The sequence below is a fragment of the Staphylococcus sp. GW821-FHT11H10 genome, assembly GCF_058807855.1.
The window spans coordinates 1-55,908 of the sequence record NZ_JBXARC010000014.1 but is presented as its reverse complement, the minus strand read 5'-3'; the positions used below and the strand labels follow the sequence as shown (position 1 = coordinate 55,908).

General features: G+C 31.5%; 62 protein-coding genes and 3 pseudogenes. 45 read left to right on the top strand and 20 right to left on the bottom strand.

The window, feature by feature from the left end; translation table 11 throughout:
• Window positions 1-83: 83 nt before the first annotated feature.
• From ilvA to ilvD, 9 genes are all read right to left on the bottom strand, one after another.
• Window positions 84-1,352, bottom strand: a complete 1,269-nt coding sequence (gene ilvA / locus AC1RRU_RS08705; protein ID WP_011275280.1) for a threonine ammonia-lyase IlvA — start codon at window positions 1,350-1,352, stop codon at window positions 84-86.
• A 6-nt stretch (window positions 1,353-1,358) separates the two neighbouring features.
• A complete protein-coding gene (gene leuD, locus AC1RRU_RS08700; RefSeq protein ID WP_011275281.1) occupies window positions 1,359-1,934 on the bottom strand; it encodes a 3-isopropylmalate dehydratase small subunit in 576 nt (191 codons plus the stop codon).
• Between the two features lie 2 nt (window positions 1,935-1,936).
• Window positions 1,937-3,307, bottom strand: a complete 1,371-nt coding sequence (leuC, locus tag AC1RRU_RS08695) for a 3-isopropylmalate dehydratase large subunit (RefSeq protein WP_011275282.1) — start codon at window positions 3,305-3,307, stop codon at window positions 1,937-1,939.
• A gap of 17 nt (window positions 3,308-3,324) precedes the next feature.
• Window positions 3,325-4,365, bottom strand: a complete 1,041-nt coding sequence (gene leuB, locus AC1RRU_RS08690) for a 3-isopropylmalate dehydrogenase (protein WP_493196564.1) — start codon at window positions 4,363-4,365, stop codon at window positions 3,325-3,327.
• Complete coding sequence (locus tag AC1RRU_RS08685) at window positions 4,365-5,897, bottom strand: 2-isopropylmalate synthase (protein WP_011275284.1); 1,533 nt, start codon at window positions 5,895-5,897, stop codon at window positions 4,365-4,367. The genes leuB and AC1RRU_RS08685 overlap by 1 nt, the downstream gene beginning before the upstream one ends.
• Window positions 5,898-5,917: 20 nt before the next feature.
• Window positions 5,918-6,922, bottom strand: a complete 1,005-nt coding sequence (ilvC, locus tag AC1RRU_RS08680; protein WP_037559038.1) for a ketol-acid reductoisomerase — start codon at window positions 6,920-6,922, stop codon at window positions 5,918-5,920.
• 134 nt (window positions 6,923-7,056) lie between these two features.
• Window positions 7,057-7,299 carry an ACT domain-containing protein gene (locus tag AC1RRU_RS08675; RefSeq protein WP_011275286.1) on the bottom strand — a complete coding sequence of 81 codons (243 nt, stop codon included), beginning with the start codon at window positions 7,297-7,299 and terminating at the stop codon, window positions 7,057-7,059.
• Window positions 7,296-9,029, bottom strand: a complete 1,734-nt coding sequence (gene ilvB / locus AC1RRU_RS08670; protein WP_227490081.1) for a biosynthetic-type acetolactate synthase large subunit — start codon at window positions 9,027-9,029, stop codon at window positions 7,296-7,298. The genes AC1RRU_RS08675 and ilvB overlap by 4 nt, the downstream gene beginning before the upstream one ends.
• A gap of 60 nt (window positions 9,030-9,089) precedes the next feature.
• Window positions 9,090-10,778 (bottom strand): dihydroxy-acid dehydratase, encoded by a 1,689-nt coding sequence (gene ilvD, locus AC1RRU_RS08665; protein WP_011275288.1) that lies wholly within the window; start codon window positions 10,776-10,778, stop codon window positions 9,090-9,092.
• Between the two features lie 496 nt (window positions 10,779-11,274).
• Between ilvD and tsaE the strand changes: the two genes are divergently transcribed.
• From tsaE to tsaD, 4 genes are read left to right on the top strand one after another with little or no spacing between them, the layout of a single operon-like run.
• Window positions 11,275-11,736 carry a tRNA (adenosine(37)-N6)-threonylcarbamoyltransferase complex ATPase subunit type 1 TsaE gene (gene tsaE / locus AC1RRU_RS08660; RefSeq protein WP_011275289.1) on the top strand — a complete coding sequence of 154 codons (462 nt, stop codon included), beginning with the start codon at window positions 11,275-11,277 and terminating at the stop codon, window positions 11,734-11,736.
• Window positions 11,717-12,382 (top strand): tRNA (adenosine(37)-N6)-threonylcarbamoyltransferase complex dimerization subunit type 1 TsaB, encoded by a 666-nt coding sequence (tsaB, locus tag AC1RRU_RS08655; protein ID WP_011275290.1) that lies wholly within the window; start codon window positions 11,717-11,719, stop codon window positions 12,380-12,382. Before tsaE ends, tsaB begins: the two co-directional genes overlap by 20 nt.
• Window positions 12,383-12,393: 11 nt before the next feature.
• Window positions 12,394-12,819, top strand: coding sequence for a ribosomal protein S18-alanine N-acetyltransferase (gene rimI / locus AC1RRU_RS08650; RefSeq protein WP_486559387.1), 426 nt, complete (start codon window positions 12,394-12,396; stop codon window positions 12,817-12,819).
• A complete protein-coding gene (tsaD, locus tag AC1RRU_RS08645; RefSeq protein WP_016931066.1) occupies window positions 12,812-13,840 on the top strand; it encodes a tRNA (adenosine(37)-N6)-threonylcarbamoyltransferase complex transferase subunit TsaD in 1,029 nt (342 codons plus the stop codon). Before rimI ends, tsaD begins: the two co-directional genes overlap by 8 nt.
• Window positions 13,841-14,222: 382 nt before the next feature.
• Here the strand turns inward: tsaD and abc-f are convergent, their stop codons facing one another.
• Entirely contained in the window at window positions 14,223-16,166 is a 1,944-nt protein-coding gene (gene abc-f / locus AC1RRU_RS08640) for a ribosomal protection-like ABC-F family protein (RefSeq protein WP_046464911.1), read from the bottom strand.
• Between the two features lie 240 nt (window positions 16,167-16,406).
• On the opposite strand from abc-f, the gene AC1RRU_RS08635 reads away from it, so the two are divergent.
• The 7 genes and pseudogenes from AC1RRU_RS08635 (at window position 16,407) to AC1RRU_RS08605 (ending at window position 23,545) form a co-directional block, all read left to right on the top strand.
• On the top strand, window positions 16,407-17,045 hold the full coding sequence (locus AC1RRU_RS08635; protein ID WP_011275294.1) for a redox-sensing transcriptional repressor Rex: 639 nt from the start codon (window positions 16,407-16,409) through the stop codon (window positions 17,043-17,045).
• 195 nt (window positions 17,046-17,240) lie between these two features.
• Complete coding sequence (locus AC1RRU_RS08630; protein WP_011275295.1) at window positions 17,241-18,338, top strand: YeeE/YedE family protein; 1,098 nt, start codon at window positions 17,241-17,243, stop codon at window positions 18,336-18,338.
• A 19-nt stretch (window positions 18,339-18,357) separates the two neighbouring features.
• Entirely contained in the window at window positions 18,358-18,582 is a 225-nt protein-coding gene (locus AC1RRU_RS08625; RefSeq protein WP_011275296.1) for a sulfurtransferase TusA family protein, read from the top strand.
• A gap of 121 nt (window positions 18,583-18,703) precedes the next feature.
• A pseudogene (locus AC1RRU_RS08620) lies at window positions 18,704-19,948 on the top strand (ammonium transporter).
• A 99-nt stretch (window positions 19,949-20,047) separates the two neighbouring features.
• Entirely contained in the window at window positions 20,048-21,007 is a 960-nt protein-coding gene (locus AC1RRU_RS08615) for a LacI family DNA-binding transcriptional regulator (RefSeq protein ID WP_016931061.1), read from the top strand.
• A gap of 84 nt (window positions 21,008-21,091) precedes the next feature.
• Window positions 21,092-22,576, top strand: coding sequence for a glycoside hydrolase family 32 protein (locus AC1RRU_RS08610; RefSeq protein WP_016931060.1), 1,485 nt, complete (start codon window positions 21,092-21,094; stop codon window positions 22,574-22,576).
• Window positions 22,577-22,579: 3 nt separating this feature from the next.
• Window positions 22,580-23,545, top strand: coding sequence for a carbohydrate kinase family protein (locus tag AC1RRU_RS08605; protein WP_016931059.1), 966 nt, complete (start codon window positions 22,580-22,582; stop codon window positions 23,543-23,545).
• A 116-nt stretch (window positions 23,546-23,661) separates the two neighbouring features.
• Here AC1RRU_RS08605 and agrA read toward each other — a convergent pair whose 3' ends face one another.
• The 6 genes from agrA to AC1RRU_RS08575 all read right to left on the bottom strand — a co-directional run bounded on the left by agrA (window position 23,662) and on the right by AC1RRU_RS08575 (window position 28,748).
• Complete coding sequence (gene agrA, locus AC1RRU_RS08600) at window positions 23,662-24,378, bottom strand: quorum-sensing response regulator AgrA (RefSeq protein ID WP_011275301.1); 717 nt, start codon at window positions 24,376-24,378, stop codon at window positions 23,662-23,664.
• A gap of 18 nt (window positions 24,379-24,396) precedes the next feature.
• Window positions 24,397-25,680: a quorum-sensing sensor histidine kinase AgrC gene (gene agrC / locus AC1RRU_RS08595; RefSeq protein WP_029376653.1), complete on the bottom strand. Its 1,284-nt coding sequence runs from the start codon at window positions 25,678-25,680 to the stop codon at window positions 24,397-24,399.
• Between the two features lie 31 nt (window positions 25,681-25,711).
• Entirely contained in the window at window positions 25,712-25,849 is a 138-nt protein-coding gene (gene agrD, locus AC1RRU_RS08590; RefSeq protein WP_011275303.1) for a cyclic lactone autoinducer peptide AgrD, read from the bottom strand.
• A gap of 2 nt (window positions 25,850-25,851) precedes the next feature.
• A complete protein-coding gene (locus AC1RRU_RS08585; RefSeq protein WP_011275304.1) occupies window positions 25,852-26,418 on the bottom strand; it encodes an accessory gene regulator AgrB in 567 nt (188 codons plus the stop codon).
• 728 nt (window positions 26,419-27,146) lie between these two features.
• Complete coding sequence (locus AC1RRU_RS08580; RefSeq protein ID WP_016931057.1) at window positions 27,147-27,932, bottom strand: carbon-nitrogen family hydrolase; 786 nt, start codon at window positions 27,930-27,932, stop codon at window positions 27,147-27,149.
• A gap of 192 nt (window positions 27,933-28,124) precedes the next feature.
• Entirely contained in the window at window positions 28,125-28,748 is a 624-nt protein-coding gene (locus tag AC1RRU_RS08575) for a nitroreductase family protein (RefSeq protein ID WP_016931056.1), read from the bottom strand.
• A gap of 185 nt (window positions 28,749-28,933) precedes the next feature.
• Between AC1RRU_RS08575 and AC1RRU_RS08570 the strand changes: the two genes are divergently transcribed.
• Window positions 28,934-30,661 carry an SdrH family protein gene (locus AC1RRU_RS08570; RefSeq protein WP_049394747.1) on the top strand — a complete coding sequence of 576 codons (1,728 nt, stop codon included), beginning with the start codon at window positions 28,934-28,936 and terminating at the stop codon, window positions 30,659-30,661.
• 61 nt (window positions 30,662-30,722) lie between these two features.
• Here AC1RRU_RS08570 and mroQ read toward each other — a convergent pair whose 3' ends face one another.
• Complete coding sequence (gene mroQ / locus AC1RRU_RS08565; RefSeq protein ID WP_016931054.1) at window positions 30,723-31,463, bottom strand: intramembrane glutamic endopeptidase MroQ; 741 nt, start codon at window positions 31,461-31,463, stop codon at window positions 30,723-30,725.
• Window positions 31,464-31,639: 176 nt separating this feature from the next.
• Between mroQ and groES the strand changes: the two genes are divergently transcribed.
• Window positions 31,640-31,927, top strand: coding sequence for a co-chaperone GroES (gene groES / locus AC1RRU_RS08560; RefSeq protein WP_016931053.1), 288 nt, complete (start codon window positions 31,640-31,642; stop codon window positions 31,925-31,927).
• Window positions 31,928-31,988: 61 nt separating this feature from the next.
• A complete protein-coding gene (groL, locus tag AC1RRU_RS08555; RefSeq protein WP_011275310.1) occupies window positions 31,989-33,608 on the top strand; it encodes a chaperonin GroEL in 1,620 nt (539 codons plus the stop codon).
• Window positions 33,609-33,676: 68 nt separating this feature from the next.
• Here the strand turns inward: groL and AC1RRU_RS08550 are convergent, their stop codons facing one another.
• Both AC1RRU_RS08550 and AC1RRU_RS08545 read right to left on the bottom strand, forming a co-directional pair.
• Window positions 33,677-34,852, bottom strand: a complete 1,176-nt coding sequence (locus AC1RRU_RS08550; RefSeq protein ID WP_161387272.1) for a tyrosine-type recombinase/integrase — start codon at window positions 34,850-34,852, stop codon at window positions 33,677-33,679.
• A gap of 8 nt (window positions 34,853-34,860) precedes the next feature.
• Window positions 34,861-35,493, bottom strand: a complete 633-nt coding sequence (locus AC1RRU_RS08545) for a helix-turn-helix domain-containing protein (RefSeq protein ID WP_070860620.1) — start codon at window positions 35,491-35,493, stop codon at window positions 34,861-34,863.
• A 172-nt stretch (window positions 35,494-35,665) separates the two neighbouring features.
• Here AC1RRU_RS08545 and AC1RRU_RS08540 point away from each other — a divergent pair, with 172 nt between their 5' ends.
• From AC1RRU_RS08540 to AC1RRU_RS08425, 24 genes and pseudogenes are all read left to right on the top strand, one after another.
• Entirely contained in the window at window positions 35,666-35,896 is a 231-nt protein-coding gene (locus tag AC1RRU_RS08540) for a helix-turn-helix domain-containing protein (protein WP_053035647.1), read from the top strand.
• A complete protein-coding gene (locus AC1RRU_RS08535; protein ID WP_053035646.1) occupies window positions 35,883-36,197 on the top strand; it encodes a helix-turn-helix domain-containing protein in 315 nt (104 codons plus the stop codon). The genes AC1RRU_RS08540 and AC1RRU_RS08535 overlap by 14 nt, the downstream gene beginning before the upstream one ends.
• 12 nt (window positions 36,198-36,209) lie before the next feature.
• Window positions 36,210-36,419, top strand: a complete 210-nt coding sequence (locus tag AC1RRU_RS08530) for a pathogenicity island protein (protein ID WP_070687806.1) — start codon at window positions 36,210-36,212, stop codon at window positions 36,417-36,419.
• Window positions 36,420-36,422: 3 nt separating this feature from the next.
• Window positions 36,423-36,626 (top strand): type II toxin-antitoxin system antitoxin TscA, encoded by a 204-nt coding sequence (tscA, locus tag AC1RRU_RS08525; protein ID WP_053035644.1) that lies wholly within the window; start codon window positions 36,423-36,425, stop codon window positions 36,624-36,626.
• 1 nt (window position 36,627) lies between these two features.
• Window positions 36,628-37,032, top strand: a complete 405-nt coding sequence (locus AC1RRU_RS08520) for a hypothetical protein (protein WP_070860618.1) — start codon at window positions 36,628-36,630, stop codon at window positions 37,030-37,032.
• A 10-nt stretch (window positions 37,033-37,042) separates the two neighbouring features.
• On the top strand, window positions 37,043-37,246 hold the full coding sequence (locus AC1RRU_RS08515; RefSeq protein ID WP_070860617.1) for a hypothetical protein: 204 nt from the start codon (window positions 37,043-37,045) through the stop codon (window positions 37,244-37,246).
• A gap of 14 nt (window positions 37,247-37,260) precedes the next feature.
• On the top strand, window positions 37,261-37,563 hold the full coding sequence (gene tscT / locus AC1RRU_RS08510; RefSeq protein ID WP_161387270.1) for a type II toxin-antitoxin system toxin TscT: 303 nt from the start codon (window positions 37,261-37,263) through the stop codon (window positions 37,561-37,563).
• A 31-nt stretch (window positions 37,564-37,594) separates the two neighbouring features.
• Complete coding sequence (locus tag AC1RRU_RS08505) at window positions 37,595-38,497, top strand: primase alpha helix C-terminal domain-containing protein (protein WP_180552245.1); 903 nt, start codon at window positions 37,595-37,597, stop codon at window positions 38,495-38,497.
• Window positions 38,498-38,533: 36 nt separating this feature from the next.
• A complete protein-coding gene (locus AC1RRU_RS08500) occupies window positions 38,534-40,222 on the top strand; it encodes a DUF927 domain-containing protein (protein WP_237620189.1) in 1,689 nt (562 codons plus the stop codon).
• A 310-nt stretch (window positions 40,223-40,532) separates the two neighbouring features.
• Window positions 40,533-41,054, top strand: coding sequence for a GNAT family N-acetyltransferase (locus AC1RRU_RS08495; RefSeq protein ID WP_049402099.1), 522 nt, complete (start codon window positions 40,533-40,535; stop codon window positions 41,052-41,054).
• 60 nt (window positions 41,055-41,114) lie between these two features.
• Window positions 41,115-41,699 (top strand): hypothetical protein, encoded by a 585-nt coding sequence (locus tag AC1RRU_RS08490; protein WP_161387239.1) that lies wholly within the window; start codon window positions 41,115-41,117, stop codon window positions 41,697-41,699.
• A 367-nt stretch (window positions 41,700-42,066) separates the two neighbouring features.
• Complete coding sequence (locus tag AC1RRU_RS08485) at window positions 42,067-42,399, top strand: pathogenicity island protein (protein ID WP_493196562.1); 333 nt, start codon at window positions 42,067-42,069, stop codon at window positions 42,397-42,399.
• Window positions 42,400-42,477: 78 nt separating this feature from the next.
• Window positions 42,478-43,065 carry a BAR domain-containing protein gene (locus AC1RRU_RS08480; protein ID WP_016931039.1) on the top strand — a complete coding sequence of 196 codons (588 nt, stop codon included), beginning with the start codon at window positions 42,478-42,480 and terminating at the stop codon, window positions 43,063-43,065.
• Window positions 43,065-43,274, top strand: a complete 210-nt coding sequence (locus AC1RRU_RS08475) for a hypothetical protein (protein ID WP_016931038.1) — start codon at window positions 43,065-43,067, stop codon at window positions 43,272-43,274. Before AC1RRU_RS08480 ends, AC1RRU_RS08475 begins: the two co-directional genes overlap by 1 nt.
• A gap of 54 nt (window positions 43,275-43,328) precedes the next feature.
• Complete coding sequence (locus tag AC1RRU_RS08470; RefSeq protein WP_016931037.1) at window positions 43,329-43,766, top strand: pathogenicity island protein; 438 nt, start codon at window positions 43,329-43,331, stop codon at window positions 43,764-43,766.
• Window positions 43,763-44,101, top strand: a complete 339-nt coding sequence (locus tag AC1RRU_RS08465) for a sigma-70 family RNA polymerase sigma factor (protein ID WP_016931036.1) — start codon at window positions 43,763-43,765, stop codon at window positions 44,099-44,101. Before AC1RRU_RS08470 ends, AC1RRU_RS08465 begins: the two co-directional genes overlap by 4 nt.
• A 1-nt stretch (window position 44,102) precedes the next feature.
• Window positions 44,103-44,675 (top strand): terminase small subunit, encoded by a 573-nt coding sequence (locus tag AC1RRU_RS08460; RefSeq protein WP_016931035.1) that lies wholly within the window; start codon window positions 44,103-44,105, stop codon window positions 44,673-44,675.
• A gap of 279 nt (window positions 44,676-44,954) precedes the next feature.
• Window positions 44,955-45,464 carry a Panacea domain-containing protein gene (locus AC1RRU_RS08455; RefSeq protein ID WP_002492698.1) on the top strand — a complete coding sequence of 170 codons (510 nt, stop codon included), beginning with the start codon at window positions 44,955-44,957 and terminating at the stop codon, window positions 45,462-45,464.
• Complete coding sequence (locus AC1RRU_RS08450) at window positions 45,457-46,065, top strand: hypothetical protein (protein ID WP_002445379.1); 609 nt, start codon at window positions 45,457-45,459, stop codon at window positions 46,063-46,065. Before AC1RRU_RS08455 ends, AC1RRU_RS08450 begins: the two co-directional genes overlap by 8 nt.
• 204 nt (window positions 46,066-46,269) lie before the next feature.
• Window positions 46,270-46,497: a hypothetical protein gene (locus AC1RRU_RS08445; RefSeq protein ID WP_002445380.1), complete on the top strand. Its 228-nt coding sequence runs from the start codon at window positions 46,270-46,272 to the stop codon at window positions 46,495-46,497.
• A gap of 77 nt (window positions 46,498-46,574) precedes the next feature.
• Window positions 46,575-46,685: pseudogene (locus tag AC1RRU_RS08440) on the top strand (hypothetical protein); the annotation flags it as partial.
• 254 nt (window positions 46,686-46,939) lie between these two features.
• A complete protein-coding gene (locus AC1RRU_RS08435) occupies window positions 46,940-47,854 on the top strand; it encodes an iron-hydroxamate ABC transporter substrate-binding protein (RefSeq protein ID WP_002445383.1) in 915 nt (304 codons plus the stop codon).
• Between the two features lie 57 nt (window positions 47,855-47,911).
• Window positions 47,912-48,742, top strand: coding sequence for a class I SAM-dependent methyltransferase (locus AC1RRU_RS08430; RefSeq protein ID WP_002445384.1), 831 nt, complete (start codon window positions 47,912-47,914; stop codon window positions 48,740-48,742).
• A gap of 436 nt (window positions 48,743-49,178) precedes the next feature.
• Window positions 49,179-49,709, top strand: a pseudogene (locus AC1RRU_RS08425) (ClbS/DfsB family four-helix bundle protein).
• A gap of 398 nt (window positions 49,710-50,107) precedes the next feature.
• Here AC1RRU_RS08425 and AC1RRU_RS08420 read toward each other — a convergent pair.
• Entirely contained in the window at window positions 50,108-51,394 is a 1,287-nt protein-coding gene (locus AC1RRU_RS08420) for an aminotransferase class I/II-fold pyridoxal phosphate-dependent enzyme (protein ID WP_070663348.1), read from the bottom strand.
• Between the two features lie 193 nt (window positions 51,395-51,587).
• On the opposite strand from AC1RRU_RS08420, the gene AC1RRU_RS08415 reads away from it, so the two are divergent.
• The 7 genes from AC1RRU_RS08415 (at window position 51,588) to pmtD (ending at window position 55,778) form a co-directional block, all read left to right on the top strand.
• Entirely contained in the window at window positions 51,588-51,683 is a 96-nt protein-coding gene (locus tag AC1RRU_RS08415; protein ID WP_011275325.1) for a Trp-rich small protein, read from the top strand.
• 175 nt (window positions 51,684-51,858) lie between these two features.
• Window positions 51,859-52,035, top strand: a complete 177-nt coding sequence (locus AC1RRU_RS08410) for an SE1626 family protein (RefSeq protein WP_029376652.1) — start codon at window positions 51,859-51,861, stop codon at window positions 52,033-52,035.
• Between the two features lie 188 nt (window positions 52,036-52,223).
• Window positions 52,224-52,604, top strand: coding sequence for a PSM export ABC transporter transcriptional regulator PmtR (pmtR, locus tag AC1RRU_RS08405; RefSeq protein ID WP_011275327.1), 381 nt, complete (start codon window positions 52,224-52,226; stop codon window positions 52,602-52,604).
• On the top strand, window positions 52,601-53,500 hold the full coding sequence (gene pmtA, locus AC1RRU_RS08400; RefSeq protein ID WP_011275328.1) for a phenol-soluble modulin export ABC transporter ATP-binding protein PmtA: 900 nt from the start codon (window positions 52,601-52,603) through the stop codon (window positions 53,498-53,500). The genes pmtR and pmtA overlap by 4 nt, the downstream gene beginning before the upstream one ends.
• Window positions 53,497-54,180: a phenol-soluble modulin export ABC transporter permease subunit PmtB gene (gene pmtB / locus AC1RRU_RS08395; protein WP_011275329.1), complete on the top strand. Its 684-nt coding sequence runs from the start codon at window positions 53,497-53,499 to the stop codon at window positions 54,178-54,180. Before pmtA ends, pmtB begins: the two co-directional genes overlap by 4 nt.
• On the top strand, window positions 54,177-55,049 hold the full coding sequence (pmtC, locus tag AC1RRU_RS08390) for a phenol-soluble modulin export ABC transporter ATP-binding protein PmtC (RefSeq protein ID WP_011275330.1): 873 nt from the start codon (window positions 54,177-54,179) through the stop codon (window positions 55,047-55,049). Before pmtB ends, pmtC begins: the two co-directional genes overlap by 4 nt.
• Window positions 55,050-55,778, top strand: coding sequence for a phenol-soluble modulin export ABC transporter permease subunit PmtD (gene pmtD, locus AC1RRU_RS08385; RefSeq protein ID WP_011275331.1), 729 nt, complete (start codon window positions 55,050-55,052; stop codon window positions 55,776-55,778).
• The last annotated feature ends 130 nt before the right edge of the window (window positions 55,779-55,908 follow it).

Sequence of the window (55,908 nt, the reverse complement as noted above, 5' to 3'; positions counted from 1 at the left end):
AAAAGACAATTTCTATATTATTTCAATAGAAATTGTCTTTTTTTCACTTATCCAAGAACTTTATGTCCCGGACTCTTTAATATTCAAATTAAAAGTGAGTATAACATTTTATTCTCATTAATATAAATATTTGATGGATCAAAATCATGAACATTAATTTTTAGTTGGTTAAGATCATCATGATTCTTAAGTTGAATACCGATAATGACAGTACCAGTGTTTTGAGAAGTTTTCTTTAAATATTCAAACTTAGTTATATCATCCTGAGGTCCTAATACATCGTTAACAAATTCCTTTAATGCACCAGGACGTTGAGGAAAGTTAAGAATAAAGTAATGTTTCATCTCCTCGTAAAGTAATGAACGTTCTTCAATTTCTTTCATTCGATTAATATCGTTATTACCACCACTAACTACACATACTACTGTCTTACCTTTAATTTTTTCTTTATATTGCTCTAATGCTGAAACACTTAATGCACCTGCTGGTTCAGCAACAATGGCTTGTTTAGAGTACATATCTAAAATAGTTGAACAAACAGCACCTTCATCTACTTGAATATAATCGTCTACAAATTTCTTAGCTATATCATAAGTGATATCACCAACTCGTGCCACAGAAGCACCATCTACAAATTTGTCAATATGATCAAGTGTCACTATTTTGTTTTGGACAACAACTGATTCGTACATGCTACTAGCGCCAGAGGGTTCGACACCAATAATTTTAGTTTGTGGACTATATTGATTCATATAAGTGCTAATTCCTGAAATCAAACCTCCACCACCAATAGCAGCAAATAGATAATCGAACGTAATTGAATCATTACTTGATTGATTCAAAATTTCTTTTGCTAATGTTCCTTGTCCAGCTATTGTATCTACATTATTAAAAGGGTCGATAAAAGTCATGTGATTTTGTTCAGTATAAATTAAAGCTTCTTTTAAGCAATCATCAAAAGTATCTCCAGTTAATATGATTTTAACGTTTTTAGAACCAAAAAATTTAACTTGATTAACCTTTTGAAGAGGTGTGGTAACAGGCATGAAAATCACAGCTTTTAAATTTAATGCTTTAGCAGTATAAGCAACACCTTGAGCATGATTTCCAGCACTTGCGCATGTAATACCTTTTTCTTTAGCTTCACTTGTTAGAACAGAAATTGCATTATATGCACCTCTAAGTTTGAAAGAGCGAACCCATTGTAAGTCTTCTCTTTTTAAATACACATTACAGTCATATTTTTGAGAAAGATAGAGATCGAATTGTAAAGGTGTCTCTTTAACAACATCTTTTATTCTTAAGTATGCATTATCTACATCTTTAGCATTTAAAGTTGTCTTCACAGTCATTTTATCTCAACCTTTATTCTTATTTTCATATTGTTCAATTAAATCTTCATATTCTAATGTTATGGCTATATCATCTAAACCATTAACTAATTTATGTTTCCATGTTTCATCAATTTGAAAGTTAAATGATTTATCATTAGCTGAAACAGTTTGATTTGGTAAATCAATGGTAATTTCTTTTTGAGAAGCTAAATATTTTCTTTCGTTTTCACCTAAAGTAATAGGTAACATGCCATTTTTTGTACAATTCATAAAGAATATGTCACTAAAGCTACCAGCTATAATAATATTGAATCCATAATCTTTTAAAGCCCACGCAGCATGTTCACGACTTGAACCACAACCAAAATTGTCACCAGTAATCAAAATAGTAGCACCAGAGAATTCAGGTTTATTAGGATTAAAATCTGGATTATTTGTACCATCAGGAAGGTATCTCCATTCGTCAAATGCAAATGGACCGAAACCACTTTTAGTTATTCGTTTAAGATGTACTTTGGGAATAATTTGGTCAGTATCAATATTGTCATTAAACAATGGTACAACTTTTCCTGTATAGGTTGTAATAGGTTGGATATCCATTACTAAACAACCACCTTTCTAACATCTACGAATCTTCCTTCAATAGCCGCTGCAGCAGCCATAGCAGGGGACACTAGATGCGTTCTAGCGCCTTTACCTTGTCTTCCTTCAAAGTTACGATTGCTCGTAGAGGCACAGTGTATGCCTTCGGGTACTTGATCAGGATTCATACCTAAACACATTGAACAACCTGGTTCTCTCCATTGAAATCCTGCATCTTTAAATATTTTGTCCAAACCCAATGCTTCAGCTTCTTTTTTAACTGAGCGAGAGCCAGGTACAACGATTGCAGTGATTTTTGGATGGACTTGTTTACCCTTAACGATTCGACTAGCTTCTACTAAGTCTGATAATCTTGCATTGGTACAAGAACCTAAGAACACATAACCTAAATCGATATCTTCAGCTTTTTGGCCTGGTTTTAAGCCCATATATTGATAAGCGCGTTCATCATTAATATTTTTAATTTTTGGAAAAGGTGTATTAAAACTAACACCCATTTCAGGATTTGTTCCCCATGTAACTTGAGGTTCTAAATTTGTAACATCAAGTTTGATAACTTTATCAAATTTAGCATCGGCATCAGTATATAATTGACGCCAATCATTGATAGAACGGTCAAAATTTCGAGCATATTTTCTGTCTTTGACATAAGCAAATGTCATTTCATCTGGTTGCATCAATCCATATTTAGCACCAGCTTCAATGGCCATGTTGCAGATAGTCATTCTAGCTTCCATAGACAGAGATCTAATCGTTTCACCTGTAAATTCAATAGCGTAACCAGTACCAAAATCAACACCATATTGACTAATAAGATACAAGATAATATCTTTCGCATAGACGCCTTTTGGTAACTGACCTGTAACGTCTATCTTTAAATTTTTAGGTTTAGTTTGCCAAAGTGTTTGAGTAGCAAATACATGTTCAACTTCACTTGTCCCTATACCAAATGCGATTGCACCAAAGGCCCCATGCGTGGCAGTATGTGAATCACCACAAACGATTGTTTTTCCAGGTTGAGTGAGACCTGTTTCTGGACCTACCATGTGAACAATACCTTGTTCAACAGAACCCATATCAAATAATTGAACACCAAATTCCTTTGCATTCTTTTGAAGTGTAGTAATTTGTTTGTTCGCAATTTCATCTTTAATATTAAAAATATCTATTGTAGGAACATTATGATCTAAAGTTGCAAATGTTAAATCAGGGCGTCTCAATTTACGATTTTGAAGTCTTAAACCTTCGAAAGCTTGTGGAGAAGTCACTTCATGAATTAAGTGTAAATCAATATATAATAATTGAGGTTCACCTTCATTCCCGGTTAAAACATGTTTATTCCAAACTTTATCGAATAACGTTTGTCCCATAAAAGCATTCCCCCTTATTAATAATTCTTTTTTAATTCATTGAATATATCTGATGTAGTATAGTGCCCATTTAAATCTTTAGTTGTTTTACCATCTTTAATAAGTTGATATACAGCCTGTTCTAGTTCAGACGCCGCATCTTCAAAGTTAAAACTTTCACGTAAGCACATGGCGAACGAGAGTATCATACCAAATGGGTTAGCTAGATTTTGATTTGCAATGTCGGGTGCTGAACCATGAATAGGTTCATAAAGTCTTGGTCCTTCTAAACTAAAACTTGCAGAAGGTGATAAACCTAATGAACCTGGAATGGTAGAAGCTTCATCACTTAATATATCTCCAAATAGATTTTCAGTAACAATGACATCAAAATTAGTAGGTTGGGAAATTAACTGCATGCTACAAGCATCAACTAATAAATGATTCACTTTAACATCAGGAAACTCATGACTAATCTCATTAATAGTTTTACGCCAAAGTTTACTTGTAGCTAACACATTTTCTTTATCAACTGACGTTAATTTTTTCTTTCTTTGAGATGCTAATTCAAAAGCTACCATTGCAATACGTTCAATTTCCTTTTTAGTATAAGTTAGTGAGTCTAGTGCACTTTGATTATCAATATGCCGTGGTTCACCAAAATATAAGCCACTAGTTAATTCTCTCACTATGATAAAATCCGTTCCTTTGACACGTGATTCTTTAATTGGAGAAAAATGACTTGTACCCTCAGTAACTTTAGTAGGTCGTATATTGGCGAACAAACCTAGAGATTTACGTAATGCTAATAATCCTTGCTCAGGTCTATTATTAGGATCAGTCCATTGAGGACCACCTACAGCACCCAACAAAATTGCGTCAGCATTTTTACAAGCATTTAAAGTATCATCAGGAAGGGGAACACCATGCGAATCTATGGCTGCACCTCCAAAATCATAAGACGTTAATTGATAATCAAATTTATATTTTTTACTGATTAGTTCTAATAATTCTAACGTACCACTTAAGATTTCTGGTCCTATTCCATCACCAGGCAAAGCTACAATATTATAAGTCATTAGTGATTACCTTCCTTTTTGTTAATTTCACTAGCGTATTTAGCATGTGCTTCTACATATGCTTTGCAAGAGGCATATAACACATCATGATCAATACCAATACCATTAACAGGTTGACCTTCAATAGTTAATGAAACATGTACTTCTGCTTGAGCGTCGGTACCTTCAGTGACAGAATCAATACGGTAATCAATGAGTTCACTTTTATGTTTAAAAATGCGATCAACTGCATTATATATAGCCACAATTGACCCAGTTCCTATACTTGAATCTTGATAAATATTACCATTTTTATCTTTTATAACGACAACAGCACTTTGTAAACCATTGGAAACAAACTGCAATTGAAGTGTATCAACTTGATAAATTGCATTTTGCTCATGTTCAGTACCTTGGATAATCGCATGTATATCTCGATCAGTTACACTTTTCTTTTTATCAGCAATGGCTTTGAATTGTTTAAATAATTCAGCTTGATTTTGTGGTTCAATATCGTATCCTAAAGATTTTAATTTTTCAGCAAAAGCGTGTTTACCTGATAGTTTACCAAGAGGTAAATCATTTTTACTAATACCAACAAGTTGTGGCGTCATGATTTCATAAGTTTCTGGATTTTTTAAAACACCATCTTGGTGAATGCCAGACTCATGACTAAAAGCATTTTGACCAACAATGGCTTTATTTCTAGGAACGCGTATACCAGCATAGCGAGATATAATATCAGAAGTATTTTTTGTTTCTGATAGTTTCAATCGTGTTTCATTACCATAGTGATCTTTACGGACATATAGTGCTAAAGCTAATTCTTCTATGGCAGTATTGCCCGCTCGTTCACCGATGCCATTTACTGTTCCTTCGATTCGTTTGGCACCATTTTCAATAGCAGCCAGACTATTAGCAACTGCCATTCCTAAATCATCATGACAATGTGCACTATAAGTAATGTCTTGTTTAGAGTTAATGTTCTCAATCAAGGTTTTAAAAATTCGACCATATTCATTTGGATAACTATAACCGACTGTATCTGGGATGTTAATGATTGTAGCACCACAGTCTACTGCCATCTGTACACATTTTATTAAGAAATCTGTATCAGTTCTTGTGGCATCCTCAGGTGAAAATTGAACGACATCAAAGTATTGTTTGGCATAACTGACGTGCTCTTTAATTGATTCCAAGACCTGTTGTTGAGTCATTTTGAGTTTATGAGTTAAGTGAATTGGTGAAGTTGCTATAAAAACGTGAATAACTGGTTTTACAGCATCTTTTGTAGCTTCATAAACAGCATCGATATCTGATTTTTTACAGCGTGCTAACCCACATACAGCTGTTTTAGTTAAAGTATTTGATATAGCTTGAACAGACTTAAAGCTACCTGCACTTGAAGCGGGAAAACCTGCTTCAAGTATATCTACACCCCATGTTTCTAACTGTTTGGCAATCTTTAATCGCTCGTCAAAAGAAAAGTTAACTCCAGGTGTTTGTTCACCGTCTCTTAATGTTGTATCAAAAATTTGAATATGGCTTTCCATCTTTAACAACCCCTTAGCATTTATTTTTGAATACTTTTAGATTTAATGAATGGCATCATTTTTCTTAATTCGCGACCAACTGCTTCGATTTCATGACCGTGTTGTTGTTCACGTAATTTATAGAATTCTTTAAAGCCATTTTCATTGTCTTTAACAAAGCTATTTGCAAAATTACCATTTTGAATATCTTTTAATACTGATTTCATATTGTCTTTAACATCAGGAGTGATGACTCTAGGTCCTGAAACATAGTCACCATACTCTGCAGTGTTAGAAATTGAGTAACGAACGTTCTCCATACCGCCTTCATACATTAAATCAACAATTAACTTCATTTCATGTAATACTTCGAAGTATGCTAATTCTTTTTGATAGCCTGCTTCAACTAAAGTTTCAAAGCCACTTTGGATTAATTTATGAATACCACCACAAAGTACTGCTTGCTCACCGAATAAATCTGTTTCAGTTTCTTCTTTAAATGTTGTTTCAATTACACCTGCACGCGTAGCTCCGATACCTTTCGCATAACTTAATGAAATATCGCGTGCTTGACCAGTAGCATCTTGTTGTACACCAAATAGTGCTGGTACGGCAGTTCCTTCAACAAAGGTACGTCTTACTAAATGACCAGGTCCTTTAGGAGCTACTAAGAAGACATCCACATCTTTAGGTGGTTTGATAACTTCAAAGTGGATATTAAAACCATGCGCAAATGCTAGGGCATTTCCAGCTTCTAAGTTAGGTTCAATTTCATTTTTATAGACATTTCCTTGGATTTCATCTGGCAATAACACCATGATGATATCTGCTTGTTTAACAGCTTCTGCAACTGGATAAACATCGAAGCCATCTTCTTTAGCTTTATCAAAAGAATGACCAGGGCGAATACCAACAATAACGTCATAACCGTTGTCTTTAAGGTTTTGTGCATGCGCGTGTCCTTGTGAACCGTAACCGATAATTGCAATTTTTTTACCTTGTAATGCATCTTTCTCAACTGATTGATCGTAATAAACTTTAGTCATAATACATTCCTCCAAAAATTTAAATAACTTAATATTTAGAATATTCTTAAAATTTAGATAAAGAAATTATCTAAATTATGTGATGTTAGTGGTTATTTATTTAATTATACTAGCGCATCAATATACAGCTTATCTCAGTTCTGACTAATATCTTGAACTTCGAGTACACTGACTTGTTTTTTTAACTTCGCAATTAAAATTTTAAATATAGCTTCATCTTCAATATCTGCAGTAATTTGCATATCAGAGATACCTTTTTCTTGAGATGGTTTAACTGTTAATTCATTAATATTATATTGTAGTCTAACGAATGCACTTGTAATTCTGTTTAATGTGCTCACTTGATCGGTTACTTTTAAATGTAAAATTCGTTTCATTCTAACCCCTCCATTTCATGGTTCGCTTTGCCACTTGGGATCATAGGATTAACTGGTTCAGTAGGTGAGATTCTAACTTCGATTAGCGCAGGTCCACTATAATTAAATGCTGAATCAAGTGTTTTAGTTAGTTTATTTGGATGATCAATTAAGAAACCTTTAACACCATATGCTTCTGCCATCTTCATGAAGTCAGGTTGATCATTAAATACTGAATGAGAGAATCGGTGGTTAAAGAATTTGTCTTGCCACTGTTTAACCATACCTAATGTGCCATTATTGATTAGAACGATTTTTACGTTGAGTCCGTATTCAGGCAGTAACGCTATTTCCTGATTTGTCATTTGAAAACCACCATCACCAACAAAGCAAATAACTGTTTTATCAGGTTCAGCTAATTGAGCACCGATAGCTGATGGAATACCAAATCCCATAGTACCTAAACCACCGCTAGTAACCCATTGACCATGATGTTTGAATGGATAAAATTGAGCTGCCCACATTTGATGTTGACCAACATCAGTAGTAACTATAGCTTCACCGTTTGTAATTTTTCCGATATATTCAATAGCTTCTTGAGGTTTGCAAAATGTGTCATCAGTTTTTTTATATTTAAAAGGATGTTTGTGCTTATTTTCAATACAATGGTTAACCCAGTGTTCATGGGAAGTTTTATTTGTAAATCTTTGAGATAAAGCTTCGAGTACTTTTTTACAGTCAGCAACTATCCCTAAGTCAGTCGAAATCACCTTGTTAATTTCTGATTCATCAATATCCACATGAACTACGGTTGCATGAGGAGCAAATTCATTAGGATTACTTGCTAATCTATCATCAAACCGACTACCTAAATTAATTAATAAATCACATTCGGTTAAAGCCATATTACTTGCATAGGAGCCATGCATACCTCCCATACCTAGAAATAGTGGATTGTCATAAGGAATAGCTCCCAGACCTAAAAGTGTAGTAGCTACTGGAATTTGATGTTTAGTTACAAATTGAGTTAATAATTCATTAGATTGTGAATGATTAATGCCAGCGCCTGCTAAGATAAGTGGTTGCTTTGCATTATCTAAATATTGAATTAATTGACTAATATCTTTATCTTTAGGATTTACAGTGACATCATATGCCGGTAAGTCCACTTCATTTACAAGTGGTGCAGATGTTTTAAGTACACCCATATCTTTAGGAAAATCTATAACTACAGGGCCTTTGCGTCCAGAATTTGCTAAGTAAAATGCTTCATGAACGATTCTTGGAATATCATTTACATTTTTAACTTGGAAATTAGCTTTTGTAATTGGTGTAGTCATAGAAAGTAAATCTGCTTCTTGAAAAGTGTCTTTACCAATTCCTGGTGTTGCTACTTGTCCAGTGAATACTACTAAGGGGAGGGAATCACAGTACGCATCTGTTATACCGGTAATCGCATTTGTAGCGCCAGGACCACTTGTTACAACCACTACACCAGTTTTGCCAGATACTCTTGCATAACCTTCTGCAGCGTGAGTAGCACCTTGTTCATGTCTTGCTAAGATGTGTTTAATTTTACCATCATAGAAAGTGTCATATAATGGTAAAACTGCGCCACCAGGATAACCGAATATGAAATCAACATCTTCATGTAATAATGCCTCTACTAAAAGTTCTGAACCGGATCTGAAATTATTATTTGCGTCTAAATCACTATCTTCTTTTAGACTAGTCTGTTTTGAATAGTCCATAGCATCAGGACTTACTACGCTACTTTCCTTTTTACTTGTCATGTTGAACAACTCCTCTAGTTATATTAGATTTTCGGGAACTTGCATAATACCACCAGTATTCGCACTAGTGACCAAAGCAGTATATCTTGCCAGATAACCTGATTTCACTTTTGCCTTAAAAGGTTGTAATGCTTCTTTACGATGATTAAGTTCTTCTTTAGTTTGATTAACATTTAAAGTTCGATTGATTAAATCAATAGTAACTTCATCGCCGTCTTTAATGAGTCCAATAGGTCCACCTGAAGCTGCTTCTGGTGAAATGTGGCCGACAGCGATACCTCTCGTTGCACCAGAGAATCTACCATCAGTTATTAATGCGACATCTTTACCTAAACCTCTACCTACAATTGAAGAAGTAGGGGCTAACATTTCAGGCATTCCTGGTCCACCTTTAGGACCTTCATATCGAATAACAACGACATGACCTTCGCGTACGATTTTATTATCAATTGCTTCAACAGCTTCATCGTGTGAATTGAAACAAATTGCTTTACCAGTAAATATCTTAATAGAAGGATCAACGCCACCAACTTTAATAACAGCCCCTTTAGGCGCTATATTTCCAAATAATATTGAGAGACCACCTTGCTTATCATAAGGATCATCTAGTGAATGAATGACATCAAAATTCTTAATTTCTTTACCTTCATTATTTTCACGAAGTGTTTTTCCAGTAACTGTGAGTCTATCTGGATGTAATGTTCCTTCTTTTTTCATCAATTCATTGATGATAGCTGGACAACCACCTGCTTCGTGGACATCATGCATAGAATATGAAGAACTTGGCGCAATCTTAGATAAATAAGGCGTCTTTTTAGCGATTTCATTGATGCGTTCCAAATCGTAATCAATTCCAGCTTCGTTTGCAATGGCTAGCGTATGTAATACTGTGTTAGTTGAACCACCCATCGCCATATCAAGTGCAAATGCATCATCGATAGCTTCTCGAGTTACGATATCAAGTGGTTTGATATCTTTTTTGATATTATCTACTAATTTAAATGCAGCTTCACGAATCATTTCTCTTCTTTGTTCGCTTACTGCTAAAGCTGTACCGTTATATGGTAGTGCTAAGCCTAAGACTTCCATTAAACAATTCATTGAGTTTGCTGTAAACATTCCCGCGCAAGAACCACAAGTAGGGCAGGCGTTTTGTTCCATATCTAAAAATGCTTCTTTGGAGAGTTTACCTTCTTTAAATGCGCCAACCGCTTCAAACATTGATGATAATGTCAAAGCTTTACCTTGCGCTGATAAACCAGCTTTCATAGGCCCACCAGAACAGAATATAGCTGGTACATTGGTTCTAACGGCAGCTAATAACATACCGGGTGTTATTTTGTCGCAATTAGGAATGTAAAATACGCCATCGAACCAGTGCGCATTAATGACGGTCTCTGCAGCATCAGCAATGATTTCTCGAGAGGGTAGTGAGTAACGCATTCCAATGTGTCCCATAGCTATACCATCATCAACGCCAATAGTATTAAACTCGAAAGGTATAGCGCCTGCCTCACGAATAGCTTCTTTAGCAATGTCAGCCAATTCTCTTAAATGCACATGTCCAGGTACAATATCGATATAAGAGTTACAAATTGCTACAAAAGGTTTGTTCATATCTGTAGGATTTTTAAGTGCGCCCGTGGCGTGTAAAAGACTTCGAGCAGGTGCTTGATGATCACCTTTTTTTATCATGTCACTTCTCATAAATAATTCCCCCATAAAACACAATAAGTTTAAAACATAAAAAGACGCCCCAATTTATGATTGGGACGTCTATAAGTCCCATTCAATGAGAAATAGGACTTAAACATTTAGTAACAGATAATTACTAAAGTTCCAGCCCTTGCGAGTATAATAAAATAATTAAATTGTCAGTTGGGTTATATGTTTGATTTGTCATTTTAATATACTCCTTCCTTGAATGGTTATATTAGAATAGTTAGAATTGTTTAAAAATTCGATAAACTTAATTTACTATATCATTTTTATTAAGTCAATAGCCTTTTTAAGAATTTTCTAACAACTTCATCTCATCATTCTTTTGTTGAGTATAGGGAAATTGTTTAAGGAATTTGTTATAATTAGTAAGTTAAAATTTTTATGACTTAATTTAGTTTGAGAGAATAAAATAAGTTACCATAAGTTCTGAAATGGTCATGAATAATCATTTGATTTAAAAAAATTTGAAAGAGTGGGACTAATGATAAGTATTAATAATTTGGATGAATTAAATCATTTTGCAAACGTGTTAGTTCGACACTTAGAGCCTAGTGATTTAATCCTTTTAAATGGCGACCTAGGGGCAGGTAAAACTACACTAACACAATTTATAGGTAAACATTTAGGAGTTAAGCGTAATATTAATTCTCCTACCTTTAATATTATAAAATCATATAAAGGGAGTAATTTAAAATTACATCATATGGACTGTTATCGTTTGGAAGATTCAGATGAAGATCTAGGATTTGATGAATATTTTCAAGATGAGGGCATTACCATTATTGAATGGAGTCAATTTATTCAAGATTTATTACCTAAGGAACATTTAATAATCAATATAGAAACTTTAAGTGAAACAAAAAGAACTATAAAATTAGAAGCCCAAGGAACCCATTATTTAAAAGTAAAGGAGGAAGTTGAAAGTGAATTTATTAATGATTGATACATCTAATCAACCGATGTCAATCGCAATCATGCAAGATGATACCGTCTTGGCAGAAACTACGTCGGAAGATAAAAGAGATCATTCGAGTCAACTTATGCCTGGTATTCAGCACTTATTTGAAGAAGCAAAAATTGAAAAAAATGATATTGATGGGATTGTAGTTGCTAAGGGTCCAGGTTCCTATACTGGAGTTAGAATTGGCGTAACCACCGCTAAAACGTTGGCCTATGCATTAAATACTAAATTATATGGTGTATCATCTTTAGCAGCATTAGCTGCAACAGTGAAGAATGATAAACAAAAATTATTAGTTCCAATCATTGATGCGCGTCGTGAAGCGGTATACACTGGTGTTTATCAAAACGTTGATGGAAATATAACAACTATTATAAAAGATCAATATTTACCTATTGAAGAATTAAAAAAGCAATTAACTGAAATGAACCAACCATTTCTTTATGTTGGTAGAGATGCTGATAAGTTATCCGAACACCTAGGTGGAGAAATAAAAAATAATTTACCTCATGCTCCAACTATGAAACAACTCATAACTAAAAGTGAACCGATTCATACATTTGTTCCTAATTATATTAAACTATCAGAGGCTGAAAGAAATTGGCTAAACCAACAGAAGCAGAATTAACAATTAGAGCAATGCAAGTAGATGATGTCCCCAGTGTATTCGATATAGAACGAGATAGTTTCAATGATAGTTCGTGGACAATTGATGCATTTTATCATGAATTGAATGAAAATAACTTTGCTAAATATTTTGTAATTGTTTTTGAAAATGAAATTATCGGATATCTAGGACTATGGATGGTTATTGATCAAGCTCAAATTACAACGATAGCAATTCGTAAAGACTCTAGAGGTTATGGACTGGGACAATTATTATTAAAGTATGTAATGGATTATGCAAGCCATTCATGTGAAGTGATGAGTTTGGAAGTTAGGATAGATAATGTAATTGCGCAACATGTTTATACTAATTTGGGTTTTCAATTTGGAGGTAAACGTAAAAATTATTATGGAGAAGGCGAGGATGCAATGGTAATGTGGGTGAACTTAAATGAATAAAGAAACATTAATATTAGCAATAGAAACGAGTTGTGATGAAACAAGTGTAAGTGTCATTAAAAATGGAAATTCAATTTTATCTAATATTGTATTAAGTCAAATTGAGAGTCATAAGCGTTTCGGTGGTGTTGTACCTGAAGTTGCAAGTCGACATCACGTTGAAGGGATTACGACAACGATTGAAGAAGCATTAACAACTGCAAATATATCAATGAATGATATTGATGCAATAGCAGTGACTCAAGGACCAGGATTAATTGGCGCATTACTTATCGGTATTAATGCAGCGAAAGCACTAGCTTTTGCTTATGACAAACCACTTATTCCTGTGCACCATATTGTAGGTCACATTTATGCCAATCATTTAGAAGAACCATTAACATTTCCATTAATTACGCTAATTGTGTCAGGGGGGCATACTGAATTAGTATATATGAAATCTCATATGCATTTCGAAGTTATTGGTGAGACAAGAGATGATGCAGTGGGAGAGGCGTATGATAAAGTCGCTCGAACAATTGATTTACCATACCCAGGAGGGCCACAAATTGATAAATTAGCTCAATATGGTAAAGATACTTATGATTTTCCAAGAGTGTGGTTAGAAAAGGAAAGTTATGATTTTAGTTTTAGTGGATTGAAAAGTTCTGTTATAAATAAACTGCATAATTTGCGACAAAAGAATGAAGAAGTTGTAAAAGAAGATGTAGCAACTAGTTTTCAAAATAGTGTTGTAGACGTGTTAAGTACTAAAGCGATTAATGCATGTAAAGCCTATAAAGTTAACAGACTTATTGTTGCTGGAGGTGTTGCAAGTAATAAAGGATTGCGATACCGATTACAACAATTATGTGAAGATAATAATATTCATTTATCCATTCCAAGTCCTAAATTATGTACTGATAATGCAGCAATGATTGGTGCTGCAGCATATTACTATTATCAGTCAGGAATTACAGCTAAGTTAGATTTGAATGGTGAAAATAATATGGATATAGAAGAAGCTACTATAGAAGTTTAAATTTATATTATTTATTTAATCGAATTAATTATTTCAATAATCAAAAGGAACCTCTTTTAACGTAAGGATTAAGATCCACTGTTAACAAGAGGTTTTTTATTGAGATTAAAATAATTCAAAAGGTCAATAGAGAACGTTTGTACTTATCAACATTAAGTGTATAAGTTGTGGATAAACCGTTCTTAACAATGTGGATATGAATTTAATTTTGTGTAAAAATCTTGTAAATGAATTTAAAATAAGTTGTGGATAAGTGGGATAACTATGTGGATAGTTGATAATATCGTATTTTAGCTGTTTATAACTTTTGTTGAAATTTGTATAAAAAAATTAGCTAGAAAGTTAATTAATACTTTCTAGCTAATGGTAAAATAATGAGTCTTTAGATATTTTCTTGTAAATTTTCCCATTCCGACATAACCTGTTCTAACATTTGTTCGGTTTCAAGTTTCTGAGTCGCTAATGATGAGGCTTTTTCAGGATTATTGAATACGTCAGGCTGAGTGAGTTGTTCATCAATGCGTGCTATTTCATTCTCAAATGCTTCAATTTTGGCTTCACAGTTCTCAATGAGACGTTCTAATTTTCTTTGCTCACGACGTTGTTGCTTTTGAGAATCATAGGTATTTACATTTTCATTAGCTTCATTTTGATTTGAAGTATCCTCTTTACTAAAATCATTGCGCTCATTTTTAAAAGCTTCAAGTGCCGCTGCTTCTTCTGTTTTCTCGATGTAATATTGATAATCTCCCAAATACATTTGGCCACCGTCATAATTTAAGTCGAATACTTTATTTGCCAATTGATTAATAAAGTAACGATCGTGTGATACAAAAAGAATGGTTCCTTCAAAATCTTTTAGCGCTTGTTCTAACATCTCTTTAGAATCTATATCAAGATGGTTTGTTGGTTCATCAAGAATTAATACATTATCTCTTTGAAGCATAAGTAGCGCTAATTGCAAACGAGCTTTTTCTCCACCGGATAAATCATTGATTACTTTCTTTACATCATCTTGCACGAATAAGAAACGTCCGAGTATAGCGCGAATATCTTTTTCATTCATTGTTGGATATTGATCCCAAACATAGTCGATAATTGTTTTATTAGATTTAAATTCAGCTTGCTTTTGATCGTAATAACCAATTTGAAGATTTGCACCAAAGGTAATTTCACCTTCTAATTGATTTTGACGTTGAGCGATGGTCTTGATTAGAGTAGTTTTACCTACGCCATTTGGGCCAATAATGGCAATATGATCCCCCTTACTTACTTCAATATTAATAGGAGATGTTATAGGCGAGTCATAACCAATTTTCAGATTACGTATATGCATAACGTCATTACCTGTATTACGATTAAAGCCAAATTGAATGTTAGCACTTCTTGCGTCCAACATAGGTTTGTCAATACGTTCCATTTTTTCTAGTGTTTTTCGACGACTTTTTGCCATTCCACTAGTTGAAGCACGTGTTATATTTTTCTCTACAAATGTTTCTAATCGTTTAATTTCATCTTGCTGACGTTCATATTCTTGCATTCTGCTTTCGTAATATTTATCACGTTGCTCAATAAATTGTTCATAATTTCCGACGTAACGTTTAACATCGCCAAGTGCAACATCATATATTTGAGTGACTATTTTATCTAGGAAATATCTATCGTGACTGATAATAACAATGGCACCTTTGAAATATTTTAAATAATCTTCTAACCACTTCGTCGTTTCTAAATCTAAATGGTTTGTAGGTTCGTCTAGTAGTAATAAATCTGGCTCATTCAATAGCATTTGGGCTAAGGATAATCGCGTTTTTTGACCACCACTGAAATCATTGATAGGTTTATCGAAATCATCTTCATTGAAATTTAAACCATGTAGAACAGTTTTGATTTTACTTTCATACTGATAACCATCAAGTTGTTCGAATTGATTAGTTAAAGATTCATAGCGTTCCATATGTTGTTGATATTCTTCGGAATAGTAGTTAGATGCATGATCAGCTAGCCAATTCGTTTCTTCTCTAATTAGAAGTTCCATTTTTTTTAAATGTTCAAACGGTTTTGACATTTCTTCGAAGACTGAAGCGGATGAATTAAGTGTCATTTGCTGTGTTAAATAACCCATACGTAAATTTTTGATTTTTGATATATGACCGCTATCATAGTCTTCAACACCGGCAATGATTTTCATTAAAGTCGATTTACCAGCACCGTTTCTGCCTACGACACCAATTCGTTCGCCTGTTTTTACTTCGAAATTCACACGCGTGAAAATATCTTCGCCATCAAATGATTTCGAAATATCGTTTAATTGCAAGAGTATCATTCAGGTTTCACCTTTCTATTTATAAGTTTATTACTCGAAATTAGATTGTATATTACTCTATATTTTACCGTATTACTTAGTTTCTTGAAACTAAGTTATTTATTTTTAAAATATGTTAGGGTATAATATTCCAGTATTCATAATAGGACATAACGACATTTTTAAATTTAAAACGTATAGCACTCAAAATAGTTTGGATACATAGATTATAAAATTCAAACATAAAGGGGGGCATTTTAAATGGCTCATAATAAATCTAAAATTCCACGGGCAACTTTGAAGCGATTACCTTTATATTACAGATTCGTTAACACACTCAAGTCAAAAGGCATTGATAGGGTTAATTCTAAGGCTATTAGTGAGGCACTCAATATTGAATCAGCAACCATCCGAAGAGATTTCTCTTATTTTGGAGAATTAGGCAAAAAAGGCTACGGTTACAATATAGATAGTCTATTAGAATTCTTTAAAACAGCATTAAGTGATAGTGATAATATACACATAGCTTTAGTAGGTGTTGGTAATTTAGGTCGAGCACTTTTGACATATAACTTTTCAATTCATGATGAAATGACAATAACTGAGGCTTTTGATATAGATGAACAGATTGTCGGAACAGAGATTGGTGATGTATCTGTGCATCATATGAACGATTTGAAGAAAGTACTCAATGCTCAAAATATCAATGTTGTAATATTAACTACACCAGAGGAAGCAGCACAACGCGTTGCAAATCAGTTGGTTGAAGCTGATATTCAGGGTATACTAAATTTCACACCAGCTAGAATAGAAGTACCTAATACCGTACAAGTGCATCATATTGACTTGGGCATAGAATTGCAATCATTGCTATTCTTTATGAAAAACTATTCTAATTAATTTTTATATTTATATTCTTGCATCCTTCTTTATAAGAGGGGTGTTTTTAATTTGCGTTTAACATTCATTAATTTCATTTAGTTTTTAAAACATCATATTATTAAAATCAAAAGCGTTTAATTTTAAGATGTTGCAAAATTTAGTACAATTGATTATAACACCTTAGTAAAACAATCGGGAAAGGATGAATTGATAGTGATATGGATGATCATTAGTGGTCTTATAGTAGGTATATTATTAGGGTTTGTGATGCAACGTACACGCTTCTGTTTAGCTGGTGGCTTCAGAGATATGTACGTTCAAAAAAATAATAAAATGTTTTATGCCTTATTAGTTGCTATTACTGTCCAAAGTATTGGACTACTTATTTTAACTGGATTAAATGTTATATCTATCCCAGATAGTACATTTCCAATTATAGGTACAATTATTGGTGCTTTTATATTTGGAATCGGTATTGTATTAGCAGGAGGATGTGCTACAGGTACATGGTATCGAGCTGGTGAAGGTTTGATTGGCAGTTGGGTAGCGCTCGTACTATATGCTGTAACTGCTGCTATTACTAAAACTGGTATATTACTTCCAGTAATGTCATGGATTAATAAACCTACAAACATTAATGCAAATATGTCTCAGACTACCGGTATTCCTATGTGGGTGTTTACGTTAGTATTAACAATTATAACTATCATTTTTGTAACTAAAACATTACGTAAACCAAAACCCAAATTTGCAGTTCCAAAGCTTAAACAAAAATATAGTGGCTTGAGACACTATTTATTTGAAAAACGATACCATCCATTTGTAGCTGGTATTGCAGTAGGATTAATTGCTTTGATAGCTTGGCCAATGAGTATTTCTACTGGAAGAGATTATGGCTTAGGCATTACCACACCTTCAGCAAATTTAATTACTTTTTTAATAACAGGTGATACTAAGCTAATTGATTGGGGAGTTTTATTAATTTTAGGTATATTCTTAGGTTCTTATATTGCTGCTAAAGGATCACGTGAATTTAAATGGCGATTACCTGATAAAAAGACCATTCGCAATAGTGCTATTGGTGGTATTTGTATGGGATTTGGTGCTTCAGTAGCTGGAGGATGTTCAATTGGAAATGGTTTAGTAGAAACTGCTATCATGTCTTGGAAAGGATGGATAGCACTTGGTTCTATGATTTTAGGTGTATGGTTTATGAGTTACTTTATATTTATAAGACCAATGAAAAAATTAGAAAAACAAACATCTAAGTCTCAAGCAACAACAGCGACAAAACAAGTACAAACAACTTAATTAATTTGGAGGTAATACAATGTTATATGAATTAGGTACTGTAGGTATGGTTTGTCCATTCCCATTGATAGAAGCGCAAAAGAAAATGCAAACACTAGATAATGGTGATGAACTTAAAATTGATTTTGATTGCACACAAGCAACAGAAGCTATTCCTAATTGGGCAGCTGAGCAAGGTTATCCAGTTACGAATTATGAACAATTAGACGATGCTTCATGGACAATTACAATTCAGAAAGCTTAAAACAAAATAGGCATGCAAAATGTCTTTGTTATATTATGTAACATATTGTGTCATTTTATCTTACGCATTTTTGCTATTTCAATTTAGTATCATTATGATATTTTTAAAGGAAGTGGTAATTATGAAGATGGATGACACAATTTTTTTATTTCTTTGCACTTTACTTGTATGGATTATGACACCAGGTCTTAGCTTGTTTTACGGTGGTCTAGTTCAATCAAAGAATGTTTTGAATACAGTAATGCAAAGTATGGCAGCAATGGTTATCGTGACTTTCACATGGGTTGCATTAGGATTTTCATTAAGTTTTGGAACGGGAAATGCTTTGATAGGAAATTTCGATTTAATTGGACTACAACATGTCGGATTTGCAGTTAATGACCAATTAAGTCCACATATTCCATTTGCATTATTTATGCTATTCCAAATGATGTTTTGTACAATTGCAGTTTCAATACTTTCAGGTTCAATCGCTGAACGTATGAAATTCTTTCCATTTATTATCTTTATCTTTTTATGGGTGATTTTAATATATAGTCCAGTTGCACATTGGGTGTGGGGCGGAGGTTGGATTCAACAACTTGGTGCCCTTGATTATGCAGGTGGTACAGTTGTACATATCACATCTGGACTCTCAGGACTTATTTTAGCTATCATGATAGGTAATGGTAAAAAAATTGAAAAAATACAGCCACATAATCTTTTAATCACTTTAATTGGCGGTATTTTAGTATGGATAGGTTGGTATGGCTTTAACACAGGTAGTGCTTATACTTTAAATGATGTCGCATTAACATGATTTGTAAATACGATTATTGCTGCAAGTGGTGGCGCTTTTAGCTGGTTAGTAGTTGAGTACTGTATTACTAAGAAATTAAGTTTACTTGGGTTGTTATCAGGCGTGTTAGCAGGGTTAGTCGATATTACACCGGCAGCAGGCTACGTTAGTTATTTCAGTGCTTTTATTATTTCATTTGCAGGTGGAATCGTTTGTTATCTTGTTATTAATGTAATCAAAGTGAAGTATAAATATAACGATACACTTGATGCATTTGGTATCCATGGCGCTGGAGGCATTGTTGGTGCTATTCTTACCGGTGTTTTTCAATCACAACATGTTAATAATGATGTATCAAATGGTTTAATTTATACAGGAGATGTACACTCTGTCTTAATTCAAATACTAGCTGTTATCGTGGTATTGTGTTATACCATTGTTTTAACATGGATTATAGGAAAAATTTTACAGAAAATAATGCCTATCGCTACTACGGAAGAAGAAGATAAAGCAGGTTTAGATCAACTTGTTCATGGTGAGAAAGCCTATTTTTATGGAGAACTAAACAAATTAAATAAGAGATATTGATAATATTATTAGTCTAATACATATTAAAAAGTTACTTTGAGAGATTATTTCTGTGATAAAATAATTCTTAAATGAAAACTAATTTAGGTGATTAATCTAATGAAAAATATATCAGATATCGCAAATTTAGCGGGAGTATCTAAAAGCACGGTCTCCCGCTTTTTAAATGGTGGCTCAGTAAGCCCCCAAACTAAAGAAAAATTAAGTCGAATTATTGAAGAACATGATTATCAGCCAAATCAGTTTGCTCAAAGTTTAAGAGCTAAGCATACGAATCTAATTGGTGCTATCATTCCAAGGATGAATTCACATGCGGTTGATGAAACTGTGAAAGGAATTGTATCTGTATGCCATCAACATCAATATCAATTATTACTTAACTATACTGGTTTAGATATACGTGCTGAAATAGAGGCCTTGGAGACATTTTCAAGAAGTAAAGTGGATGGCATCATATTAATGGCTACTACTTTGACTGATGAACACTTGGAAGTAATTGAAAAATTAAATGTACCGGTAATTCTAGTTGGACAATCCTATCCCAATTTACATAGTATAATTCATGATGATTATCAAGCAGGTTTTATAGTAGGGGAACAGATAGGGAGTAAAAAGCATAAAAACGTTGTATTCTTTGGTGTAAGTGAGGAGGACGTTGCTGTAGGCGTCAAACGTAAACAAGGTATTATTGATGGTTTAAAAAAATACGATGTTTATCCTGAAATTTATTTAACTTCTTTTAAATATGAAGAGGCAAAAAATGATGTTTCTGAGAAGTTAAAAAATGCTAGTGGTATCGATGCGTTAATTGGAGCAACAGATCCTATTGCATTAGCAATTCATAAATTTTATTCTCAACAAAACAATGCTACTGGAAATTATCAAATTTTTGGATTTGGGGGAGACCCAATGACACAACTTGTTACACCCGCTATTACGACAGTTAAATTCAATTATTTTAAAGCTGGCACGTATGCTATGAACCAATTGAATGAATTAATTTTTTCTAAAAATGCAGTATCTAAAACTGTCATTCCTGTTGAAATAGAGAATTTTTAAAAATATTTAAAACTATGGAACCGATACCATAATCAATGATAAAATTATATTAAATTTAGATTTAAATTATTTTGGAGGAATAATATGGCTGAATGGTCAAGAGAAGAACGTTATCGTCGTATTGAAGACGTTGATAAAAAGTACTTAGAAAATCTCAAGCAACAAGTTAAAGCGTCAAGATTTCGTCAAACATTTCATATTCAACCTGAAACTGGTTTGCTAAATGATCCTAATGGATTAATTTATCATAACGGCAAATATTATATTTCACATCAATGGTTCCCATTAGGAGCAGTGCATGGATTGAAATATTGGTTTAATTATACTAGTGATGATTTAGTGACGTTTGAACCACAAGATACCTTAATTAAACCCGATACATATTATGATAGCCATGGTGTTTACAGTGGTAGTGCTTTTGAGCATAATGGAGATTTATATTACATGTATACAGGCAATCATCGTGATGAACAATGGAATCGATATGCTAGTCAGATGATCGCTAAAGTTCAAAATAACGGAGCGATTACTAAATTTGATGCACCCGTAATTCCTTCACAACCTGAAGGGTACACAAGTCATTTTAGAGATCCTAAAGTATTTGAGTTAAATAATGAATATTATGCGATTATAGGTGCTCAAACAAACGAGGAACTTGGTTGCTGCCTAATTTATAAAACAAATGATAAGCAACTAAATCAATGGTCATATTGTGGAGAAATTGATACTAAATTAAAAAACTTTGGTTATATGTGGGAATGTCCCGATTATTTTAAATTAGATTCTAAGGATATCTTACTTTTCAGCCCTCAAGGAATAAAACCACAAGGGGATCAGTTTAGAAATATATATCAATCAGGCTATTTAATTGGGGATTTAAATTTTGATTCATTATCCTTTGATCATAGTGAATTTGTAGAACTGGATAATGGTTTTGATTTTTACGCACCCCAAACTTTTTTAGATGAAAATGGCAATCGAGTTTTAATAGGTTGGATGGGCTTACCAGAAATAAATTATCCTACTGATGAAGAAGGATGGGCACATTGTTTAACGATACCTAGAGTACTATCAATAGAGAATGATCAATTACGACAACGCCCGTTTAAAGGTCTTGAACGATTACGTAAAAATAAAGAAACGGCATTAGGTTATGCAAATAAATTTAACCGAAAATTACATCCATATGAAGGCAAACAATATGAACTAATTATTGACGTTATTGAAAATGATGCTTCAAAAATTTATTTTGAATTACGTACCTCAAAGCAAAATAACACCAAAATTATATATAATACAGGGGATCAAAAAATTACATTAGATCGCTCAGAAAGTGGATTATTGCCTGAAAATGTTCAAGATTTAACGAGAAGTACCGTATTGGATTCTCCTCTTACACGTTTGCAAATATTTGTTGATACATCTAGTATTGAAATATTCTGTAATGATGGGGAACGTGTTTTAACATCAAGAATATTTCCAAATGAAAATGCTACAGGTATAGAAACTTCAACAGAGACTGGACAAGTATATTTAAAATTCACTAAATATGAACTTAAGGATGAGTAAAAAATGAGAAAGTTATATGGGATAGGTGAAGCATTAATAGATTTTATTCCAAATGTTAAGAACTCTGAACTTAAAGATGTTGAACAGTTTAGTAGGCAGGTTGGAGGTGCACCAGCTAATGTTGTGAGTGTAGCTCGTAAAATGGGTGCCTCCACTGAAATGGTCACTCAATTAGGTAATGATGCATTTGGAGACATTATCGTAGAAACTTTAAAAAATATTGGTGTAGGTACTCAATTTATAAAGCGAACAGATGAAGCTAATACTGCACTAGCATTTGTGAGTTTAAAAGAAGATGGGCAAAGAGATTTTTCATTTTATCGTAAACCCTCAGCTGATATGCTTTATAAAGCTGAATATCTAAATGAAATTACAATCAATCCAAACGATGTATTACATTTCTGTTCTGTTGATTTAGTTGAAAGTAATATGAAAGAAGCTCACAAAGCTATGGTAAATAAATTTAAGTCAGCAAATGCAACCATTGTTTTTGATCCTAATGTTCGTTTACCTCTTTGGCAAAATGCTGAAGCATGTAAAGAAGCAATACATGAATTTTTACCGAAAGCTAATGTGATTAAAATTTCAGATGAAGAGCTAGAATTTATAACTGGTGAAGCGGATGAAGATAAAGCTATTCAATCATTATTTGAGGGTTCTGTAGAAGCAGTTATATATACTCAAGGTGCTGCAGGTGCAAGTATCGTTTTAAAAGATGGGACTAAGATACATCATAAAGGATTTAAAGTAAAAGCAATTGATACAACTGGCGCAGGGGATGCCTTTATAGGAGCTGCAATAAGTAGAATGCTATTGAGTGACGAATTAAATATTACTAAGTTGCTTAAAGAAGAAGGACAGGACATTCTCAGATTTAGCAACATGGTTGCCGCACAGGTTACAACTAAATATGGTGCAATAGAGAGTATTCCTACAATTGAAGATGTTACAACTGAATTAAATAAATGATAAAAATTGCCAGCAAATGATTTTAGTAATTCATTTACTGGCTTTTTTATGCCTGATATTCTCAATTATTTTTGCTTCTCTGATGAAGTTATAATTAAATAGTTTGATAGACATAACTATATTTTTTTTACATTACGAACGGAAGCAAAACAGTGCTCACCGTTTTTAAAATTGACAATACGTTCTTTTGAATCTATGGATTCAATATTATGTCTATTAACAACGAAGCTGTTGTGACATCTAAAGAACCGCTCATCAAGTTGTGCAAGTTCTTTTAAATTGCCATAGAACTCAATTTGACGATTATCTAAATGTGCGATTAACCGATGTGATTTTGTAGATGATTCGAAAAACATTACGTCATCATATTGAACATAAATTGAATTACTTCCTCGTTTCAATTCAATCGTCTCAACAGTACTTTCTTTAGATAATAATTTTAAGCGGGTATGTGCAGTTTCTAAGCAATCAATAATTCTGGACTGTAATTGGCTTGGATCATCTTTAAAGATAAAATCCATCGCTGACACTTTGTAAACAAAGGTTAGGTACGTTAACTCACTATGACTTGTAACGAATATGATATTCCCAATTGGGTCATACTTACGAATTTCACTACCTAATTTAATACCGTTGATATCAGCCTCTAATTGAATATCTAGAAAGTAACATCCGACATCATTCATCTCTTTAGATTTTTCAATGACTTCATAAGGATCGTCTGTTGCAAGCGCAATCTCCATAGGTTTTTCTTCAATCATAATGTAATTATTAATAATTGAAACCATATTTTCGCGTTGTTTTACATCATCTTCACAAATGAATATTTTCATGATTACACATCCTTATGACTATTTGTTAATGATTTCTACTTTTTGTATAAAGTAGCCATTTTCTATTGTAGTATCTAGTAATACATTTTCGGTAGAATCAGTAATCTCCTTTAAAGTACTTAATCCTAAACCTCTATTTTCACCTTTAGTTGAAAAGCGCTCTTGAAATAACTCATGAATACGTGGCATATCTTCTTTACATTTATTCATAACAATAAACATGACGGACGAGTCTGTATTAATAAAAGCGATACGTATTAACGCATCTTCAAGTGCTTCAGATGCTTCAATTGCATTATCAGTGATAATTCCAATAATACGACTAAGGTCAATCGTGTTCATTTCAATATGTTCTACTAACTCAGGAACTTCTATACTAATCGGAATATTTTTCTCTTGAGCTTGTAAAATTTTAGTGGTAACCAAGCCTTTAATCGCACGTACTTTTAAATTCTCAGTTCCATTAATTTTAATAGACTTCATTTGAAGGTTATCTTTCATAGGTACGATATTTTCATTAAAATATTGTCTTAATCCTGGCATATCATCTTCTCGAATATATTCAGACATTGTCGTTAAGATGTTCACATAATCATGTCTAAACTTACGCATTTCATTGTTAATTGATTCAATTTGTAACGTATATTCATAGTACGTTTCAATCTCTTCCATATTGCGTTTATAACGAAGTTCTTTAATCATGTAGTTAGATATGAAAATAATTAGAACAGTAAAGAAAAGAATAATTCCAATAAAAATTAAACCGTACATTTTTAAAGACGAAGTATCTAGCTTCGGTGTTTGAGAGTAAACGTATAATATTATAAAAGATAAAATCAAGACAAGCGAAATAATTGTAAGATACGTTTTGTTGATAGATAAATATGATTGTTTTAATTTATTTAATAAAAAGCGGAAAAAAACACCAAACAGAATTGAAAAGCTGCTAAATATTGTTATGTATACAATAAATATTAAAAATTTAGTGTTTAAGTAATTTTCAAAAAGCACAAATGTAATAACTGTTACAAAATTACTAAAAAACATTATGATAGCACAACTTAGTACAGTCAAAATAGAATAAAATTGAACTTTTGAATATAAAAAAATGGCACATCCTACTAATAAAATAATCAATGCAAAGCTATCAAAAAAATAATATAGAATAGAAGAAGGGATTATTATTCCTGCAATTAGTAAATAATCCCTTAATGAGTATTTTAAATTTAAAATTATATTTGAAACTATAAATAGTAGTATTCCTTGGAAAACTGCTAATGGCACATTTGATAAAAAATCCATACTTATACACACTTTCTACACTTTTTTATCATTATTTAGCGTTTGTTAGCTCCTCAGGTACTTCTGGTTCATCAAAATAAGTAGTACAAGGAGTGAATGAAGCTATTGTACCAATTGATTGTAAAAGAAATGTAAATAATTTAATGATTAAATCTACTAATACTGTCATAATTAATTATCCTCCCTAGGAAAAAAGATTGGTAATAATGTAATGCTCTCAAGTGTAATTCCTAATAAAATTAATTGCTTAAACGGTTCTGGTGCTAAAAATGAAATTATTAATAAAACCATTGTTATGATGATTGATAATAACTTCTTTTTCATTTTTAAGTGACTAGGAATTGGTTGTTTCTTAGTTGCTGAAGGAGCATAGTAAATAATTAAAACCGTCCCAATTGCAACTACAGAATACATAATACCCAGATTCACTTGAAAATATACTAGCAACCAGGGTAACGCTACAAATAAAGCTAAATTTTGAACATGACATAGCAATGATGATTTTGCATGTGCACCGTGTGCATAACGTCTAACTAAAAAATAACTAACATGTGTAAATAAAGTGTATAGAAATGTATGGAAGATAAGTGCAACACCATATGTCACAATTGTTTTTGCTAGATTGCTTACAACAACTTGTAATCCCAATCTTACTTTCAAAAATTGAATATGATCAAGATTATTTTTGCGTTGTAAATATAATGCGAATTGCTCAATCTTATTATCAATTGCTTTCAATGGTGTGCCACTCTCCTTATATCAATTATACAATTTAGTGCAATTGGTCTGGGTACTTATGCTTAACTGTTCAAAATAAATACTTAACTGTTATATTGAAATTACAAGTAATATTTTAACATATAAAATATTACAGTTATGTATAAAAAAATGCGATTTAAGAAATAATTAATTATTTATTAATAGGTTGTGTTTAAATAGACTCATATCACTTACAAGTGATAAAAACTTAATAATCTTAGTCTTTAAATTTAATAGTTATTGTTTGGTAATTGAGTTAAATAATTTTGTTTGTAGTTGCGAAATTATTGACACCTTTACCATATGTTGTAAGTGTTATTAATGGTTATGAAACCATTGCAATAGTAGTAATGTCCCATTGGTTATTATTACTAAAGTGACTTCTTGTTTATATGAAGTTTCTTACTTTGTTTTCTTCGTGTAGTTAAACGAGTTAATTAATAAGCCATCCCAACTTATTAATTAACAAAGTAAAGTTACTGAAGTTTAAACTCAGTGGAAAGTGTTTAACTTAGCTATTGTAAGATATAGAAGTTAAATATTTTCAGGATGTAAGCTATCGTAAAATTTTCATAATTAATAACATCCCCAAAAGATTGAAATAACTGTAAAAACATTCCCTTAATATGAAAGTCGCGAGTTCCTCCCAAGCTCGTGACTTTTTTTGTAAAAAAACTGTATCCATAAAATTGGATACAGATTAGTAACTATTTATATAGATTTGGTTTTAAATTTTTGAATACAGGAATATTTTCACGTTGAACATCAACTTCATTTAAATCAATATTTAATGCGATTGTGTCCTCATCCTGGCCTAATTCAGCTAATATATCACCATTTGGATTGATAATCATTGAATGACCAGCGTAATCAGTATTACCGTCATTTCCAGTACCGTTACAAGCAATAACAAACATGTCATTTTCAATTGCACGTGCTTGAAGTAAGACTCTCCAGTGATTCAATCTAGGTGTTGGCCATTGAGCTACAAAAAAAGCTATCTGCGCACCATTACGCGCGGGATATCTTAATAACTCTGGAAATCTTAAATCATAACAAATAATTTGTGTAGCTTGAGTACCTGAAGATAGAGGAAATGGTTCTGGTACCGCTTTGCCATCTTCTAAATATGTCGGCTCATCTAGCATAGGGACTAAGTGAACTTTATCGTACTTATTTATTCTATGTCCGTTTTTAGAAACGGTAAATGCAGTATTATAAACTTTGCTATTTCTAATATTTGATACAGATCCAGCTACAATATCGACGTTATATTGTTTAGCTAAGGATTGAATAAAGGGAAAGCTTCTACTAAGTTCTCTATCTGCTTTCTCATTTAATTCATCTAATGCATATCCGTTATTCCACATTTCAGGAAGAACAACAACCTCTGTATCTTCCTCCAACTTATTTTCGAACCAATTTTTTATTTTATTTTCATTTTTTTCTACATTGCCGTATGATACATAAAATTGAAATAATTGTATTTTCATTTAAAAATCTCCTCATCCCATGATTATCTCTAATTTACTAAAATAGAATAAGAAAATCAAAATTTGAAAGTCATGATTAAAATGCTTTATTTTTGAAAATAAATATAAAAAGGACCCAATTTCAACATAGAAATGAATCCTATAGAAACTGAGTCTTGAATTGTTGATCTAATCGATATCAATTAATGTAGATTATTTTTTAACTATTAATCTATTGTTAGTTGGTTGTATTTCTTTTTCACCAGCTTTTTCACGGATGTCACCAAATGGCATTTGAGCAACAAGTTTCCATGAAGCAGGGATGTCAAATTCTTGTGTAGTGATTTGATCTACTAAAGGATTGTAATGTTGTAATGAAGCGCCAATTCCTTTTGAACTTAATGCAGTCCAAATTGCAAATTGATGCATTGCGTTTGTTTGAACTGACCAATTAGCAAAGTTATCAGCATAATTTGGCATTTGTTCTTGTAAACCTTTAATAACATCTTCGTCTTCGAAATAAAGAATTGTGCCATATGCATGTTTAAATCCGTCGATACGTTGTTCAGTTGGAGTGAAATCACGGTCAGGTACCATAACATCTTTTAATACTGTTTTAGTATTGTCCCAGAATTTGTGATGTTGGTCATTTAATAACAATACGATTCTAGTAGATTGAGAATTAAAAGCTGAAGGTGTGTATTTAATAATATGTTCTATCATATCTTCTAGTTCTTTATCACTAATTGAAATTGTTGTTTCAGTGCTATAGATAGTACGTCTATCTTCGATTTCTTGTAAAAATGGTTTTGTTTTTGATTTGCTAAATAAGCCCATATTAAATCTCCTTTGTTTATATAAGTTATATCTCTAGTATAAATATTATACTTAAATATGTAAAATGTTTTTTAACAAAAAATGTCAAATATATTAATATTTTTTATCATTAACCTTATTTCAATGCATTATATGTAAATATTCTTTATACTGTAAGTGTTATAAAACAAGGAGGTGGAAGATTGATGAAAAAGAAAATAGCTCATACAGGTCTCATTTTAGCTATAGGCACATCTATGCTAGGGCATGAGAGCATCGTAAAAGCTGCAGAAAGTAATCAACAAGCTACGAATGAAGTCGATAGTAGTAATGTTAGTTCTGATACGGATACCCAAGAACGTCAAAATAGTAGTAATAACATCAATGAAAATCATCAATCTGATACCCAAGATTCAACTGAATTAGGAAAAAATAATAATAATCAAAATAGCGGTGAAAGCAATTCATCATCAAATAATGAGAATGATGCTAATGAAAATAGTGATAATACTGTGGATCAAAGTGACTCATCTGATAATAGTAACTCAGGCAGTAATACTGATTTAAATAATGGTGATGACACAAATAATTCTGGAGACAACGATACAAGCAATCCGGATAACGGAGAACAACCAGGAGATAATGATTCATCAAGTAATCCTGATGATGGAGAACAACCAGGAGACAATGATTCAGGCAACCCAGATGATGGAGAACAGCCAGGAGATAATGATTCATCAAGCAATCCAGATGACGGAGAGCAACCAGGAGATAATGATTCAGGAAAACCGGATGACGGAGAACAACCAGGAGACAATGATTCATCAAGCAATCCAGATGGCGGAGAACAACCTGGAGATAATGATTCAGGCAAACCCGACAATGGAAACAATCCAGGGAATAATGACTCAGGCGAGCAAGATGATGGAGGAAATAAACTAGGAGACAGTGGTAATCATCAACAACCACCTAAACATGATGGGAATTTTCGTTCGAATCAAGGTGATCATCATTCAAATTCTGGATCAAATGGATCAAATAATGGTTCGCAAAATAATTCCAATAGCAATTCAAATAATAATAGTAATTATCCTGGCAATCATTCAGGACACTCAAGTACCAATGATACAGTAAAACCTAATAAACCCGTTTTTAATAATAATAATGGTTCAACAAACGGAAACCATTCAACTGGTTCTAATCACCACAACAACAGTGTATCTGATTCTATAATTCATCAAATTTACCCACATAAAAATAATGGCAACTCGACATCTCATTCTAACAGAAATCAAAATCAATCAATTATGAGTGGGTCTAATACTAATCAATGGCACTATGGCGATAACTTACAACAAAATCATCGACAAAATCATATTGAAACTTATTCAAATAATGACAATATGCAAAGTGAAGTTCCGTTTTATAGCAAGTCAATGCTATTAAATAGACTAAATAGTTTAGCAACTGGTTCATATAAATACAATCCATATATTATAAATCAGGTAAACCGGTTGGGAAATAATAATGAGTATATCTCGAATCAAGATTTTTACAGGCTTTTCCGAAAACAATCATTTAATAATGAATACTTAGATTATTTACAAAAAGGCTCTAACTATTTCAGATTTGAATATTTTAACCCTTTAAATTCGAAAAAGTATTATAAAAATTTAGATGAGCAAGTATTGGCACTTATAACTGGAGAAATCGGATCTATGCCTGAATTGAAAAAGCCAAGTGATAGAGAAAAAAAAGAGGATGCAGATTTTCAGAGCCATGATGATGATAAAATTATAGATACCAATGAAAAAAGTAAAGAAGCGGAAAATAAAGCCAAATATAAAAACATAAATATTGCTTTAATTACATCTATAATTATGATTTTCGTAGGTGTTACAGGTAGGTTTATTTATAGGAAAATTAAAAACTAAAATAGAAAACGCATCTATTATTGTCATTTGAAATGATGAGATTAATAGATGCGTTCATTTATTAAAATAGAAAATGAATTATAAAATTACTTTGTTCTTGTAAATGTTTAACTGTGTCACCAAAGAAAAATTGGACTGCCACTACAAAACCATTTTGTAACATATGAATGATAATTGGAACCGCAATACGTCTAGTTAAAACATAGGCAAGAGAGAATAACATACCCATACCAAAATATATGAAGAAAAATTTAATATCGTTATGTGCTATCGCAAATAAAATTGAACTTACTATTGAAGCGATTAAGAACGCAACAATTCGATTTCCTTTAATTTTATTATAGATTTCACCAAATATAACTTTTCTAAATATGTATTCCTCTAGAATTGGGCCAACTATTGAGATTAATAATATGAAAACTGGAAGCTGTTTTGCAATTGCCATAATTCTTTCAGTATTTGGACTTTGTTGTGGTTGTCCAACTAACCACATAGTGATTAGACTAGCTACCATTTGATAAATCATCACGACAACAAATCCTAATAAAGCCCAAGGTAAAATGTAGCGTTTAGGTTCTTTATAACCTCGCTCCAGTGCTGTTGGATTTTTTATAATACTATTTAACCAAATTATTAATAATGCTGCTATTACAAATAAAATAACCTGAGTGTATACGCCAGCTTTTGCAAGTTCCATCCCTTTTAAATCTTTAAAGAAAGGTAATTGCTGTGCAAGTAAGGGTAAGAACTGTGCTAATGCATAAATAACAATGGTAAGAAATGCTACCCAAATTCTCTTCATTCTATTCCTCCAAAAATAATAATCAACATTAGTTAGTTTATCGTAAATTTGTATGTTATACAAAATATAGATAACCTTTTCGCTTGAAAAATTGACCAAATTTGATTAATATAAAATATAGATTAGCACTCATTATATTTAAGTGCTAAAAAGGAACCTGTTAAGGAGGAACGATCATGCTTAAACCATTAGGAAATCGTGTGATTATTGAACGCAAAGAACAAGAACAAACAACTAAAAGTGGTATTGTACTTACTGACAGTGCAAAAGAAAAGTCTAACGAAGGTATAGTAGTAGCTGTTGGAACTGGACGAGTTTTAGACAATGGTGAAAAGGTTGCTCCAGAGGTTAAAGAAGGAGATCGAGTTGTATTCCAGGAATACGCTGGCTCAGAAGTTAAACGTGGAGATGAAACATACTTAATTTTAAATGTTGAAGATTTACTTGCTATAATTGAAGACTAAAATTTATAAATAATAATTAATAAGTAATAATAAACTATTTTAAACAATGGAGGTATAATCAATGGCTAAAGACCTTAAGTTTTCTGAAGATGCAAGACAAGCTATGTTACGTGGTGTCGATAAATTAGCTAACGCCGTTAAAGTTACAATCGGACCTAAAGGACGTAACGTTGTATTAGATAAAGAATATGTAGCACCATTAATTACAAATGATGGTGTCACAATTGCTAAAGAGATTGAATTAGAAGATCCCTATGAAAATATGGGAGCTAAATTAGTTCAAGAAGTTGCTAATAAAACAAACGAAATTGCTGGTGATGGTACAACAACTGCAACTGTATTAGCACAAGCAATGATTCAAGAAGGATTGAAGAACGTAACAAGTGGTGCTAACCCAGTAGGATTACGTGAGGGTATTGATAAAGCAGTAAGAGTAGCTGTACAAGCTCTACACGATATTTCTCAAAAAGTTGAAAATAAAAATGAAATCGCACAAGTAGGTGCAATTTCTGCAGCAGATGAAGAAATTGGTAAATACATTTCTGAAGCAATGGATAAAGTTGGTAATGATGGTGTTATTACCATTGAAGAATCAAATGGACTAGATACAGAATTAGAAGTTGTTGAAGGTATGCAATTTGATAGAGGGTATCAATCACCATACATGGTTACAGATTCAGATAAAATGATTGCTGAGTTAGAAAGACCATATATTTTAGTAACAGATAAAAAAATCTCTTCATTCCAAGATATCTTACCTTTATTAGAACAAGTTGTTCAATCTAGTCGTCCAATCTTAATTGTAGCAGACGAAGTTGAAGGAGACGCTTTAACAAATATCGTATTAAACCGTATGCGTGGAACATTTACTGCAGTTGCAGTAAAAGCACCTGGATTCGGTGATAGACGTAAAGCAATGTTAGAAGACTTAGCTATTTTAACTGGAGCTACAGTTATTACAGATGATTTAGGTTTAGAATTAAAAGATGCTTCAATTGATATGTTAGGTAGTGCTAATAAAGTTGAAGTAACAAAAGATAATACTACAGTTGTCGATGGTGATGGAGATGACAATAGTATTGATGCACGTGTGAGTCAAATTAAAGCTCAAATTGAAGAAACTGATTCTGATTTTGACAGAGAGAAATTACAAGAACGTTTAGCTAAATTAGCTGGTGGCGTTGCAGTCATTAAAGTAGGTGCTGCATCTGAAACTGAATTGAAAGAACGTAAATTACGTATTGAAGATGCCTTAAACTCTACACGTGCTGCAGTTGAAGAAGGTATAGTTGCTGGCGGTGGTACTGCATTAGTAAATATTTATAATAAAGTAGATGAAATCGAAGCTGAAGGTGACGTTGCAACAGGTGTTAACATCGTACTAAAAGCTTTATCTGCTCCTGTACGTCAAATCGCTGAAAATGCTGGGCTAGAAGGTTCAGTTATTGTTGAAAGATTAAAACATGCAGATGCAGGTGTTGGATTTAACGCTGCGACAAATGAATGGGTAAACATGCTTGAAGAAGGTATTGTAGACCCAACTAAAGTTACACGTTCAGCTTTACAACATGCGGCAAGTGTTGCTGCGATGTTCTTAACTACAGAAGCAGTAGTTGCAACTATCCCTGAACCAGATAATAATGATAATCCAGGTATGGGTGGCATGCCAGGTATGATGTAAAAACGCCAATAAACGTTGGTTTAAAGGCGTTTGGTCATTCGATATGACATAATAATGACATAAAAATCTTAAAATAATTCTTTGCTGACGTTTTCCATGAGTTGACTAAACTTGTGGGAAGCGTCTTTTTTGTATGAGTTGGTAATTTTTGCGTAGATGTTCATTGTGGTATTTATATCTTTGTGGCGTAGTCTTTCTTGTATTTCCTTAATATGTACGCCAGCCTCTATAAGTAGGGCGCAATGTGTGTGACGGAATGAGTGCGTGCTTATTTGCTTGTTAGTTATGTCAGTCTTTTTAAGTATAGCTTTTATCCATAATTGCAGCTTTTTAATCACAAGTGGATAACCATTCACATCAGTAAACACAAAATTATTATCTACATAAAGCTCATTTTTCCATGTGTCCTGGACGTTTACCTTATAATCTTTGAGTAATTGAATCACGTGGGGATCGACTGAGATTTTACCGATTGAGCTTTCAGTTTTCGGTGTAAGTATCTGATAATGCTTTTTATTATTATTCGGATTGTAATAAGTCTTAGTAATGCTAATCGTGTTGTTCTCAAAGTCTATATCAGACCATTTTAACGCTAACAACTCGCCTGCACGCATGCCAGTATAAGCCAATGTGGTAAACACTTCAAAGCTATTTTGTGGTGAATGGTGATACTTAGCAACCTCCAGGAATTGAAATAATTCATCTTTTTCAAGAAACTTTTTGTGTATCTCAATATCTTCTAATTCTTCCACGCTTACCTTCTTTTTAGGTCGTTTAATACCCGCACTAGGCAATGCTTTTATTAATCGCATTTCATACGCATATTTAAAAATCATATTAGTAGAAGCCACAATACTATCAACATAATTCTTGCTATACTGTGCGCTCATATCGTCTACAAAGCGCTGATAATCATGTTTCTTGATACTTTGTATTGGTTTAGTATTAAAGCGCTCTATGGCGTGGTGTATGGCTTTCTCACGTGCTCTGACACTACTTACTTTTACATCATTAGCATACTGTTTAAGCCAATCATCAGCTACTTGTTTGAAGGTGCTAGAAGAAGGGGCAATATAATCACCATTTCTTAATTGACGTTCAATCATTTCAGCTTGATGTTTAGCGTCTGATTTACGTTTGAAACCAGTCTTAGATATGTATTCGTATTTGCCAGTTTCTGTATTTTTACCAAGTGAAATACGATAACGCCAGTTATTTTTAGCGATTTGGTCATAGCTTGCCATAGAGACACCTACTTAATACGGAATTTTTTTAAGGTTTCAAATTCACTATCTGGAAATAATTTCAAAGCGATATAATCATTTAATCGAAATTGAATATTCGTGTAACCACTTATAAGTTCGGAAGATTGTTTATTTGTAACCAAGTCTTTTAATTGTGATTTAACTTTTGTGATTAGTTTGTTGATGAATTCTGTTCGGAAAGAAATGCTCATATTGGAAAGAAACGTATAAAATTCATTTTCAGTGTAATGATCTGATTCTTGTAATACTAGAGCGATGTAATAAGCGAACTCTCCTTTTTTTAAAGGTATATCATACGAATCTCCACTATAAACAAACATGTCTATGTTGAAATATTTTTCGTAATGTTGTTTTTTTATTTTGATTTCAAATCCATCTATGTGACCTTCGCTAAAATTACTTTTTTTGGTTTCAACTATATATGGAGAATAATCGAAAAATTCGCACGGAGTGACGCCTAAAAAATTACACAATTTATCAACAGTATCAAACTGAACTCCTTTACCAGTATTTTCAGCTATTGCCATTAAAGTAGTTTTTGATATTCCGGTTTCTTCATATAAATCAGAAATTTTCAGACCTCGTTCAGCCATCAATACAGACAATCTACTTTGTATCATATTTTTTACCTCCTTTATTTTCACAATAATGTTACTATAAGTCGCTAAAAAAATACAGAGTTCACTAATATATTTTTGAGTATTGACATTTGTTTTTATCGAGTATACAATGTAATTAATAACAGACTACAAAAAAATATTACAAATATCTGTTATAAAGGAGTGAGATGATATGGAAAATAAATTCAGAGTGATACTTGCTATAAAAAAACTTTCAATAGCTGATGTATTTGAAGGTACTGGAATAGCAAAAACAACATTATACGGTTTGTATCATGAAAAGACTAAGAACCCTGATACTTCCACGATTTTGAAAGTTTGTAATTTTCTTAAAATTACACCTAATGAATTTTTTGGGATTGATAATAATGAAAAAGGAGACATAAACCATGTTCAACATTAATATTGATGAAGATGAAGCACGTGCTTTATTAGAGCAAGCTATTAATGAACGTGTAGATGAACTGGCAAGAGAAAAATTCTTTATGACATACAAAGAATTAGCTGAATACCTAAATTTAAGTAAACCAACAATCGAGGAACTACTTATTAATAACGGGCTCAAGTATTACATGGTAGGCAGCACATATCGATTTAAGAAATCTGATGTAGATGAATTCATGGAGAAAATTACATCTCACATGGATATACACAACAATGATTTAAAACAGATTAATGTTAAGAAATTATTTAGCACAATTTAGGAGGATAAAGACATGAAACAACAAGTAGTGATTACAAAAAGCGTGATCGGTTGGTTTAATGTGAGAGATGTTGAAGGGAATTTACTTTTAAATATTGCACCTGACGTATTTAAGAAACATTTTCCTGAGGTTAGTCCTAACATAGCTATTGCGTGTATGGAACTAGATATTAATCGAATTGTCGAACTTAAAGAAAAGAAAAAGAAGAAAGCGAGCGTGTAGAAGATGGAACAAAAACAAAAAGAAATTATACAAGATATTTATACAACGTTAGGAACAACTGTTGGGGATAAAGCAACAGAATATGAACATCGTTTTGAAGAAGGACACAATGAATGGGTTGAGACAGTAAATCGTGAGGAACACTTGCAAGCAATCATTGAGTGGGCTATGCAACAAATTGAAAATAATTTTGATGGAGTGAAATAAGATGAAAATTAAAGAATTTAAAAAGAAACATGGTAGAAATGTAGCATTAATGTTAATCAGTGACCGTATTAAAAATAGAAATTTAAGTAAAGATGATAGAGGAATACAAGAATTTGAATTGATTCAATCATATATGATTCAACATAGCGTTAATGATACGTACATCGGAGAAATGGACATTTTAGATATGATACAAGATTTTGAAATGATGCTTCAAATGGCGGTATATTCGACAAACATTTTAAAGAAAATGAAAGTAGACGAAAATTACAATATGCCTGAAGAGATCAGTTATTTCTCACGTGAGGACGACTTGAATAATTTGTATCTTGCTAAATTAGAGATTGAAAAATTAATTAAAGCGATTGAGAAAAATCGACCTGAATATATCAATTTCTACAAATAGGAGTGAAACAATGACTGCTAAATTAGATGTGAATAAACAAAATATCATGAACGCTATCAACTGGATTATTAAAAATGAAGAAGAAATTATATTTGAAAGTCAAAGTCAGTTAAGTTTCTTCAGTCGTGAAGATTTGGAGAAAATAGAATACTGTAAGCGTACTTTAGAAAGTTTAATTGAAGCTAAAGAAATTTATAATAAAAAAATTAGTTAAGGAGTTAAGCAATAATGGAGTGGGAATTAAGAAATTTATTTGATGATTTAGAAGTAGTACAAGAGAAAATTAATGATGTTGTAACATCTTTTGTATGGTTTGATGATGAGTATTTCACACATGAACCTAATCATATGTTAACTAAAAAAGAAATATATACGCATGGCTGGAAATATCACGAGCATCGTATCAAAAACACACAAGTCATTGATTTAATGCTTATGTATATGAGAGATTTTGACGACATTATGAAAAAAATCCGTGACATAGAAAAAGCGTCATCAGCGAAGTTTGGCGACAGAACTGATAACGCATAGGTATTAAAAATTACAGAAAGGAATTTGTTTAATGTTCAACTTAAAATATAACGATGAACTTCATATATTAGTATATCAAAATATTTACGCAAAAGGAACTGAAAAAGTAAAAAATATAATGTGGTCTGACTGGTGCGAGTGGTTAACTCGCCCAGCCATTAGCCATAATAAATATACCAATGGTTTAGCGATTTATGGTGATGTGTCTGACGGTGTAGATGATGAAACGGGCGAAATTCTTCAACATCATAGAAAAGATGAAAATGTAATGTATAGACAAGTGTTTTCATTGGATTATGACGATATAGACGATATGAATCGTTTTATTGAAAATATTCAAAGTAAAATGCAACATTTTGCTTATTTCATGTATAGCACTTTTAGACATAGAGATGTGCAAGACGAAGAAAATGAAAAATTACGTCCGAGATTTAGGCTACTAATTCCAATTGATGACATTGTAAAACCAGATGAATATACCAAATATACTAAAGCAATATCAAAATATATTGGTGAAACAATAGATGAATCATGTTTTAAGTCTATTCAATTGTCAGCATTACCAACTATCAAAGATAACAATAAACCTTATCACTGGTATATCAATGATGCACCATTTATTACACGTGACCAATTAGAGAAGTGTGTTGAGAAGTATCTAAACGAAGATGAGCAGATAACTGTCGATTATTCAAATCATTTTCATAAACGCGATAGTTCATATTGGCGTGAAATTGCTTTTGGAGTTGGTGAAGGTGAACGCAATCAAACATTAGCATCTTTGACAGGTTACCTATTACGTCGGTATGTCGATGCTAACCTGGTTTATGGATTAGTAAGTGCTTGGGCAATGACTTGCACGCCCCCTATTGATCAAAAGGAAGTTAATAGAACATTTAAAAGTATTTATAAAAAAGATAGTAAGAACAAGTAAGGAGGTTTTTATTTGGAAGATGTAACTAACGAAGATGTGTTTGAACTTATTGAGAAAACTAGTGTGAATAAACCATTTAGACAAGAAGTTATCCCTAAAGGTTATGAAATTGAACAACATCAAAATGGTGTGGCGCTTTATCAAATTATTCCTAGTAAAAAAGATGGCGAACTAGATAAGAAAATATTTATCACTAATACAATTCCCCAAATTACTGAACGATTCGAAGATATTGAAAGCAATGAAGTGAGTTTTAATATGCTTTTTTATGATAATCATTTACCAGTGAATTTAGGTGTTAGTGCTGAAGAAATATCTGATAGTCGTCAATTACTGAAATTAGTTAATCGAAAATTAGATGTAACTTCAACCACTTCAACTAGGTTGATTGACTATATTAATAAGTCAAAACGATATAATCCACCAGTAAATGTTAATGTGGCCACTCGTTTGGGGCATGTGAAAGGATATTTTATTTATCCCTATCAAGAAGAAATGAAGAATAGCAACATAAAGTTATTTAATAATGATAAGGGATTTCAGAAATTGATAGATTCGTTTCAAAGTAAAGGCACACTTAATAGTTATTCAGAAAATGTATTCAATAAAATTAAAGACTTTCCTATGGTTATGGCCATGTTATATGCGTCACTTGGTTCAGTATTGTTACGTGAATTTGGACTACAGCCTTTCATTGTAGAAATATCGGGCAGTACCTCAACTGGTAAGACATTTACATTGAATTTAGTATCTAGTGTATGGGGGACAAGTGATCTTATTAGTACATGGGGTTCTACGAAGAACAGTATTGAAGCAATGGCATCATTCTTAAATTCATTTCCAATGTTTAAAGATGATACACGTAATACACATCCCAAATTCGTAGCTAATGCAACTTACAATTTCTCGAGTGGTGAAAGTAAATCAAGAAGTAATATCAATTTAACACTTAATGCCAAAAAAGAATGGCGAAATATAATGCTTTCTACAGGCGAGGCATCTATTTCTAATATGGCAGATGAAAAAGCTGGTGTTTCTGCCCGTGTCGTAACGTTACAGGATCAACCATACCCAGATAACTTTGATTTTACCACTTTAGATAAGGCATTTCGAGAAAACTACGGAACATTAGGCGTAGCATTCATCAAGCAATATAAATCAAAAAAAGAGGCATACAAGAGTGCATTTGAAAGTTATCAACGGTACTTTAATCAAAAAGGTAGTAATGAAATCATGCAACGTTTAGGACGTGCATTTGCATTACTACAGGTTACTGGCGAAATACTAAATGATATTGAGGGATTTGAACATGATCATTTTAAAATTATTGAACAAGCCTATGACAGTATGGTTAGAAACAATAAAACGATAGATAAACCTAAGCAGTTGTTAGAAGAATTATTACAGTATTTAGATGCGAATAGAAATAATATTTCTGGTGATGGTTATAATTCAGTCAAAAATGGTGATATCAAAGCAATATATAAACGTGATTATTTATGTATATTAGGTCAAACTGTACACGATAAATTAGGTCATGAAATGCATACTATTACAGGCCAATGGGGCAAAAAGGGATATTTAATTAAAGGTGAAAAAGATCGCTTGCAAAAAAGGGTGAGTCACAAAAACGTTAAGTATAGAGGATTTGCTATAAGACAAGAAGTACTAGAAGAATTAGGATTTGATTTCTCGAATTCTCATAATCCTTATTCAGATTATTAAATAGTTCCCAAAGTTCCCGATAAGTTCCCGTTAAAAATATACAAACGGGAACCCTAAAACTACTTTAACCACAAGTAATTAAGGTTAATAGTTCCCGAAGTTCCCGATAGATAATAATATTATTTATTATTTGAAAATGAACAATGTTATAAGTTTTTAACATATATGAAAGAAAAATTTTAATGGGTACAGCGGGAACTAAGTTTATTCAATGCCTATATATCAATGGTTTGACTAGTTCCCGATAAGTATTTTGGACCGGGAACTCAACGGGGAATAGTTCCCGATTATAAAAACATGGAGGTAAAAAATGACAACAATTACAGAACAAGGGTATCAACAGTTTAAAATGTTAAGCAATAATATGATGTTTAGAAAACATGTTGAAGATAGTCAAAATGAAATTATTAAAATTTTAATGAGTTTATTAATGTATGCACCTACAAAAATGCATAAAACTATATTGAGTAGAGTGCTCCTACTTCGAGACAAATATTATTTATATATTAGCGGTGGATCTCTACATTTATTTACTAGAGATTTTAAAAGTGCTATTTCATTTAATATTAAACAACCTAATCCAAAACATATCGACTACTTTACTGATGATTGGATAGTTGAAATTGACAATTTAAATTCACTTAAAAAAGGATATGGCAATAAGTTAATGAATGAAGTTCTGGAAATAACTTCCGTTATGAAAGTTGATGTTTGTTTATGGACTGAAACGATTTCTAATACTAAATATTTTGAAAAATATGGTTTTGAAAGCATCGGTAAAGTTGGAAAAGACAATGAAAATCTAATGATTAGAAGAAAGGAACGCGTATAGTATGAACGTTGAAATTGTAGCAAATGAATTGAAACACTCTTATTACAATGGAGTGAGCCAATGACAATAATTGATAAAGATATTAAAGACTTAAATATAACTGATGATGTGTTGATAGAATTTCTAAAATTTAGAGAGGAAGATTATACACTATATAGTAATGAGCATGTACTTATAGATCGTGATGATAATGTAGTAGGAAATTTATATCCTTTAGTGATTGCATTAGATTTAAATAAGCCTTATGTTACTTGTGAAGTAGTAGAGGAAACTACAATTACTTATTATGATAAAAATATTATTCCAACTATTCCTTACAAGTGGAATAATAGTAAAGCTAAGTATATTAATATTTGCTTAGAATTAGAACAAGTAGAAAAACATTTTGAGTTTGCAGCATGGAAATTATATTGTGTATTGAATGGTATCAATAAAAATAATTATGATAAGTATAAGTGGGTGCTAGAGAGAATTAAGAGAACTCCAAATGATATGCCTAATGTGGATATGCCGATAGGTCGAGCATATGAGATTGCTCAATTACCTAAAAATCTGATTGAACGTAATTACAATGTAAACGGTAAATCTAAACCAATTTATAAAATGAATATCAAACAAATTAAAAATCTTAAAGAATATGTATAAATTGATAGGTCATGCACTTTAATAGGTGCATGGCTTTTTTTATGTAAATCGTAATTGTTAAGATTTGTTAATGATTTTAGGTTTATCTCAGGTTAAAAAACGAACATTAGTTCTGTAACGGAAAGTGTGTGAAATTGTATGAAAAGTAGTATAAACGCTTTATTTATAGTGTTAAATGGAATGTTAAGAAGTTATATAAACGTTACTAAAATAAGAACATTTGTTTGTTATTTAGGTGTAAATTTAGTATAATAGTGTTATAGAAGTAATAAGCAACCTCCGTCTTAATTACTTCTAAAGTTATCTTTCATCCTCCTCATAACAACCCTCACATTTAGTTAAATAAAAACATGCGAGGTAAATAGTTATGACAATTATAACCGAAAATAAATTAACTAACGATCATATTAGAGTATTAAACGTATTACGTAACACTAAGTACGAGATTATTACTAAGCAAAATATATTTAATCAATTGAATATGGAATTTAACCGAAACAACGACAGATGGTTAAGAAATACAATTAATAGTTTAGTAGTTGATTATGGTTATCCAATCGGATACAGCTATAAAAAAGATGCAAGAGGTTATTTCATGGTTAAATCTGAGGAACAGAAAGAATTAGCCTTAAGAAGTATCAAGCGTCATATCGAAGGTAGTTTAAAGCGATATGAGGCGTTAAAGAAAACTGAGATTTAAGGTTATCTAGTACGTGGTGCTGCTGAGATTGCACAAGAGTAATAATTTTAAAAAATATAACTGAAACGAGGTATATCATTGAAAACAGCTAAATACTTTGATGAATACAACGAATATGTCACAGGTCAAAGAGAGAATATCAATAAAATTGAAAATGAGCGTCAAGAGTTATCGCAACGAATTAAAGAAGATAAAGCAAAGTATAAAGAATTAATTGCTAACTCACAAGATGACGAGGCTGACGCACTCTATACTACATTTGATAGTAATGAGAAGAAATTGAAAGCCTTAGAGAAACGCTTATCGACTAAAAAAGAAGTGTTTGATGAGGCTAGACGTAAAAAGGCGATTGAACTTATTAAACATCAAGCAGATTTACCTCATTTGTACAAAAAGGACAAAGAACGTATATTAGCAAAATTTGAGCCAATCGTTGAGGAATATAACAAAGTGGTAGATGAAATCGCAGCATTAAATGACGAATACGAATATGAGTTTTACAGATTCGTCGGGCCTTATGACAAAGAAAACTTTGAGAAAGATAAAGAAGTAAGAGCAGAAATCAAAAATCATTTCAGCCCTAATAAATATTCCAATTATGTGAGTGGAGACGAACTACCATTCATTGATATAAGAAAGAAAATGCAAATAAGAGGTGCTAAATAATGGCTAGAAAATATAATTTAGATAAAGTTAGTAATTATCTTTTAACGGAAACAAAATTATCTGCTGACGAATGTCACAAAGTATTAGATGTAGTAGAAGAACAATTTTCTCAAAACATTCAACAGCAACGAAAAGATGAACTAACTCAACAGTCACAAAGAGAGAGAAAACTTATGAAAATGTTTGAAGAAAATCGCATAGTTAAATAATAAATATCTTGCCTATCCTTAGTGGTAGGCTCATTTTATTTGTGAGGTGCATACATGAACCTTAAAAGAGTGAAATATCCACTAATCTATCATGAAAATAAAATATCTGAGTACACATTGCTAACGGAATATAACCCTAAGTTTATCAATACTAAAATTAAGGCTATCACTATGCAAATAGAGATGATGTATCACCTAAACATCTCCCACATGACTACAAGTGAAGTTCACGGCGTTATAACTATCTCATATCCCTTAGAGAAGTTAGCAATTACTATTATAGAAGAAAAGGAAAAATTAAAGTATTTCAAAATGAAATCTAATAGCAATATGCAGCAATTAAAACAAGTTATTAAGCGATATACACCAGGTGAACAAAAGAAAATCATGTATTATATGCAGTCCAATGGTTCGACGATTGATTATGACCTCATAGAACGCCTACAACGTGATTTATACAAGCTGAGACAGAAAGTAAGTGTAAGGGCATGAGTTACGATAGAGAGGCTATCAAGCAGTTTATAAGTGACTACTCAAAAGAGAACCATGACACCACGTATAATGATGAAAATACCAATATAGATGATTTCTTTTCACTGAGTAATGAAGTCGAACCCTTTGCACTAAACGAGAATACTAGTAATCAAGTGTTCTTCAATGAACTAGATCAGCTTATTTATACAGTAGGGACTAGAAGGGAATACTACATATTTTTCTTGCTATGTGAAGGGAAATCTATGAATGAAATCGCAAAAATATTTGAATTAAGTAGAGAAAGAATACGTCAGCTATGGAATGATTTATTAGACAAATTAGAGGAGGGATAACTTGAGTACATTAAATCCTAGACAAGAGAAATTTGTTGCTGAATACCTTAAAACGTTAAATGTAACACAAAGTGCAATTAAGGCTGGTTATAGTCCTCATACTGCAAGCGAACAGGGGAGCAGATTACTAAAAAATAAGAAGGTAGCAAAATATATTGATGAGCAACGTAAGAGGGTAATTGATGAGGGTGTACTATCTGCTAACGAATTACTTCATATCTTAAGTAATGCAGCAGTAGGTGATGAGAGTGAAGTGAGAGAGGTTGTCGTTAAACGTGGTGAGTTTCAACGCAATCCCGATACTGACAGAATGAACCTAGTTTATAACGAACATGTAGAAATGGTAGAAGTACCTATTAAGCCTAGTGACCGTTTACGTGCTAGAGATATGTTAGGTAAGTATCATAAGCTATTTATTGATAAGAAAGAGTTATCTACGGACACACCGATATTTATTAATATAGGTGAGTGGCCGGAAGATGAGGAAGAAGAAAAACGGAAAGCATTAGATGAACTACATGAGCAACACCCTAACAGAACAATGATTGTTGATGATATACCGTTAGAGGATTAATGTGAAACCATTACCTTCAAATAGGTGGTGGTTTATTTTATCTAAATTCTTTCCGCAATTTCAGATTAAGTTGACAAATTTGAGTGGATGTATGGTAAAAAATGTTGAAATGCTCTATATTATAAATAAGAGTTGCAAATGCGTAACACATCTTAGCGAATACACACAAAGATATATACTGTTTTTGTGTACCAATTATAGAAAGTATACACAGTGACAGTGTATAGTCACTGTTATTTTTATGTTCAATATGATGTGTTGATTATGGAGGAGTTTATCATGGCTGAGCAAAAATACCTGACAACAGTTGAAAATATAATTGGTTTAATGAAAGAAGAAATAAAAAACATTTCTCCTTTAAGACTACAAAAAACATTATACTTTTTATTTGCATATTATGGTGCTTCATATGGGCAACTATCTAAAAGTAAAGAATATGAAGTTACAAAAAGTGAAAGTTTAAACTTGCCTGAATATTTATTTGACGCTCAATTTGAAGCTTGGCAATACGGCCCTGTTATTCGAGACGTATATAAGAACAATAAATATAGTCTTGGCTATAATGACATAGACTTTTCAATGAGTAATTTTGAAATAGAAGATAAAACAATGCAGCAGGAAATTACAGAATATTTGAGAGAAATTATTAAGAGTACTTTAAAAATTAGTGATTTTGGTTTAGTAGAACGTTCTCATGAAGATGAAGAGTGGAAAAATAAAATTACTCAGCAAGAAATTATGAATAACGATTTAATTATTAAGGAATATATAGGATTGGTAAATGCCTAGATTTAATAGTAATGTTACTTCTAAAAAAAGAAAAAAGAACGTTCACGTTGAAATAGTTAATAAAGATTTTTTACCAACTAGAAATGAATTTGAAACTGACAAAGTAGAAATCGAGTTAAGAAATGCTGAAGTAAAAGAAGTTGTTTTTTTTAATGAAGAAGTAAAGTATTCAAAACAAAATAATGATCTGAAATTTACTAATTTTATTTCTGATTTTACACAACAAAATCAAATCAATGCTATAACCCATTTCAGTGAAAATATAAGCATAGTCAAAAATAACCCCGATGAAGCTACGAATATAAATTATGATGAGAGAATGTTATCAATTTTATCTTTATATACTCAACAAGATATTAGAAATATAAAGGGCTTAATGAAAACAGATATTAGAGGGTTACTTGATGTTCAAGAGGGTTTAAGAGTATATTGGTATTACGATTTGATTGATAACGAAATAAAAATAGTTTGTATTGATCCACAACATTTAGTTTTACCAAGTCAGCATGGTAAAATGAATAAAGATAAAATGATGATTACAACCTATCAATCAGTTACTAATAGCAAAAAACATTGTATTAGTCGGTATTTTATTAATTAGCATACGGGGAAGTTAAATATATCGTTTCAAGCGTCACTTACGAGTGACGTTTTTTGTATTTTAGGACGCTGAGAAACGCCCTGTGTTGCAGTGGGGAATGAGTTTTAATAACTATGTATGCAAAATGTATATATTACATTGTTAAATTCGACATCATCAAAGGCTGGTTAATCGATTTTCGAGATTGGTCGAAGATTGAAGCATGTGAAAGAAAATGACCTAGCACATGGAGAATTGGGTAATTGGTTGAAAAATATCAACTTAGATAGAACACAAGCTCATCGTTTCATTAAAGTTTCTGAAGAAATTAAAGATGTTGGTACATACCAACATTTAGGTCTGAGAGCTTTATCGGAAATAGCTAACTTACCTGTACCAGAACGCACCAAAATACACATAACATCAAACAGCAAAACTAAAATTCCATACTAAATGTTTATGAATTTAACTGCAGAACTCAATTTTGAGCCTTGTAAAATTACATAAATTAGTTATATAAAAATTATTTATGGGTATTATATAAACGGGAGGGGCAACGTTATTACTTGCCTATTAGAACATGGAATAGTTCTGTTCCAACTAGTCAGGTATTAAGTGACTTATGGGGAAAAATCAGTTAGAATATAAAAAGTGAATGATCCTTTTCTAGGCAGGTACTTCGGTACTTGCCTATTTTTTATTCACAAACTTCTATATCAAAAAGCTTTCATGTGATAATAAAAATTCTCTCACACGTTAAAAACAATGTATAAGTTAATTATGGCTTAACGAAATACATTCATATCATCGAGTAGGATAGGTATAAGTATTGACTATTATTTTTAAAAATCTATAATTGAAAATGAATATCAATTAAAAACGAAAGGATGATATTATGAAAGGATTAATTGGAATTTTATTATGTAGTTTATTTATTTTGACTGCGTGTTCAGCGTCTGTCGATAAAACAAGTGACTCGACAAAGACTATAGACTATAAAATTGAAAATGGTAAAACACTGAAAGTACCAGAGAAACCTAAAAGAGTTGCTGTATTAACTGGATTTTATGTTGGTGATTTTATAAAGTTAGGAATCAAACCAATTGCTGTTTCAGATATAACTAAAGATTCTTCAATCTTAAAACCTTATTTAAAAGGGGTTGATTATATTGGAGAAAACGATGTTGAAAAAGTTGCTAAAGCAAAACCAGATTTAATAGTTGTAGATGCTATGGATAAAAATATTAAAAAATATCAAAAAATAGCGCCAACAGTCCCATATACATACAATAAATACAATCATAAAGAAATATTAAAAGAAATAGGCAAGTTGACTAATAATGAGGATAAAGCCAAAAAATGGATTGAAGAGTGGGAAGATAAAACTAGAAAAGATAAAAAAGAAATTCAAAGTAAAGTTGGTCAAGCAACAGCATCTGTGTTTGAACCAGATGAAAAGCAAATATACATATATAACTCTACATGGGGTCGTGGTTTGGATATTGTTCATGATGCATTCGGTATGCCAATGACAAAGCAATATAAAGATAAATTACAAGAAGATAAAAAAGGTTATGCTTCCATTTCAAAAGAAAATATTAGTAAATATGCTGGTGATTATATATTTTTAAGTAAACCTTCGTACGGAAAATTTGATTTTGAAAAAACACATACATGGCAGAATATTGAAGCTGTAAAAAAAGGACATGTAATTTCATATAAAGCAGAAGATTATTGGTTCACAGATCCTATTACATTAGAACATTTGAGAAGTAAATTAAAAAAAGAAATTTTAAATAAATCTCACTAGAAATAAGTTATAAAAATTTCTAATGTATTAATAATAATATTTTTAAGGAGTGATTAAATGAAACGACTGGATGGAATTCCCGAATCAATGTTAATTCCTTTGATAGCTCGAGCAAAAGAGTACGAATACGAAAAACCAATAATAAAAGACGCACTATCTAAAAAAATATTTGATGGTTTAGATGATATGTACAAAAATGTTACATGTGATGACATGTCTCAAATTGGAATTAGTATACGTTCTGTGATAATAGATAGTGTTACTAAAAGACTTATCAAGGATAATAAAAATTTGATTGTGGTCAATATAGGTTGTGGCTTAGATACAAGGTTTCAAAGATTTAATAAAGAAAAAATATCGTGGATAGATTTAGATGTACCTGAATCAATAGAAATACGAAAAACATTTTTTAAAGAAACAGATAGTTATAAGATGATAGCTAAATCAATGCTGGATTACAGTTGGATTGAAGATGTTAAAAATTATAAATTTTTTAATAGTAAGTCAAATATATTGTTTATCTTTGAAGGTGTATTGATGTATTTTGATGAGAGTGTAATGACTAAATTATTACATACTATTATTAAAAAGTTTGGAGATCATAATTTGGCCTTTGCGATTGAATTTTGCTCAAAAACAATTGCAAATAATACAAAAAGACATAAATCTGTATCAAAATTATCCTCACAACCTGTTTTTAAATATGGATACAATGATTTAAATGAATTGGATAAAGTTTTACCAAATAAAATGAAAGTTATAAATGAATATAATTACTTTGACTACCATAAGAAAAGGTGGGGGCTCTTTGGGTATTGTAGATATATACCTTATCTGAAAAAAAGGCTAAACAATAAAATAGTAATTATGGAATATAAACCAGCTTAAAAATTTACTGATAATTGAGTATTAAAATAAAACATTTCAAAAAAAGATGTAGCTAGAAATTTATTAAAAGTAAAGTGCACAAATATCTTGTGTTTTTTCAATTTTAACATTTCATCTTTAGCTATATATCGTATTTTGATATACTATTCGAATGACATAATTATGACATAACAGAATAAAAAAGCTAAAAATAATAGAGTTATTCAAAATTCTAAATGTTGATATTATAGTCTTTTCACTCTCTATTTATATCTATTTTATATGATACTTAATGCCAGGTATGATGTAAGTCATACAAACTTAACTAAATTAATTAATTTAGACGCTTTTCGAAAAATAATCACATTCGAAAAGCGTCTTTTTTAATGGGAAATCTTAATATAAATGTTTATTTAAACTGAGTAAATGTGCATTACAATATATAATAAATATATAAATGCTAGGCGGTGATAACATGCAGACTTATTCAAATAAAGATGATTTAATATTTGAAATTAGTAAGAGGGCTGAACTTTTTATTAATGAATTTAGTGATGTATCAGAATCAGATAAGGATGTATATAAAATTGGTGTCAATAGAACACCTGCACAGATGATCGCATACCAGCTTGGATGGTTAAATTTAATTCAATCGTGGGAGAATGATAATAAAAATAATATACCAGTTGTAACTCCCAGTCCTGACTATAAGTGGAATAATTTAGGAGGATTATATCAAGAATTTTATAAAACTTACTCAAATTACACATTAGAACAACTTATTAATCAGTTCAATAAGGAAGTAGATAGCATTATTGATTTAATTAAAAGTTTAGATAATGAAACATTATTTGAGAGTGGAAAAAGGCAATGAGCTTCATCAACGCCTTCCAAATGGCCAGTTTGGAAATAGATTCACATTAACACCGTAGCACCATTTAAGTCATTTAGAACTAAAATTAGAAAATGGAAGAAAACAGAAATATAAAGATAACTTAACTTTCGAAAGATTATAACAATATGAAAAACCATATTATCTAAAAATAAAAACGAGTCTAGGAATTATATCCAAGACTCGTCTTTTAATTAAGAACTATAATCCGAAAATTTATAATAAATCTAATAACCATGCTCCAAATAAGATAAATAGAATGAGTAATCCTATGAACAAATATAAATTTTTGGATACATGTCCTTTCGAAGTAAAAGCGTAAAGATACAAATAATACGAAGTGGAGATTAATGTAATAATAAGCAATATTGAAAAAATAATTACCATTTAGATCACAGCTTTCGAGTTATTTTTAATTTCGATAGAATGAATAAATCGAATATAAATACTTCTTCAATGTCATCCTAATTACTCTTTTTATTTATATCAATCGCTTACTTTAAATCATCGATTGCTTTTGCGATTGATTCAAAAACATGTGGAATGTCATCTTTTTCAATGCAACTAAAAGCAATACGGATATCTGAGTCATTTAACGCTATAATACCGATTGAATATTCGTTAATTAAATGGGTACGTAGTTCTTCAGGATTTACGCCATTGACTTTGACTGCCATGAAATAACCAGAATTAAAATCATAGGCTTGCCAATGATTTTTATATTTATCGTCATAAACAACAGATTTTGTAACTTCATATCTTTCTTGTAATGTATCTATATTTTGTTGAATTTCTTTATCAAATTCATCATGATTTTCTAAAACGTATTTAATAACACTTTGAGAAGGCATTGGTCCACTTGAAATATTACTTCTTATTAAACCTTTAACTTTCGCTTCTAACACTTCTTTAGCAACATTATTATTTAATCCAAATGTAAGGAAACCAACACGTAGCCCCCACGCAAAGAATTCTTTAGTAGCACCATCTAAACGAATTGGTAAAATATTGCTTGATTCAATTTGATTTAGTGCAGTAAAAATAGACTGACGATAAACATCTTCATAGAATAAACCATAATATGCATCGTCTACTACAGCTATAACTTTTGTTCCTTTTTCAGCTAGTGAACGAACCGCTGAAACTATAGTTGTAACTTCATCGTTGTTCGGTGTATAGCCGGTAGGATTGTTTGGATAATTTAAAATTAAAATGACTTTGTCTTGATTGAAATTTTCTAAAGTAGTAACTAAATCATTTGTTGTGTAATGTCCTTCTTGGTTAAAGATTGAATATGTCTCAATATTTGCAGAATGACGTGTTTCATAAATTAGTTTGTAGTTACCCCAATTATGTGTTGGTACTAAAACAGTATCTCCACTCTCTACAAATAAATCAGCTATTAAAGATAACCCGTGAGTTAACGCATTAGTGACAATAGGTCTAGTAATTGTCTCTTTCGATAAATCAGGGTTTTCTTTTAGCATTTTGTCTTGCCATAAATCCCTTAAAGCTTCTAATCCTTGAGGTGGGGCGTATGGAAAGACTTCATCTGGAGATAAATGATTATAGACATCAAATAAAGTATCAGCATACATTTTCCCGTTTTTATTAGTAGCCATTCCAATTGTAGCGTTATATTTAGTTTTTTTAGCATCAGCAGATTGAGATAAAATGCCTTTTGGATAATACATTGATTGACCTAGATTTGATAACATACTTAATATTTCTGGACAATGATCAACAAGTTGATTATTTAAATTTTGTGCTAATGGGTTCATTTATTTAACCTCACTTTATTTTAGTGTTTAATAATATATTATCTTTAAATGCCTTAAAGATAAAGTGTTCCTATAATGATTACAAAGAATTGCTAATTAGGTTTATAAAAAGCGAACATTTGTTCGTTTTTTATGTTAGAATAATGTCAGGTCATCATAAGATATGACACTTTTCATTTGGAGGTGTAGTGTAATGTCGTGGCTATTAGATGGTATGGTGACATTAATTTCGGGTGGTATACTCGTTATATTTCGTGTTTGGTTAGAATCTAAGTGGAAAGATAAATAGATGACCATACACAAAAACCCCTAACTTGCCGTCACAAGTTAGGGGTTGTGTAATGTAATTCGTGGATACAATTAAATTGTAACACATGGATTAATATTTTCAATTTTAAATGTATTTAGTAAGCAAATTTATAATTTTAATTTGTTATAATACATGTATTGAGGTGTTGATTATGATGAAACATTTAACTAAGATTTTCGTTAGTTTGGCAATTATCTTATTTGTTATTGGATATTATTTACAGGCTACAGGACACGAGAATCAAGGTGTTAAATTATTATTAGCAGCAATTATGTTTATCATATGTGCTTTTATTAATCGTAATAATGATAGAAAGAAAAACAGAAAATAACATTTTAGACTCTATATTAGCGTTTGACGTTAGATATAGAGTTTTATTTTTTAAATAGAATTGTATCTATAATGTATATACAGTTTGTAGCTTTAATACCATCAAATACAAGTATTTGCAAAATTACCTTTACAAAAGTATATATAGTGTGTATACTATTTATATACAGTTATAAAAGGGGGACATCAATGAAAATTATATTGAAGAACACCAGTGAACAACCCATTTATGAACAAATCAAACAACAAATAAAAGAGAATATTTTAAAGGGGTATGTTGAAGCTGGTAGCCACTTACCTTCGATGCGTGAGCTTGCAAAAGATTTACAGGTGAGTTTAATTACAACTAAAAGAGCTTATGAAGATCTTGAGAAAGAGGGATTCGTAACAACTGTCCGAGGAAAAGGTACATTTGTTAAAGAACAAGATAGTTCCATATTAAAAGAAAAGCAATTCTTTGTAATTGAAAATCTTGCTCGATTAATGATTAAAGAAGCTAAAACAATAGATATGCCTCTCAAGGAATTAAAAGAAATACTAGCTTTAATTTATGAGGAGGAAGAAGAATGAATGTCATTGAAGTAAAAGATGTATCGTTTCAAAGTAGTGCATTTTCAATAAACAATCTTTCATTCAGTATTCCTCAAGGATTTGTAACTGGATTCATTGGGGCTAATGGGGCAGGGAAAACAACGATAATTCGTATGATAATGGATATTATAGAACCTAAGCAAGGTCATATATCAATATTTGGTGAAAAAATAGCAAATAAACCGAAATGGATAAAAAATAAAATAGGTTTTGTTTATTCAGAAGTTTATTTTAACCAACAATGGACTGCAAAAAAACTTGAAAAAATGGTTTCACCATTTTATACCGATTGGGACTCACAAGCATTTAAAAATTATTTAGAAAAATTCAATTTACCTTTCGATGAAAAAATAAAACATTTTTCTACAGGTATGAAAATGAAATTGTCTTTAGCACTAGCTTTGAGTCACCATGCTGAATTGTTTATATTAGACGAACCAACTGCGGGGTTAGACCCTATTGTTCGTAATGAAGTGTTAGAAATTTTACAAAGTGAATTACTCGACGAACATAAGACTTTATTTATTTCAACCCATATTATTTCGGATTTAGAGAAAATTGCTGACTATCTTGTACATATAAAAGATGGAGAAGTTATTATGCAAGGTTTTCGTCATCAACTTCAAGAACAATACTCAATTGTACAAGGTGATAATCAAGATTTAGACGAGGAATTAAATCGCTTGTTCCTTTATAAAGAAGTGAAGTCGACAGGTTTTGTTGGTTTTACTAAACAGGCCCAAGTGTTTAAAGAATTGTTCGGAAAAAAAGTTAATATTAAACAACCTACGATTGAAGAACTTATGATCTACATCGAAAAGTCTAAAAGTAATGACAATCAAATAGATTTTCAGCAAAGTAGGTTGATAAAATGAAGCAATTACTAATTAGAAATTTTAAATGTAGGAGTATAACGATTGCCATTTATATCTTATTACTTCTATTAAATCCGTTATATGCTTTCGTATTTTCTAAAACAGAACTTTATTTTTTATTCTATGCACCGATTGCAATCACATTAATGGCGGTTAGCATATTAGACTCTGGACACTTGTTTAGACTACATAGAAGATTAGGAGGTAAAAGTTCATATTTGTTTTACGAAAGTTTACCTGTCTCTAAAAAAGACATGCTTAATGCGAATTACATTACCTGTATCGTATTAACACTTTTTGGTGGTTTTATTATCGCTTTGTACAATTTTCAATCTTCTAATATTGATTTTGGGGATTTAAGATACTCAACTGCGATTGCTTTTATATTTGTAAATTTTTTAAGTATTCCAATTGCATTTAGTAGGAATACTGAAAAGAAACGCGAAGGGATATCATATGCACCTTATATCTTGATAATGATGTTAGTTATTCCATTTGCTATTACAATAGTTTTTACACTAATTAATGCATTCGTTTTTCATCATCATATTTCTTATAATATCTTTGGCATATATTACAATTATGGTTTATTAAGCTTAAGTATTGTTTGGATGATTTTAAATTATTTGATTCAATTAAAACGTATAATTCAGCGTGAAAATAAAGGAGGGCCTATATGAAATTAGAAAATATTACAAAAACATATGGAGATAACAATGTTTTAGATAATATCAATTTTGATTTTGGAAATAGCAAAATTGTAGGTTTAATTGGTAAAAATGGTGTTGGTAAAACAACATTAATGAAAGTCATGAATGGCAATATTATTAATTTTAAAGGAAAAGTTCAATTAAATGATAACGAGAACGTTGGCTATCTTATTGAACATCCGAAATTATATGATAATAAAACAGGATTAAATAACTTGAAATTATTTGCTCAAGTTCTAGGCAAAGGTTTCGACAAGGAATATACAGATAAAATCATAGACGCATTTGGCATGAGACCTTACATTAAGAAAAAAGTGAAAAAGTATTCAATGGGTATGAAACAAAAACTTGCGATTGCAGTTTCATTAATGAACAAACCCAAATATCTAATTCTTGATGAACCGACAAACGGTATGGATCCAGATGGCTCAATTGATGTATTAGAGACAATTCAATCATTAGTGAATGATTTAGAAATGAAAATTCTAATTTCAAGTCATAAATTGGAAGATATTGAATTGATTTGTGATAGAGCTGTCTTTCTACGTGATGGAAACTTTGTACAAGATGTCAATATGAAAGATGGTAGTGCGCAAGATCATACATCGATTAAATTTGAAGTTAGTGAATTTAATACAGCACTAGATTATTTAACAGAACATTTTAACGTGCTTCAATCACACAAAGATAGTGGAGAAATAATGATTAAAGCACAAAAAGATTATAAACAATTACTCAAATCTTTAGCACAAAAAGATTTATATCCTAAGTATATTGAAACAAGAAAAAGTTCGCTTCGTGATACGTATTTTAATATTAATCAAAGAGGTGACAAATAAATGAGAAGTTTACAATTAGTTAAATATGATATATTGAGTTTTTGTAAAAGCTATTTAACATATATAGCACTAATTTTAATCTGGTTAGTATTAGGATTAATAACGTTCTTAATGGCACGAAATAATGATCAAGTAAATTATTCATCTATTTTATCTATGGCAAATTGGATGTTCTTATTCTTTGGCTTGTTAGTAGTGATTAAGACAATTACACGCGATTATTCACAAGGTACGATTCAACTTTATATGAATAAAGTGAAAAATAGAATTGGGTATATTATTGCTAAAACAATTTCAATTATTTTATTTTCATTCATTTTTGCATTCATCACATATATCACATTAATGTTAGTACAAGCATTTACAGAAGGAAAAAATTTAGACGGAGATAAGTTCTTAACGAACATTTGGTTCTATCTTATCTTCTTACTGTTCTTTGGTTTACTCTTATTCTTAGTTACATTAATTGTTCAAAAACCGGCAGTAATCTTTACACTAGGTATATTCTTAGTATTTATAGTTCCATTTATTCAACCTTTTATTGGTTTGATTCCTGACTGGGGAGAAAAAATTCAAAAATCATTAAAGTATATTCCGTTTAGTTATTTAACTGAGAAATCTCAAACGGATAGTATTAAATTTTCAAATTGGCAATGGTTTATTTCTTTAGCATCAATTGTTATTTTATTCATTGCGAATATTGCTTATGCAGCTAAAAGGGATATATAATATATGCCAAGAAATTGATATCCAAAAAAGAGGGTAGTAAAACAAATTTTGTTGGCTCTACGTCAAATCGGACTGATGAGTCCAAATATTGAGATTAAGCAACCTTAGGTTGTTTAATCTCTTTTTTTGT

Bases quoted from the DNA above. Each gene is read 5' to 3' on its own strand.
- AC1RRU_RS08545 (WP_070860620.1), bottom strand. From the start codon at position 35,493: ATGATACAAAGTAGATTGTCTGTATTGATGGCTGAACGAGGTCTGAAA.
- tscT (WP_161387270.1), top strand. From the start codon at position 37,261: ATGGAGTGGGAATTAAGAAATTTATTTGATGATTTAGAAGTAGTACAA.
- mroQ (WP_016931054.1), bottom strand. From the start codon at position 31,463: ATGAAGAGAATTTGGGTAGCATTTCTTACCATTGTTATTTATGCATTA.
- tsaE (WP_011275289.1), top strand. From the start codon at position 11,275: ATGATAAGTATTAATAATTTGGATGAATTAAATCATTTTGCAAACGTG.
- AC1RRU_RS08625 (WP_011275296.1), top strand. From the start codon at position 18,358: ATGTTATATGAATTAGGTACTGTAGGTATGGTTTGTCCATTCCCATTG.
- AC1RRU_RS08415 (WP_011275325.1), top strand. From the start codon at position 51,588: ATGTCGTGGCTATTAGATGGTATGGTGACATTAATTTCGGGTGGTATA.
- AC1RRU_RS08675 (WP_011275286.1), bottom strand. From the start codon at position 7,299: ATGAAACGAATTTTACATTTAAAAGTAACCGATCAAGTGAGCACATTA.
- pmtR (WP_011275327.1), top strand. From the start codon at position 52,224: ATGAAAATTATATTGAAGAACACCAGTGAACAACCCATTTATGAACAA.
- AC1RRU_RS08520 (WP_070860618.1), top strand. From the start codon at position 36,628: ATGAAAATTAAAGAATTTAAAAAGAAACATGGTAGAAATGTAGCATTA.
- ilvA (WP_011275280.1), bottom strand. From the start codon at position 1,352: ATGACTGTGAAGACAACTTTAAATGCTAAAGATGTAGATAATGCATAC.
- AC1RRU_RS08570 (WP_049394747.1), top strand. From the start codon at position 28,934: ATGAAAAAGAAAATAGCTCATACAGGTCTCATTTTAGCTATAGGCACA.
- AC1RRU_RS08605 (WP_016931059.1), top strand. From the start codon at position 22,580: ATGAGAAAGTTATATGGGATAGGTGAAGCATTAATAGATTTTATTCCA.
- AC1RRU_RS08485 (WP_493196562.1), top strand. From the start codon at position 42,067: ATGACAATTATAACCGAAAATAAATTAACTAACGATCATATTAGAGTA.
- AC1RRU_RS08430 (WP_002445384.1), top strand. From the start codon at position 47,912: ATGAAACGACTGGATGGAATTCCCGAATCAATGTTAATTCCTTTGATA.
- AC1RRU_RS08450 (WP_002445379.1), top strand. From the start codon at position 45,457: ATGCCTAGATTTAATAGTAATGTTACTTCTAAAAAAAGAAAAAAGAAC.
- AC1RRU_RS08530 (WP_070687806.1), top strand. From the start codon at position 36,210: ATGAAACAACAAGTAGTGATTACAAAAAGCGTGATCGGTTGGTTTAAT.
- AC1RRU_RS08550 (WP_161387272.1), bottom strand. From the start codon at position 34,852: ATGGCAAGCTATGACCAAATCGCTAAAAATAACTGGCGTTATCGTATT.
- leuC (WP_011275282.1), bottom strand. From the start codon at position 3,307: ATGGGACAAACGTTATTCGATAAAGTTTGGAATAAACATGTTTTAACC.
- abc-f (WP_046464911.1), bottom strand. From the start codon at position 16,166: ATGATACTCTTGCAATTAAACGATATTTCGAAATCATTTGATGGCGAA.
- rimI (WP_486559387.1), top strand. From the start codon at position 12,394: ATGCAAGTAGATGATGTCCCCAGTGTATTCGATATAGAACGAGATAGT.
- agrA (WP_011275301.1), bottom strand. From the start codon at position 24,378: ATGAAAATATTCATTTGTGAAGATGATGTAAAACAACGCGAAAATATG.
- AC1RRU_RS08455 (WP_002492698.1), top strand. From the start codon at position 44,955: ATGGCTGAGCAAAAATACCTGACAACAGTTGAAAATATAATTGGTTTA.
- ilvC (WP_037559038.1), bottom strand. From the start codon at position 6,922: ATGACTAAAGTTTATTACGATCAATCAGTTGAGAAAGATGCATTACAA.
- AC1RRU_RS08475 (WP_016931038.1), top strand. From the start codon at position 43,065: ATGGCTAGAAAATATAATTTAGATAAAGTTAGTAATTATCTTTTAACG.
- AC1RRU_RS08615 (WP_016931061.1), top strand. From the start codon at position 20,048: ATGAAAAATATATCAGATATCGCAAATTTAGCGGGAGTATCTAAAAGC.
- leuD (WP_011275281.1), bottom strand. From the start codon at position 1,934: ATGGATATCCAACCTATTACAACCTATACAGGAAAAGTTGTACCATTG.
- AC1RRU_RS08635 (WP_011275294.1), top strand. From the start codon at position 16,407: ATGGCTCATAATAAATCTAAAATTCCACGGGCAACTTTGAAGCGATTA.
- pmtA (WP_011275328.1), top strand. From the start codon at position 52,601: ATGAATGTCATTGAAGTAAAAGATGTATCGTTTCAAAGTAGTGCATTT.
- AC1RRU_RS08420 (WP_070663348.1), bottom strand. From the start codon at position 51,394: ATGAACCCATTAGCACAAAATTTAAATAATCAACTTGTTGATCATTGT.
- agrD (WP_011275303.1), bottom strand. From the start codon at position 25,849: ATGACAGTATTAGTAGATTTAATCATTAAATTATTTACATTTCTTTTA.
- AC1RRU_RS08580 (WP_016931057.1), bottom strand. From the start codon at position 27,932: ATGAAAATACAATTATTTCAATTTTATGTATCATACGGCAATGTAGAA.
- AC1RRU_RS08610 (WP_016931060.1), top strand. From the start codon at position 21,092: ATGGCTGAATGGTCAAGAGAAGAACGTTATCGTCGTATTGAAGACGTT.
- AC1RRU_RS08495 (WP_049402099.1), top strand. From the start codon at position 40,533: ATGACAACAATTACAGAACAAGGGTATCAACAGTTTAAAATGTTAAGC.
- AC1RRU_RS08470 (WP_016931037.1), top strand. From the start codon at position 43,329: ATGAACCTTAAAAGAGTGAAATATCCACTAATCTATCATGAAAATAAA.
- AC1RRU_RS08575 (WP_016931056.1), bottom strand. From the start codon at position 28,748: ATGGGCTTATTTAGCAAATCAAAAACAAAACCATTTTTACAAGAAATC.
- groL (WP_011275310.1), top strand. From the start codon at position 31,989: ATGGCTAAAGACCTTAAGTTTTCTGAAGATGCAAGACAAGCTATGTTA.
- AC1RRU_RS08685 (WP_011275284.1), bottom strand. From the start codon at position 5,897: ATGGAAAGCCATATTCAAATTTTTGATACAACATTAAGAGACGGTGAA.
- pmtB (WP_011275329.1), top strand. From the start codon at position 53,497: ATGAAGCAATTACTAATTAGAAATTTTAAATGTAGGAGTATAACGATT.
- ilvB (WP_227490081.1), bottom strand. From the start codon at position 9,029: ATGGACTATTCAAAACAGACTAGTCTAAAAGAAGATAGTGATTTAGAC.
- AC1RRU_RS08515 (WP_070860617.1), top strand. From the start codon at position 37,043: ATGACTGCTAAATTAGATGTGAATAAACAAAATATCATGAACGCTATC.
- AC1RRU_RS08540 (WP_053035647.1), top strand. From the start codon at position 35,666: ATGGAAAATAAATTCAGAGTGATACTTGCTATAAAAAAACTTTCAATA.
- leuB (WP_493196564.1), bottom strand. From the start codon at position 4,365: ATGACTTATAATATTGTAGCTTTGCCTGGTGATGGAATAGGACCAGAA.
- AC1RRU_RS08435 (WP_002445383.1), top strand. From the start codon at position 46,940: ATGAAAGGATTAATTGGAATTTTATTATGTAGTTTATTTATTTTGACT.
- pmtD (WP_011275331.1), top strand. From the start codon at position 55,050: ATGAGAAGTTTACAATTAGTTAAATATGATATATTGAGTTTTTGTAAA.
- tsaD (WP_016931066.1), top strand. From the start codon at position 12,812: ATGAATAAAGAAACATTAATATTAGCAATAGAAACGAGTTGTGATGAA.
- ilvD (WP_011275288.1), bottom strand. From the start codon at position 10,778: ATGAGAAGTGACATGATAAAAAAAGGTGATCATCAAGCACCTGCTCGA.
- pmtC (WP_011275330.1), top strand. From the start codon at position 54,177: ATGAAATTAGAAAATATTACAAAAACATATGGAGATAACAATGTTTTA.
- AC1RRU_RS08410 (WP_029376652.1), top strand. From the start codon at position 51,859: ATGAAACATTTAACTAAGATTTTCGTTAGTTTGGCAATTATCTTATTT.
- AC1RRU_RS08490 (WP_161387239.1), top strand. From the start codon at position 41,115: ATGACAATAATTGATAAAGATATTAAAGACTTAAATATAACTGATGAT.
- AC1RRU_RS08465 (WP_016931036.1), top strand. From the start codon at position 43,763: ATGAGTTACGATAGAGAGGCTATCAAGCAGTTTATAAGTGACTACTCA.
- AC1RRU_RS08505 (WP_180552245.1), top strand. From the start codon at position 37,595: ATGTTCAACTTAAAATATAACGATGAACTTCATATATTAGTATATCAA.
- agrC (WP_029376653.1), bottom strand. From the start codon at position 25,680: ATGGATTTTTTATCAAATGTGCCATTAGCAGTTTTCCAAGGAATACTA.
- tscA (WP_053035644.1), top strand. From the start codon at position 36,423: ATGGAACAAAAACAAAAAGAAATTATACAAGATATTTATACAACGTTA.
- AC1RRU_RS08535 (WP_053035646.1), top strand. From the start codon at position 35,883: ATGTTCAACATTAATATTGATGAAGATGAAGCACGTGCTTTATTAGAG.
- groES (WP_016931053.1), top strand. From the start codon at position 31,640: ATGCTTAAACCATTAGGAAATCGTGTGATTATTGAACGCAAAGAACAA.